The sequence below is a fragment of the Roseateles sp. P5_D6 genome (genome assembly GCF_054049415.1).
Map to the genome: position 1 here is coordinate 53,491 of NZ_JBFUMK010000019.1, position 56,718 is coordinate 110,208.

General features: G+C 67.3%; 52 protein-coding genes and 1 tRNA gene (2 of these 53 cut by a window edge). 13 read left to right on the forward strand and 40 right to left on the reverse strand.

All coding sequences use genetic code 11. The features are described 5' to 3' along the window. The 4 genes from ACXJKM_RS22400 to ACXJKM_RS22415 form a co-directional block, all read right to left on the reverse strand. Positions 1–388: the 5' end (the start) of a CsgG/HfaB family protein gene (locus ACXJKM_RS22400; RefSeq protein WP_457355235.1), read on the reverse strand. 578 nt of this gene lie to the left of the window's left edge; the window shows 388 of its 966 coding nt (coding positions 1–388); it begins with the start codon at positions 386–388; its stop codon lies off the left edge, out of view. Positions 389–480: 92 nt separating this feature from the next. Beyond that, complete coding sequence (locus ACXJKM_RS22405; RefSeq protein WP_457355237.1) at positions 481–2,841, reverse strand: penicillin acylase family protein; 2,361 nt, start codon at positions 2,839–2,841, stop codon at positions 481–483. Next, the gene (locus tag ACXJKM_RS22410) at positions 2,841–3,629 is read right to left on the reverse strand and encodes an SDR family oxidoreductase (protein WP_457355238.1); all 789 of its coding nucleotides are present in this window, start codon (positions 3,627–3,629) and stop codon (positions 2,841–2,843) included. The genes ACXJKM_RS22405 and ACXJKM_RS22410 overlap by 1 nt, the downstream gene beginning before the upstream one ends. Positions 3,630–3,671: 42 nt before the next feature. Continuing rightward, a complete protein-coding gene (locus ACXJKM_RS22415; protein WP_457355240.1) occupies positions 3,672–4,820 on the reverse strand; it encodes an ABC transporter substrate-binding protein in 1,149 nt (382 codons plus the stop codon). A gap of 208 nt (positions 4,821–5,028) precedes the next feature. On the opposite strand from ACXJKM_RS22415, the gene ACXJKM_RS22420 reads away from it, so the two are divergent. Next, positions 5,029–6,645: a sensor histidine kinase gene (locus ACXJKM_RS22420; protein WP_157281618.1), complete on the forward strand. Its 1,617-nt coding sequence runs from the start codon at positions 5,029–5,031 to the stop codon at positions 6,643–6,645. A gap of 2 nt (positions 6,646–6,647) precedes the next feature. Here the strand turns inward: ACXJKM_RS22420 and ACXJKM_RS22425 are convergent, their stop codons facing one another. The 14 genes from ACXJKM_RS22425 to ACXJKM_RS22490 form a co-directional block, all read right to left on the reverse strand. Then, positions 6,648–6,851, reverse strand: coding sequence for a hypothetical protein (locus tag ACXJKM_RS22425; protein ID WP_457355242.1), 204 nt, complete (start codon positions 6,849–6,851; stop codon positions 6,648–6,650). 55 nt (positions 6,852–6,906) lie between these two features. Then, positions 6,907–8,403, reverse strand: coding sequence for a sucrose phosphorylase (gene gtfA, locus ACXJKM_RS22430; RefSeq protein WP_457355244.1), 1,497 nt, complete (start codon positions 8,401–8,403; stop codon positions 6,907–6,909). Continuing rightward, the gene (locus ACXJKM_RS22435; protein WP_457355246.1) at positions 8,400–9,713 is read right to left on the reverse strand and encodes an MFS transporter; all 1,314 of its coding nucleotides are present in this window, start codon (positions 9,711–9,713) and stop codon (positions 8,400–8,402) included. Before ACXJKM_RS22435 ends, gtfA begins: the two co-directional genes overlap by 4 nt. A 1-nt stretch (position 9,714) precedes the next feature. Further along, positions 9,715–10,596, reverse strand: coding sequence for a PfkB family carbohydrate kinase (locus tag ACXJKM_RS22440; protein WP_457355248.1), 882 nt, complete (start codon positions 10,594–10,596; stop codon positions 9,715–9,717). Between the two features lie 5 nt (positions 10,597–10,601). After that, a complete protein-coding gene (locus ACXJKM_RS22445; protein ID WP_457355250.1) occupies positions 10,602–12,926 on the reverse strand; it encodes a TonB-dependent receptor in 2,325 nt (774 codons plus the stop codon). Between the two features lie 255 nt (positions 12,927–13,181). After that, positions 13,182–14,234: a LacI family DNA-binding transcriptional regulator gene (locus ACXJKM_RS22450; RefSeq protein WP_457355252.1), complete on the reverse strand. Its 1,053-nt coding sequence runs from the start codon at positions 14,232–14,234 to the stop codon at positions 13,182–13,184. A gap of 117 nt (positions 14,235–14,351) precedes the next feature. After that, positions 14,352–16,031 (reverse strand): MFS transporter, encoded by a 1,680-nt coding sequence (locus ACXJKM_RS22455; RefSeq protein ID WP_056197700.1) that lies wholly within the window; start codon positions 16,029–16,031, stop codon positions 14,352–14,354. 263 nt (positions 16,032–16,294) lie between these two features. Continuing rightward, positions 16,295–16,954 (reverse strand): DsbA family protein, encoded by a 660-nt coding sequence (locus tag ACXJKM_RS22460; protein ID WP_457355254.1) that lies wholly within the window; start codon positions 16,952–16,954, stop codon positions 16,295–16,297. Then, the gene (locus ACXJKM_RS22465) at positions 16,951–17,178 is read right to left on the reverse strand and encodes a DUF1289 domain-containing protein (protein WP_457355256.1); all 228 of its coding nucleotides are present in this window, start codon (positions 17,176–17,178) and stop codon (positions 16,951–16,953) included. The genes ACXJKM_RS22460 and ACXJKM_RS22465 overlap by 4 nt, the downstream gene beginning before the upstream one ends. Next, positions 17,175–17,687, reverse strand: a complete 513-nt coding sequence (locus tag ACXJKM_RS22470) for a YbaK/EbsC family protein (protein WP_457355258.1) — start codon at positions 17,685–17,687, stop codon at positions 17,175–17,177. Before ACXJKM_RS22470 ends, ACXJKM_RS22465 begins: the two co-directional genes overlap by 4 nt. A 34-nt stretch (positions 17,688–17,721) precedes the next feature. After that, on the reverse strand, positions 17,722–18,111 hold the full coding sequence (locus tag ACXJKM_RS22475) for a hypothetical protein (protein WP_457355260.1): 390 nt from the start codon (positions 18,109–18,111) through the stop codon (positions 17,722–17,724). Positions 18,112–18,143: 32 nt separating this feature from the next. After that, entirely contained in the window at positions 18,144–18,530 is a 387-nt protein-coding gene (locus ACXJKM_RS22480) for a DUF3224 domain-containing protein (protein WP_457355262.1), read from the reverse strand. Further along, entirely contained in the window at positions 18,511–19,776 is a 1,266-nt protein-coding gene (locus ACXJKM_RS22485) for a cyanophycinase (protein WP_457355264.1), read from the reverse strand. Before ACXJKM_RS22485 ends, ACXJKM_RS22480 begins: the two co-directional genes overlap by 20 nt. 124 nt (positions 19,777–19,900) lie before the next feature. Then, a complete protein-coding gene (locus ACXJKM_RS22490; protein WP_457355266.1) occupies positions 19,901–21,385 on the reverse strand; it encodes a cyanophycinase in 1,485 nt (494 codons plus the stop codon). A 167-nt stretch (positions 21,386–21,552) separates the two neighbouring features. Here ACXJKM_RS22490 and ACXJKM_RS22495 point away from each other — a divergent pair, with 167 nt between their 5' ends. Next, a complete protein-coding gene (locus ACXJKM_RS22495; RefSeq protein WP_457355268.1) occupies positions 21,553–24,255 on the forward strand; it encodes a TonB-dependent receptor in 2,703 nt (900 codons plus the stop codon). On the opposite strand, the gene ACXJKM_RS22500 is transcribed toward ACXJKM_RS22495, so the two are convergent. Genes ACXJKM_RS22500 through ACXJKM_RS22510 form a run of 3 tightly spaced genes read right to left on the reverse strand, consistent with a single transcriptional unit; the run spans position 24,248 to position 26,069 of the window. Then, on the reverse strand, positions 24,248–24,667 hold the full coding sequence (locus ACXJKM_RS22500) for an acyl-CoA thioesterase (protein ID WP_056197716.1): 420 nt from the start codon (positions 24,665–24,667) through the stop codon (positions 24,248–24,250). The two genes, ACXJKM_RS22495 and ACXJKM_RS22500, sit on opposite strands and share 8 nt — an antisense overlap. Further along, positions 24,664–25,287 carry a YceH family protein gene (locus tag ACXJKM_RS22505; protein ID WP_457355270.1) on the reverse strand — a complete coding sequence of 208 codons (624 nt, stop codon included), beginning with the start codon at positions 25,285–25,287 and terminating at the stop codon, positions 24,664–24,666. The genes ACXJKM_RS22500 and ACXJKM_RS22505 overlap by 4 nt, the downstream gene beginning before the upstream one ends. Next, complete coding sequence (locus ACXJKM_RS22510) at positions 25,287–26,069, reverse strand: SDR family oxidoreductase (protein ID WP_457355272.1); 783 nt, start codon at positions 26,067–26,069, stop codon at positions 25,287–25,289. Before ACXJKM_RS22510 ends, ACXJKM_RS22505 begins: the two co-directional genes overlap by 1 nt. 132 nt (positions 26,070–26,201) lie before the next feature. Between ACXJKM_RS22510 and ACXJKM_RS22515 the strand changes: the two genes are divergently transcribed. Both ACXJKM_RS22515 and ACXJKM_RS22520 read left to right on the forward strand, forming a co-directional pair. Further along, positions 26,202–27,878 carry a 4Fe-4S dicluster domain-containing protein gene (locus tag ACXJKM_RS22515; protein ID WP_457355273.1) on the forward strand — a complete coding sequence of 559 codons (1,677 nt, stop codon included), beginning with the start codon at positions 26,202–26,204 and terminating at the stop codon, positions 27,876–27,878. Positions 27,879–27,947: 69 nt separating this feature from the next. After that, positions 27,948–28,763, forward strand: a complete 816-nt coding sequence (locus ACXJKM_RS22520; RefSeq protein WP_457355275.1) for a DUF72 domain-containing protein — start codon at positions 27,948–27,950, stop codon at positions 28,761–28,763. On the opposite strand, the gene ACXJKM_RS22525 is transcribed toward ACXJKM_RS22520, so the two are convergent. Continuing rightward, positions 28,760–29,377 carry an FMN-binding negative transcriptional regulator gene (locus ACXJKM_RS22525; RefSeq protein WP_457355277.1) on the reverse strand — a complete coding sequence of 206 codons (618 nt, stop codon included), beginning with the start codon at positions 29,375–29,377 and terminating at the stop codon, positions 28,760–28,762. The genes ACXJKM_RS22520 and ACXJKM_RS22525 overlap by 4 nt on opposite strands. 38 nt (positions 29,378–29,415) lie before the next feature. On the opposite strand from ACXJKM_RS22525, the gene fdhD reads away from it, so the two are divergent. Further along, positions 29,416–30,180: a formate dehydrogenase accessory sulfurtransferase FdhD gene (gene fdhD / locus ACXJKM_RS22530; RefSeq protein WP_457324876.1), complete on the forward strand. Its 765-nt coding sequence runs from the start codon at positions 29,416–29,418 to the stop codon at positions 30,178–30,180. Here the strand turns inward: fdhD and ACXJKM_RS22535 are convergent. The 8 genes from ACXJKM_RS22535 to cysS all read right to left on the reverse strand — a co-directional run bounded on the left by ACXJKM_RS22535 (position 30,171) and on the right by cysS (position 39,250). Beyond that, positions 30,171–32,255, reverse strand: coding sequence for a diguanylate cyclase domain-containing protein (locus ACXJKM_RS22535; protein WP_457355279.1), 2,085 nt, complete (start codon positions 32,253–32,255; stop codon positions 30,171–30,173). The two genes, fdhD and ACXJKM_RS22535, sit on opposite strands and share 10 nt — an antisense overlap. After that, on the reverse strand, positions 32,252–33,274 hold the full coding sequence (locus ACXJKM_RS22540; RefSeq protein WP_457355281.1) for a tripartite tricarboxylate transporter substrate binding protein: 1,023 nt from the start codon (positions 33,272–33,274) through the stop codon (positions 32,252–32,254). The genes ACXJKM_RS22535 and ACXJKM_RS22540 overlap by 4 nt, the downstream gene beginning before the upstream one ends. Before the next feature lie 140 nt (positions 33,275–33,414). Further along, positions 33,415–33,508, reverse strand: a tRNA-Ser gene (locus ACXJKM_RS22545). Between the two features lie 48 nt (positions 33,509–33,556). Continuing rightward, a complete protein-coding gene (locus ACXJKM_RS22550) occupies positions 33,557–34,837 on the reverse strand; it encodes an aspartate kinase (RefSeq protein ID WP_056197736.1) in 1,281 nt (426 codons plus the stop codon). A gap of 60 nt (positions 34,838–34,897) precedes the next feature. After that, positions 34,898–36,202, reverse strand: a complete 1,305-nt coding sequence (gene tilS / locus ACXJKM_RS22555; RefSeq protein ID WP_056197737.1) for a tRNA lysidine(34) synthetase TilS — start codon at positions 36,200–36,202, stop codon at positions 34,898–34,900. Continuing rightward, positions 36,171–37,142 (reverse strand): acetyl-CoA carboxylase carboxyltransferase subunit alpha, encoded by a 972-nt coding sequence (locus ACXJKM_RS22560; protein WP_056197740.1) that lies wholly within the window; start codon positions 37,140–37,142, stop codon positions 36,171–36,173. The genes tilS and ACXJKM_RS22560 overlap by 32 nt, the downstream gene beginning before the upstream one ends. Before the next feature lie 105 nt (positions 37,143–37,247). Continuing rightward, on the reverse strand, positions 37,248–37,877 hold the full coding sequence (locus tag ACXJKM_RS22565; protein ID WP_056197741.1) for a DNA-3-methyladenine glycosylase family protein: 630 nt from the start codon (positions 37,875–37,877) through the stop codon (positions 37,248–37,250). Next, entirely contained in the window at positions 37,877–39,250 is a 1,374-nt protein-coding gene (cysS, locus tag ACXJKM_RS22570) for a cysteine--tRNA ligase (protein ID WP_457325755.1), read from the reverse strand. Before cysS ends, ACXJKM_RS22565 begins: the two co-directional genes overlap by 1 nt. Positions 39,251–39,368: 118 nt before the next feature. On the opposite strand from cysS, the gene ACXJKM_RS22575 reads away from it, so the two are divergent. The 5 genes from ACXJKM_RS22575 to ACXJKM_RS22595 are packed head-to-tail and all read left to right on the forward strand — an operon-like array spanning position 39,369 to position 42,483. Beyond that, entirely contained in the window at positions 39,369–39,896 is a 528-nt protein-coding gene (locus tag ACXJKM_RS22575; RefSeq protein ID WP_457355284.1) for a tetratricopeptide repeat protein, read from the forward strand. Positions 39,897–39,909: 13 nt separating this feature from the next. Further along, complete coding sequence (locus ACXJKM_RS22580; protein ID WP_056197747.1) at positions 39,910–40,473, forward strand: peptidylprolyl isomerase; 564 nt, start codon at positions 39,910–39,912, stop codon at positions 40,471–40,473. Beyond that, positions 40,470–40,967: a peptidylprolyl isomerase gene (locus ACXJKM_RS22585; RefSeq protein WP_056197749.1), complete on the forward strand. Its 498-nt coding sequence runs from the start codon at positions 40,470–40,472 to the stop codon at positions 40,965–40,967. The genes ACXJKM_RS22580 and ACXJKM_RS22585 overlap by 4 nt, the downstream gene beginning before the upstream one ends. Further along, positions 40,964–41,710, forward strand: a complete 747-nt coding sequence (locus ACXJKM_RS22590; RefSeq protein ID WP_457355286.1) for a UDP-2,3-diacylglucosamine diphosphatase — start codon at positions 40,964–40,966, stop codon at positions 41,708–41,710. The genes ACXJKM_RS22585 and ACXJKM_RS22590 overlap by 4 nt, the downstream gene beginning before the upstream one ends. Further along, positions 41,710–42,483: a M90 family metallopeptidase gene (locus ACXJKM_RS22595; protein ID WP_457355325.1), complete on the forward strand. Its 774-nt coding sequence runs from the start codon at positions 41,710–41,712 to the stop codon at positions 42,481–42,483. Before ACXJKM_RS22590 ends, ACXJKM_RS22595 begins: the two co-directional genes overlap by 1 nt. A 47-nt stretch (positions 42,484–42,530) precedes the next feature. Here ACXJKM_RS22595 and clpA read toward each other — a convergent pair whose 3' ends face one another. Both clpA and clpS read right to left on the reverse strand, forming a co-directional pair. Continuing rightward, positions 42,531–44,858 (reverse strand): ATP-dependent Clp protease ATP-binding subunit ClpA, encoded by a 2,328-nt coding sequence (gene clpA / locus ACXJKM_RS22600; RefSeq protein WP_457355288.1) that lies wholly within the window; start codon positions 44,856–44,858, stop codon positions 42,531–42,533. Beyond that, complete coding sequence (gene clpS, locus ACXJKM_RS22605; RefSeq protein ID WP_056197758.1) at positions 44,855–45,235, reverse strand: ATP-dependent Clp protease adapter ClpS; 381 nt, start codon at positions 45,233–45,235, stop codon at positions 44,855–44,857. Before clpS ends, clpA begins: the two co-directional genes overlap by 4 nt. Positions 45,236–45,430: 195 nt before the next feature. Between clpS and ACXJKM_RS22610 the strand changes: the two genes are divergently transcribed. After that, the gene (locus ACXJKM_RS22610) at positions 45,431–45,682 is read left to right on the forward strand and encodes a cold shock domain-containing protein (RefSeq protein ID WP_457355327.1); all 252 of its coding nucleotides are present in this window, start codon (positions 45,431–45,433) and stop codon (positions 45,680–45,682) included. Between the two features lie 164 nt (positions 45,683–45,846). Beyond that, positions 45,847–48,084, forward strand: a complete 2,238-nt coding sequence (locus tag ACXJKM_RS22615; protein WP_457355290.1) for an NADP-dependent isocitrate dehydrogenase — start codon at positions 45,847–45,849, stop codon at positions 48,082–48,084. A gap of 251 nt (positions 48,085–48,335) precedes the next feature. Here ACXJKM_RS22615 and ACXJKM_RS22620 read toward each other — a convergent pair whose 3' ends face one another. The 4 genes from ACXJKM_RS22620 to hemN form a co-directional block, all read right to left on the reverse strand. Further along, entirely contained in the window at positions 48,336–48,611 is a 276-nt protein-coding gene (locus ACXJKM_RS22620) for a hypothetical protein (protein ID WP_457355292.1), read from the reverse strand. Positions 48,612–48,644: 33 nt separating this feature from the next. Then, positions 48,645–49,901, reverse strand: coding sequence for an NADP-dependent isocitrate dehydrogenase (gene icd / locus ACXJKM_RS22625; RefSeq protein WP_457355294.1), 1,257 nt, complete (start codon positions 49,899–49,901; stop codon positions 48,645–48,647). A gap of 63 nt (positions 49,902–49,964) precedes the next feature. Then, positions 49,965–50,585, reverse strand: a complete 621-nt coding sequence (locus ACXJKM_RS22630) for an urease accessory protein UreH domain-containing protein (RefSeq protein ID WP_457355296.1) — start codon at positions 50,583–50,585, stop codon at positions 49,965–49,967. Continuing rightward, positions 50,585–51,979 carry an oxygen-independent coproporphyrinogen III oxidase gene (gene hemN, locus ACXJKM_RS22635; RefSeq protein ID WP_457355298.1) on the reverse strand — a complete coding sequence of 465 codons (1,395 nt, stop codon included), beginning with the start codon at positions 51,977–51,979 and terminating at the stop codon, positions 50,585–50,587. Before hemN ends, ACXJKM_RS22630 begins: the two co-directional genes overlap by 1 nt. An 84-nt stretch (positions 51,980–52,063) precedes the next feature. Here hemN and ACXJKM_RS22640 point away from each other — a divergent pair, with 84 nt between their 5' ends. After that, on the forward strand, positions 52,064–52,801 hold the full coding sequence (locus ACXJKM_RS22640) for a helix-turn-helix domain-containing protein (protein ID WP_457355300.1): 738 nt from the start codon (positions 52,064–52,066) through the stop codon (positions 52,799–52,801). Positions 52,802–52,861: 60 nt separating this feature from the next. Here ACXJKM_RS22640 and ACXJKM_RS22645 read toward each other — a convergent pair whose 3' ends face one another. The 4 genes from ACXJKM_RS22645 to ACXJKM_RS22660 form a co-directional block, all read right to left on the reverse strand. Next, positions 52,862–53,206 (reverse strand): BON domain-containing protein, encoded by a 345-nt coding sequence (locus tag ACXJKM_RS22645; protein WP_056197769.1) that lies wholly within the window; start codon positions 53,204–53,206, stop codon positions 52,862–52,864. Between the two features lie 199 nt (positions 53,207–53,405). After that, positions 53,406–54,812, reverse strand: a complete 1,407-nt coding sequence (locus tag ACXJKM_RS22650; protein ID WP_457355302.1) for a sigma 54-interacting transcriptional regulator — start codon at positions 54,810–54,812, stop codon at positions 53,406–53,408. Between the two features lie 10 nt (positions 54,813–54,822). Beyond that, on the reverse strand, positions 54,823–55,284 hold the full coding sequence (locus tag ACXJKM_RS22655; protein WP_457355304.1) for a hypothetical protein: 462 nt from the start codon (positions 55,282–55,284) through the stop codon (positions 54,823–54,825). Beyond that, positions 55,268–56,718, reverse strand: partial view of a sensor histidine kinase gene (locus ACXJKM_RS22660; protein WP_457355305.1) — the 3' portion only. The gene runs 55 nt beyond the window's last position; the window shows 1,451 of its 1,506 coding nt (coding positions 56–1,506); its start codon lies beyond the right edge, outside the window; the stop codon is at positions 55,268–55,270. The genes ACXJKM_RS22655 and ACXJKM_RS22660 overlap by 17 nt, the downstream gene beginning before the upstream one ends.

The following is a 56,718-nucleotide window of genomic DNA, read 5'->3' on the forward strand; positions in this document are numbered from 1 at the left end:
CACCGCCGGTGTTGCTGGCAGCCACCAGCACATTGGGCGTCATGACGAAGTCGGCCGCCTGCATCTGGCCCTTGCCGACATTGGATTCCTGGCGCATCTCGCCGGCGGCGGCGAGGTTGCGCTCCTGCTGCAGGTTCTGCATGGCCACGCCGCGCTCGACGACGTCAAAGCAGCCCGACTGCTGCACCATCATGCGCAGCAGCGATGCGGGCGAGCCCAGGCCATAGTGCGACAGGTGGTTCCAGCCGTGCTGCGGCTCGGCCACGGCCAGCACGCCGAGCTTCTTGGGGCACTTCTCGACATTGGAGCCCGCCTCCTGGGCCTGCGCGGCCACCGCGGCAAAAGCCAGAGAAGCCAGCACGGCCCTGCTGAGCGTCTTGTTGTTCATCGTGATCCTCGCTTCGTTATCGGGTGACAGGGATTGTGCCCAGCGGGCGGTTCGGCTGGCGTCCCCATTCCGCGGGAATAGGGTCGCCTGGATCAGGGGCGCAGCACGAGTCGGTGCACGGTCTCGCCGGGCAGGAAAGGCAGGGCCTCGCCGGCCAGCCAGGCGGCATGGTCGCCACGGTAGAAAGGCGACATCGGGTGGCCGCTCTGACCGCCCGGGATGACGAGGATGCCGCTCTCCTCGTGGCCGGGCGACACCACCATGCGCTCGCTCTGGCCATGGCCGTGGTTGTGCACGCGTGGCATGTGGCTGTCGCCGGCCATGCCCTGGGAGGCCTGGTCCAGCCAGCTTGAGAGCGCCGGCACGGCGACGCTCAGCGGGTGGCGCACGCTGGTGGGGTTGTCGGCACCCCAGGTGGCTGCGGCGAGGCTGCCGTATTTGCTCAGCAGCTCCTTGCGGCTGTCGAGCACGGCGCGCTGCAGGAGCTCGGGCCAGGTCTTGAAGCTGCCTGGCAGGGTGTCAGGCCGCGCCGCCTGGATCAGCGCCCAGCCGGGGGTCTCGGGCACCAGTTTCAGGTCGGACAGCTTCGCGCCTTGCGCTTCCAGCAGGCCAGCCAGCGGGTCGAAGATGTTTTTCAGCGCCTGCAACCGGAAGGAGCGCACGAGCAGATAACCGACCGCGTCGGGTCGGGCCGCGTCGGCGCCCTTCTCGACCTCGGCGCGATAGTCCGCCAGGCCGTTGTTGGCCACGAAGTCGGGCGTCAGCACCTGTTCCAGCAGCAGCTTGCGCCAGCGCTGATGGAAGAGCGCGCGGTGGTCGAGCTGGATGGCGTGCAGGCCGGCTTCATCGAACTTGTCCTGGGCGCGCAGGTCATCGCGGATCTGCTGGGCGCGGGCGCCGAGATCCCAGCCACCGTTGCCGAGCAGCTTCATCGCCTCGCCACCGACCATGCGCGCATTGGCCGTCCACAGCCGCCCGTCGGCCGGGTCGACGATGCGCGGCTGCTCGGCCGCGCCGAGATAGCCCTGCCAGCGCGACCGGCCGTCGCTCCAGTCCTGCGGGCGGTCGACGTCATCGCCACCGACGCGCCTGGGCATCGCGCCGATGACGGTCCAGGCGATACGCCCGCCGGCGTCGGCCACCAGCAGGTTCTGGGCGGGCATGCCGGCGCCCGCGGCCACTTGCACGGCCTCGTCGACATTGCTGGCCGTCTCCATATGCATCAGGCGCAGATTCATGCCCTCGCGGTCATGGGCCACCCAGCGCAGCGCATAGGCCTGCCCGCTCGCTGCCTTTTGAGGCATGACGGGGCCCCATTCGCTTTCCAGCACGACATGGTCGACCGGGGCCTCGCCCGCGATCTCGATGCGCTCGACGGCACGTTGCAGCGGCTTCTCGGCGCCGCCAGCCAGGTAGTGCGTGCCAGCCGCGTTGAGCTTCAACGCGACGACATCGGCCCAGTCGGAGGTCGTGTTCGTGAAACCCCAGGCCACGTGGCCGTTGCTGCCGACGACCAACAGCGGCGCGCCGGGCAGGGTCACCCCAGCCACGTCATGGCTGCCGGCCGCGTCCTTCCACTTCATGCGCGCCTTGAACCAGGTGCCGGGCGAGCGCAGGCCCAGGTGCATGTCGTCGGCCAGGATGGCCCGCCCGCCGGTGCCATGCGCGGCCGCGACGGCGAAGTTGTTGCTGCCGATGTCACGGGCGTCACGCAGGCTGCAGTCGCTGCAGGCCGTCTTGGCGGCGCGCAACGCGGCCGGCAGCGGCCCCGCTGGCAGGGGCACGGCAGTCACGCGGCTGTCGTCTATCGCGGCCTGCCAGTCGGCGCTGTGCTGGGTCAGGAAGGCATACCAGTCGTCCGGCACGGCCTCGCGCAGCAGGCCCGTGGCGACGTCGTCGCGGCCCTGGGCGCCCTGCAGGTCGAGATACATGCCATAGGCGACGAGGACAGTGTCGGCCGCGACCCAGGGCTGGGGTTGCTGGCGCAGCAGCAGGTATTCGGGCGGGCGTGCGCCGAGGCCGGCCAGGCCAGCGTTGACGCCGCTCACGTAGGCGTCCAGCAGCGCGCGCTCATCTGCGGCCAAGGCCGCGATGCCGGCTTCAGCACGGTGGCGGAAGCGATGCAGGCGGCGCGACTTGTCCAGCGGCAGCGCCTTCGCGCCCACCAGCGCGGACAGCTCGCCAGCCGCGTTGCGGCGCATCAGGTCCATCTGGAAGAAGCGCTCCTGAGCGTGTGCGAAGCCCAGGGCCCGGGCCACGTCCAGGCGGTTCTCGGCCGTGATGGTCAGGTAGCCGCGCGCGTCGCGCTGCAACTCGGCCGGCGCACTCAGGGCGGCGATGGCACGTTCACCGTCGAGCTGGGCCAGGCTGCCACGCAGGGTCAGCCACAGCGCCAGAGCGAGCAGCAGCACGAGGGCCAGCAGGGCAAGGAGGATGCGCTTGAGCCACCTCATCAGAATGTCCCCGGGTAGCCGCCGCCGTCGAGCAAGATGTTCTGGCCCGTCAGGTAGGCGGCTTGGGCGCTGCACAGCATGGCGCAGATGGCGCCGAACTCGGCGGCAGTGCCGAAGCGCTGCGCCGGAATGGCCGCGCGGCGCCTGGCCGCCAGTTCATCCGCGCTGACGCCCGCCTTGGCGGCGCCGGCGGCGAAGCCCTTCTTCAGCCGGTCGGTATCGAAGGCACCCGGCAGCAGGTTGTTGATCGTCACGTTGGCGCCGGCCAGGCGCGGTTGGCGGGCCACGCCGGCTACGAAACCCGTCAGGCCGGAACGCGCGCCGTTGGACAGACCCAGCGTGTCGATGGGCGCTTTAACCGCGCCCGAGGTGATGTTGACGATGCGACCGAAGCCGCGCGCCGCCATCGCATCCACCGTCGCCTTGATGAGCTCGATGGGTGCCAGCATGTTGGCGTCCAGCGCGGCGATCCACTGCTCGCGGCCCCAGTCGCGGAAATCCCCGGGCGGCGGGCCGCCGGCGTTGTTGATGAGGATGTCCACCCGCGGGCAGGCCGCGAGCGCCGCTGCTCGGCCTTCGGGAGTGGCAATGTCGCCGGCCACCGCGCGCACCTCGGCGTCAGGGTTCAGGGCCCGCAGCGCATCAGCTGTCGCCAGCAACTCGGCCTCGCCGCGTGCCGTGATGACGACGTTGACGCCCTCACCCACCAACGCCTCGGCACAGCCTCGGCCCAAGCCCTTGCTCGCCGCGCAGACCAGCGCCCAGTGGCCTTTCAGTCCCAGATCCATGTCAGCTCCTCGATCGCCATGCGCGGCCTTGACAGGCCCGCATCATCGCGCGGTCAAGGGTGCTGCGCGCCGAGTTCRGCGCTTGAACTTGCCGTCCTCGCCCACGATGGACACGTCGGTGTACTCCAGGCCGCTGTGCTCCTTCTCGGAGTAGTGCACCTGCAGGCCGCCCAGGTCGATGCGGGCGCCGTCCAGCGCCTTGGCCAGGCTCTCGCGCGTGATCTCCTTGCCCGGTGCGCGCTTGAGCGCTTCGACGATCAGTTTCGCCGCGGCAAAGCCTTCAACATGGGCCGGCGTCAGCTCGTTGCGGCCGGCGGACTTGGCCAGGCTCAGCGCCTCCCGCACCATCAGGTTGGCCGTCGAGCGCTCGTAGGGGAAGAGCTGGGTCACGATGACCCCACGGCTGTCATTGCCCAGCGCCTTCACGAAATCGGCCGAGGCGTTGTTGGACAGCGTGGCCACGTGCGCCGTGGAGCCGGCCGCGCGCAGCGCCTGCACGCCCTCCACAACCGCATAGGCCGGCCCGATCAGCACGACGGCCTCGATGCCGGCCTTGGCGATGGCCTGCATCGTCGGTGCGAGATCGGGCTTGTTGCGGTCAAAGCGCAGATTGGACATGGCGCGCAGCTTGATGTCGTCCAGGCCCTTGATGGCGCCCTTGCCGGCGTCATTGCCGAAGGGGTCGTTGACCTGCACGATGGTGATGCGCTTGACGCCAATGCCGGCCAGGTGCTTGACCGCGCGTTCGGCCTCCTTCTGGTAGCTGGCGCGCAAGTGGTAGACCCAGGGCTGGACCGGCTCGCGCAGGCTGATGGCGCCAGTGGCGGGCGCGATCAGCGGCAGCTTGTTCTCCTTCAGCACGGGCAGCAGAGCCTCGGTCGGGCCGGTGCCACGGCTCAGCATCAGCGCCAGCACACCCTGGCTGGCCAGGGACTTGGCAGCGGCCACGGCGGTCGCCGGGTCGTATTTGTCGTCCTGCGTGACGAGCTCGATGTTCTGGCCCTTGATGCCGCCCTGGGCATTGACCGAGTCAAAGTACAGCTTCGCGCCCTCGGCGCTCTCCTGCACGATGCCGGCCACGGGCCCTGAAAAGCCCGCCACCATGCCGATGCGCAGGGTGCTTTGCGCGAATGCGCCATTCATACCAATACAGGCAGCGAACAAGGCCGCCAGGCCAACCCAACGCTTCACTGTTTTTCTCCAGGCCAAGCGCCCACAGAGGCGCGTTTATGGCCGCGGATTGTGGGGCCAGCCCCCCCGCCCCCAGCAGCCCCTCTCCCCCAGGAAAAACCCGGGCTTCACCGGGTCTGAATGCGCATTTGCACCGCTTTTGGCGGGCCTACACTCTGGCCGCCTCGGTGCCGTGTTCGCGCTGCCAGCGCCCGTCTCCGCGCCGCCCATGCCGGAAAGCCCCTTGCCGCCTATCGCCTTGCCCCGCACGCCAGCACCTGCATACGGTTGGCAGCGCAGTTCCCTGACCTTCGCTGTCGTGCTGGCCCTGCTGCTGGGGCTGCTGCTGCCGACAACGGCCGTGTTGCTCTATGACGGCCAGAAGACCCGCGCCACCGCGATGGAGGACTTGAAGCGCGACCTGTCGCGCGCCACCGAGGTGATGGCCCTGTCGCTGGCCGAGCCGGTCTGGCAGGTCTCGCCGGACCTGGCTGACCCCATGGTCAAGGCGCAGATGGACGATCCACGCTTCGTGTCGGTGCAGGTCGTCGAGCCGGCGTCATCGGCCCCCTTCCTGTCGCAGCAGCGCGCTGGCGAGCAGGGCGACAGCGATCTGGTGCTGAGCCAGACCCGGCCCATCCAGCGCGACGGCCGCGAGATCGCCAAGCTGACCGTTCGCATGAGCGCCGCGCCGCTGCTGCAGGCCAAGCAGGCCGAGGTCTGGCGCACGGTCTGGCGCAGCATGCTGACGCTGACGCTGTCGCTGGCACTGATGCTGTGGGTGCTGCAGCGCTATGTGATGCGGCCCATGACCGAGCTGACCGGCTCAGCCGAGGCGCTGGCGGCCGGGCGGCTGGACCAGCCTTTGCGTGTGGCCGGCGCCGACGAGATCGCACGCGTGGGCGTGGCGATGGAGCGCATGCGCCAGGCCCTGCTGTCGGCCTTCGAGGCGCTGCGCCAGCACAACGTGAACCTGGAAGAAACCGTCGCCCAGCGCACTGCCGAGCTGACGACCAGCAATGCCGAACTGTCCGAGGCGCTGGAAACGCTGCAGAAGGCGCAGCGCGAGCTGGTCGAGTCGGAGAAGCTCGCCTCGCTAGGCCGCCTGGTGGCGGGCGTTGCCCATGAGCTGAACACGCCGCTGGGCAATGCACTGACCGTGGTGTCGGCCCTGGACGACCGCTACAAGCAGCTCGAGGCCATGCTGTCGGGCAGCGTGCAGATGCGCCGCAGCACGCTGGAGGAACTGGCGCGCGACACGCGGCGCGGCCAGGACATCCTGCAGCGCAACGTGCAGAAGGCCGCCGACCTGGTGCGCGACTTCAAGCAGGTGGCAATCGACCAGACGGCCGACCTCAGGCGCGACTTCGACCTGGCCAAGGTCGTCGAGGACGTGCTCGTCATGGTCGAGCCCAGCTTCAAGCACACGCCCTTCGTCATCGACACCGAGCTCTGCCATGGCCTGGTGATGAACAGCTATCCCGGCGCGCTCGGCCAGGTGCTGACCAATCTGCTGATGAACGCGCTGCTGCACGGCTTCGACAGCGCGGCACAGGGGCACGTCAAGGTCTATTGCGCGGCGCTGGACGAAGAGCAGGTCGAGCTCAGCGTGACGGACGATGGCCGCGGCATGGACGAGTCCGTACGGCGGCGCATCTTCGACCCCTTCTTCACCACCAAGCTGGGCACCGGCGGCTCGGGTCTGGGCATGCACATCGTGCACAGCATCGTGACCAATGTGCTGGGCGGCCAGATCGAGGTGCGCTCCTCGCCGGGCGAGGGTACGCAGATGCTGATGCGGCTGCCGCTCAACGCACCGCAACGCGCCAGCGGCGAGCCGGCATAGGCTTACTGCGACGCGCCAGAGGCCGGGGCGGATGCCGCCTCGACCGTAGCGGCGACGGCGGCCGAAGCCGCGGCAGAAGCGGCAGGCTCGTGTCCACCCGTCACGTCATGCTTCTCGCCGCTCAGGTCGATGTTGCCGCCGCTCTTGGTCAGGATGAAAAGCGCCAGCGCGGCAAAGGCGATGAAGCCGACGATCAACTTCCACATGCTCGGGTCTCCACAGGTTTGTACTGCGGCGCATTCTGGCGACCGAGGCTGACGCTCAACTGAAGGCGAAGGTCTCCCGGCCACCGCCCTCGCCGCTGTAGCTCAACGCGTGGGTGAGGTCGCGGAAGTTGACCCGCAGCGCCGCCCATTCGCTGTGCAACTGCCAGCGCATGTGCAACTCGTCGTCGCCACTGGGCTCGACGCGGAACTCGCCACCGAACGCCGGGTGCCGGTTGCGCAGCCTGATCAACTCGATGAGCCGGCGCACGACGGGGCGCTCGCAGTCGCGGGCGATCTCGCCTTCGCTGTAGTGATGGCGGTTGATGTCGCGGCCGACCTGCGTGCGCGCCAGCAAGGCCATGTCGTTGTGGCCGGCCAGCAGGCCGACGTAATAGACCTGCGGCACGCCGGGCAGGAAGAACTGGATGGCACGGGCCAGCAGATAGGCCGTCTCGTTGCGGCCCATCGCGTCGAAGAAGCTGCAGTTGACCTGGTAGAGGTCGAGGTTGCTGGCCGCGGCCCCGGTGGCGCGCCGGCTCTCGCCGCCGCTGGCCGCGTGGATGCGCTCCACCAACGCGTCCAGCTCCGCGGGCGGCACGAGGCCGGGGTGGGCCGCGCGGTCGCTCGCGTCGGCACCGATGTCGATGATGCCGATGCCGTCGTGGGTGTCGAGCACGGTCAGCGCGTTGGTCGGGCGGATGTCGATCCAGCGCTTCAGCGCGGCGGCGGTGTGGAAGTTGAAGGCGTGCAGCACCAGTGGCGGCAGCGCGAAGTCGTAGACCCAGTCGACCCTGGCAGCGATCTCGATCTGGCGCTGGTGATAGGCGTGGATCTCGACGAGCACCTCGATGCCCAGCGCCCTCGCTTCGCCCGCGAACTCGGCGATGAAGTCGAAGGTCTCGGCCATCATGAAGCAGCTGCCGCCGGCCTTCTTGATGGCGTAGCCGACGGCGTCCAGCCGCACCATGCGAATGCCGTTGCTGGCAAAGGTGCGCAGGATGCCAGCGAGGTAGGCGCGGCCCTGGGGGTGGCGCACGGCGATGTCCACCTGCGCGGCAGTGAAGGTCGTCCACAGGATGCGGCGCTCACCGTTCTTCAGCGTGGCATAGGTCAGCGGCAGGCCGGGGCGGGGGCGGTAGACGGCCAGCAGGTCTCGCTCGCTGGCGCCCTCCGGGAAGACGGCGTCCAGCGTCAGGAACAGGCCCGCGTAGGCCGAGACCTCGCCCTTCTCGGCGTAGTCGAGGAACTGCGGCGACTCGCTGGACATGTGGTTGACGATGACGTCGGCCATCACGTCCAGATCCTCGGTCAGCGCCTTGATGTCATCCCAGGCGCCCAGGCGCGGGTCCACCTGCGTGTGGTCGATGGGGTCGAAGCCGGCGTCGGCGCCATCGATGGCATGGAAGAACGGCAGCAGGTGCACGCCACCGAACACGCCGTGCAGTGGCGAGCCCGGCTCGCAGAGCAGCTTGCGCAGCCGTGCCAGATCGGCGCCGTCGCGCTCGCCGCCGAGGCGGTCGACATAGGTGATGAGCTGGACTTGGTTCTTCATGGGGACTTAGGACTTTTGACCGCCAGCACGCACAGCGCGGCGAGCGCCAGCAGCACGCCGGCGAGGCGGATGACGTTCTCGGGCCGGCCGCCCAGCAGGCCGTCGTAGAACAAGGGCAGGGTCACCGCCTGGATCAGCATGGGGATGACGATGAACATGTTGAAGATGCCCATGTAGACGCCGGCGCGCTCGGGCGGGATGCTGCCGGCCAGCAGCACATAGGGGTTGCCCATGATGGAACCCCAGGCCAGGCCAATGCCGACCATGGGCAGGAAGAGCCAGGTCTTGTCATGGATGCCGGGCAGCGCCCACATGCCGGCGGCCGCACAGGCGAGTGCGAAGGCATGGACCCATTTCGCGCCAAGTCGTTTGGTGAACGGCACCATCGCGAAGGCGGCAACGAAGGCGACGGCGTTGTAGAAGCCGCCGACCTGGCCGTTGAGCAAGGCCGCGTCGCGAAAGCCGGCGCTGTGCGGGTCGTCCGTGCCGAAGACCGTCGCGGCCAGCGTCGGCACGATGTAGATCCAGTAGCACATCATTCCGTACCACTGGAACAGCGCCATCCACCACAGCCGCCGCATCGTGGCCGGCATGTCGCGCAGCGCGGCCCATATCTCGGTGAGCGTCGCGCCCAGGCCATGGGGCAGCGCGCGCAGGCGGGCGATCTCTTCAGCCGGCAAGGGCAGCTCCGGCACCCGGCGCACCGACCACCACACCGTCGTGAACGACAGCAGCGCGCCGACGACAAAGGCCAGCGTCGTGACGACCGGGATGCCGTTGGCGCCCAAAGCGTCCTTGTTCATCCCGAAGGCAACGAGCAGGCTGGGCGTCAGATAGGCCAGCGTCTGCGCCAGACCCGTGAACGAGGCCTGCGTGAGAAAGCCGCTGGCGTGCTGCTCTTCGCGAAGCCGGTCGCTGACGTAGGCGCGGTAGGGCTCCATCGTCACGTTGTTGGCTGCGTCCAGGATCCACAGCAGGCCGGCCGCGAACCACAGCGCAGGGCTGAAGGGCATGGCCAGCAGGCCCAGCGAGCAGATCAGCGCGCCGATGAGGAAGTAAGGCGTGCGCCGGCCCAGGCGGTGCGTCGTGCGGTCGCTCATGGCGCCGATGAGGGGCTGCACCAGCAGGCCGGTGATGGGGCCGGCCAGCCAGAGGTAGGGCAGGCTTTTGCCGTCGGCGCCCAGCATCTGGTAGATCGGGCTCATGTTGGCCTGCTGCAGGCCGAAGCTGAACTGGATGCCGAGGAAGCCGATGTTCATGTTCACGATCTGCGTGAACGACAAATGCGGCGACAGGTGGGGCTTGTTCATCTCATTCCTCGGCCGGCAGCGCGTGCAAGGCCTCGCGCCAGGGGGCCAGCGCTGCCGGGTCTGGCGGCAGCGGACCGCGCACGCCGCAGATCATCGCGGCGTAACGGTTGGCCAGGTGCAGGGTCGCACCCAGGTCACGACCCAGCGCCAGCCCGGCCAGCAACACCGCCGTGAAGCCGTCGCCGGCGCCGACGCTGTCGACGAAAGCCGGCTGGGCCACGCCCTCGCCTGTCGCCAGCACGCGGCCGTGCTCGCCGTGCAGCACGTAGCCGGCGGCGCCGCGCGTCAGCACCAGGCCTTGCAGCGCAAAGCGGGCCATCAGCGCCGGCAGCGTGGGCTCGAACCAGGTGAGCAGGCAGCCGAGTTCGTCCTCGTTGAGCTTGACGCAGTCGGCCAGCATCAACACTTCAGCGGCCAGTTCGGGCGTGTCGGTGCCGGGGCGCAGATTGAGATCCAGCAGACGCGGGCCGGCCATGCGCTTGACCGTGGCGCGGATGGCTGCGCGCGAGACGGCGTGGCGCTGGGCCAGGCTGCCGAAGTAGACGATGCCGGCGTCACCCACGGCCGGCGCTTCGAGGTGGTCCCAGGCCGCGTCGACATGGATCTCGAAGCGATGGCCGCCGCCCGCATCCTCATGCACGCTGACGCGTCCAGTCGCACGGGTCGTATCGCGCTGGATGCCGTCGATGGCGAGGCCGTAGCGCGCTGCACTTTCCAGCACGAGGTGGCCCGCCGCATCATCGGCACCGACGCGACTGACGAAGCGCAGCGGCACATCCAACGCGGCCAGCGAGCGCGCCACGTTGAAGGGCGCGCCCCCGGCGACCGGGCCGTCGTGGAACTCGTCCACGAGGGCCTCGCCCAGTACCAGGATGGGACTCATCGCGCTCAGAAGCTGTAGCGCAGCGAGGCCTTCACGGTGCGGCCCGTGTAGGCACGCGCGGCGCCGCGGCCGTCGTTGCTCTCGGTGTAGGCCAGCTCGTTGAAGAGGTTGTTGGCCGCCAGCGAGAGCGTCGCGCGGTCGGTGAGCGCGTAGCTGGCAAACGCGTTGACGACGGTGTAGGCCGGCAGCGTGATGGTCAGCGCACCGGTGGGGCCATCGTCCAGGCTCTTGGACGTGCCGACGATGCTGACGCCGAAGCTCAGTGCATCGTTGAGGTTGACCGTGGGCGTGAGCTGGTAGACGACCTTGGCCTGGCGCTTGGGAGCCCGGCCGTCGGCCTGCTTCGCGTCGGTGTAAGTCAGGCCGCCCAGCACTCTGACGACGCCAAAACGGGCCGAGCCTTCCAGTTCCAAACCGTTGCTGCGGTAGCTGTTGGCCTTGGCGACGATGGGGTTGGTCGTCACGTCGACGTTGACCTCGTCGGTCTTGGCGTGGAAGAGCGTGGCAAACAGGCTCATGCCACCGCCGCGGATCTTCACGCCGGCTTCCGCCTGCCTGACCTTGTTGGTCGGGATGGTCGGGCTCTTGCCGTTGACGAGGTTGGGGTTGTTGAAGAAGGTGATGCGGTCGGCGTTGTAGGCAGCGCCGTCGGAATAGCGGGCGAAGACGGACAGATCCTTGCTCAGCGCATAGTTGCCACCCAGCGAATACGAGGTGCGGCCGAAGTCGTAATCAATGGCGTTGGGCTTGGTCAGGTCGTAGCTGACGCCGGCGTTGGACTGGTAGTAGGCGCCGCTGGCCTTCTGGTTGTCGCGGCGCACACCGATGTCGGCCGACAGCGGGCCGGCCTCGTAGTTCAGCACCACGTAGGGTGCGTTGGTCGTGTACTTGCTGTCCTGCGTGTTGCTGCAGCAGCCGCCAAAACCCGGCGAGCCGTTGACGACGCCGGGCACGTTCAGCACGCGGGCGCCCTCGCCGCTGGCCGACAGCGAGTACTGGTTGAAGTTCCACGTCAGGTCCAACTGCTGCACCGAGGTGTAGAGGCCCGCCACGGCGCTGAGCTTGGCTGCACCGCCTAGTTCGAAGTCACGCGAGAACTTCAGGTCGTTGGCCATCAGGCCGGCGTTGTCGACCTTGGTGTTGAAGACGACGGCCGTGAACTTGTTGCCTGTGTAGGCCGCACCGGCATCGGGGCCAGTGGCCAGGGTGGTGCCGGCCGGCGCGGCGGCCACGTCGTCGCCTGGGAAGATGCCGATGAAGCGACCCGAATTGCGGCTCCACGAGAACTTGTTCTGCAGGCGAAAGCCATCGCCGGCGTCGAGGTCAAGGTCGGCGCCGAAAGCGTCGCTCCTGGCAGTGAGGCCGTCGCGGATGTTGCTGGTGGCGCGGCTGTTGGTGTTGGTCAGCGTGCTGTCCAGCGGCCAGGCGACATCGTAGAAGGCGGCGCGGCGCGGGTCCAGGCCGGGAATCTCCTGGATGCTGCCGTTCACGTACTTCACCGGCGTAGGCATGAAGGTCGGGCTGTGGTCATCCAGGTGCTTGAGGCTGAAGCGCACATAGCTCTTGCCCTCCAGTTCGAAGGTGACGTTGGCGCGCACCTGACCGCCGTTCTCGGTGCCGTCGGCACCCTTGCGGCCGCCGTCGCCCACGCGGTAGAAGCCGCCGATGAAGAAGCGCGTTTTGGCCGCCAGGCGACCGCCGTAGCCGAAGTCGACGCGGGTCTGGTCGAAGTCCAGGCCCTTGGTCAGCTGCAGGCTGCCACCGGGCTCGAGGCCGGTCTTGCCGATGAAGTTGATGATGCCGCCGGGCGCACCGGTGGCCAACAGCGCGGCCGAACCGCCGCGCACGACCTCCAGGCGCTCGAAGCCGGCGTCGGCGCGCATCCAGGTGTCGGGCGTGGCGAAGGCGATGTCGCCGAACTGCAGCACGGGCAAGCCGTCTTCCTGGAACTGGATGTAGCGCGCGCCGCCGGCCGAGACCGGGATGCCGCGCACGGCGACGTTGGCGTTGGACTCGCCGCCGCTGGCCTCGGCGCGGATGCCGGGCACGCCCCGGAGCAGGTCCGTGGCACTGGCGGCGGTGACGGCCGCGACGCCTTCGCTCTCGATGGTCGAGATGGCCACGCTGGAGCGCATCTTGGACTTGGCCGTCGAAGTGCCGGTGACGACGACGGCGTCGAGCTTGAGGCCGTCGGCCGATTCAGCGGCGGTAGCGGCGACCTGTTGGCCTTGCGCGGCCACGCTCAACAGCGCCAGGGCCACGGCGGCGGACAGCGGTTGCAGAGACGGGCGGCGGCTGGACCGCGCGGCGGTCGGATGGGGGCTGGGCATGGAGTCTCCTGGTTGTCGGTGTTTGAGCGCCCTCTGCGGGGCGAAGCGGCTTGGCCGCCCTGTCGAGCGCCGATCCGTGCCGCCATTCTGCGGCGCCGCCGTTTGTTTTGCAATCGATTGCATTTCAGTAGAAACACGTATTCGACAAACATCATTGGTACTGATATTTGACCGAATGAAAACGATAGGCAGCCGTGCTCCGGCCCACAGCTGCGCTGACCGGGCGGCGCGGGCCGCGCGGTCAGGGTGCTGCCGTCAGGCGTGGGGAGCGCTCTCGCGCAGCGTCAGGTAGACCGGCATCGTGCGCGGCCCGGCGCGTTCGCCACGCAGCTGGCCCAGCAGTGCTTCCACCAGCTCAGCACCCGCTTCGGCCACCGGTTGGTGGACGGTGGTCAGCGGCGGGTCGCAGTAGGCGGCCAACGGCATGTCGTCGTAGCCGATGACGGCCACGTCGCCCGGCACGCTGCGGCCCGCGGCACGCAAGGCCTGGATGGTCAGCAGCGCCAGCACGTCGCTGCAGCAGACGACGCCGTCGAAGCCACGCTGTGCAGAACAGAACTCGCGCAGCACTTCGGTCGCCACGCCGGGCTCGAAGGGCGCGGCCAGCTCCAGCGCGGGGTCGACGTCCAGGCCCGCCTCACGCAGCGCCTGGGCGTAGCCCTGGCGGCGCAGCCAGACCTCGGGCAGATTGGCGTCGCCCACGAAGGCGATGCGGCGTCGACCCAGTTGCAGCAGATGACGCGCGGCCAGCGTGCCGCCCAGCACGTTGTCGCCACCCACGCTGCAGTAGAGCTGCTGCGGCATCTCGCCGCCCCAGACGACCAGCGGGAGCTTGCGCGCGGCCATGTCGTTGAGCTGGTCGTGGTGGCGCCATTGGCCGATGAGGACGACGCCGATGGCCTTGCCGGAGTCGAACCAGTGCGAGGCCAGGTCCAGCCGCTCGGCGTCGACGCGCGACAGCAGCATGTCGTAGCCGCGGTCGGTCAGCGCGTCAGCGATGGAGCCGACGATGGACAGGAAGAAGGGGTCGGAGATGTGCTGGCGGGACTTGGCGTCGTAGGGCACGACGACGGCCACCGTCTTGTTCTCCTGCAGGCGCAGGTTGCGCGCGCCGAAGTTGATCGAGTAGTTCAGCGAGCGCGCCAGTTCGGCGACGCGCTGGCGCGTCTCGGCATTGACGAGCTCGCTGCCGTTCAAGGCCCGTGACACGGTGGACACCGACACGCCGGCCAGGCGGGCGATGTCGACCATCTGCAGCCGGCGTTGCTCACCGGCGCTGCTGTCAGAAGGGTCTTTGGACTTGGGCATCAGCGGCATCGTCGCAGGGCAGACTGCCATCGACAAGCAGGGCTAGCCAGAACGAAAAAGGCCGGCATGAAGCCGGCCTCGTGTAGACATCCCGGGAACTCCCCGGGAAAAACATGATCAGTCGCGGGCGTAGATGTCCACGTCCTTGGTCTCGCGCACGAACAGCACGCCGATGACGAAGGTCGCCGCCGCGATGATGATGGGGTACCAGAGGCCGTGATAGATGTTGCCGTTCTGCGCCACCATCGCGAAGGTGATGGAGGGCAGCATGCCGCCGAACCAGCCGTTGCCGATGTGGTACGGCAGGCTCATCGAGGTGTAGCGGATGCGGGTCGGGAACATCTCCACCAGCATGGCCGCGATCGGGCCGTAGACCATGGTCACGTACAGCACCAGCACGAACAGGATGGCAATGACCATCGGCACATTGGCCTTGGCCATGTCGGCCTTGGCCGGATAGCCGGCAGCCTTCATCGCTTCGCCCAGCTCCTTCTTGAAGCCGGCGATGGCCTTGGTACTGGCTTCGTCGAACTTGTGCTCGGTCAGCTTGGTGGCGGTCGGGACGGCGATTTCCTTTTCGCCGACCTTCACGACCGTTGGTGCACCTGCGGGAGCCTCGATGGTCTCGGAGCTGGCCGACGACTGGGCCAGAGCACGCTTGGCAATGTCGCAGGCGCTGGTGAAGTCCACCTCGCGTGCCAGCGGGCTGCCCTGGAAGGAGCAACTGGCCATGTTGGTGGTCAGCGTGACCTTGGCGGTCTCCTGGGCCTTGGCGAGGTCGGGGTTGGCCGCAGCGGTCAGGGCCTTGAACAGCGGGAAGTAGGTCAGCGCGGCGAGCAGCAGGCCGGCCATGATGATGGGCTTGCGGCCGATCTTGTCCGACAGCGTGCCGAAGATGACGAAGAAGGGCGTGCCCAGCAGCAGCGAGATGGCGATCCAGATGTTGGCCGAGGTGAGGTCCACCTTGAGCACCGACGTCAGGAAGAACAGCGCGTAGAACTGGCCCGAATACCAGACCACGCCCTGGCCGGCCACCAGGCCGAAGAGCGCCAGCAGCACGATCTTCAGGTTCTTCCACTGGCCGAAGGATTCGGACAGCGGCGCCTTGGAGGTCTTGCCCTCCGCCTTCATCTTCTGGAAGGCGGGCGATTCGTTCATCGACAGGCGAATCCACACCGAAACGCCCAGCAGCAGGATCGACACGATGAAGGGAATGCGCCAGCCCCATTCGCCGAAGTCCTTGTCCGACATCGAGTTCTTCACGCCGAGGATGACCATCAGCGACAGGAACAAGCCCAGCGTCGCCGTCGTCTGGATCCACGAGGTGTAGGCGCCACGCTTGCCGTGAGGGGCATGCTCGGCCACGTAGGTGGCGGCACCGCCGTACTCACCGCCGAGGGCCAGGCCCTGCAGCAGACGCAGGCCGACCAGGATGACCGGCGCCGCGGCGCCGATGGTCGCGTAGGTGGGCAGCACGCCGACGATGAAGGTCGACAGGCCCATGATCAGGATGGTGACCAGGAAGGTGTACTTGCGGCCGATCATGTCGCCGAGGCGGCCGAACACCAGCGCGCCGAAGGGGCGCACGATGAAGCCGGCGGCAAAGGCCATCAGCGAGGCGATGAAGGCCGCGCTCGGATCCAGGCCGGCAAAGAACTGCTTGGCGATGACGGCCGCCAGCGAGCCGTAAAGGTAGAAGTCGTACCACTCGAACACCGTGCCCAGCGAGGAGGCGAAGATGACCTTCTTCTCCTCTTTGGTCATCGGCGTCGCGGCCGTCGAAGTCGCAGTTGCCATTGATATGTCTCCGTCAGTTGTCGGGCCGCCCCACAGGCTTCCCTCACCGCGACTATTCACACCGCCTCTGACCGTGTTCTGACGCCAGTCTGAATCGAGGCTGACAAACTCCGCAGGAACCCGCAGTCAGCATTTCTCAATGCGAGATCAGATGACCCTCGCGGGTAAATCCTGAGACGTTTTGAATCATGTCTGCCGGCCTGCATGCCGGCAGTCCTTCGCGAGGCGTCGAACAAGCCGCAGGGCTTGTTCTTGGTCCGCGCTCAGTGTTTCCGGGTGATGCCGGGCCGGGCCTGGGCCGCTGATTCCCAAATGCCGCTGCGAAACCAGGGGTCGCCGTCCAGCGCAGCACGCAGCATCGGCAGCGCATCCTGACCCCAGAACAGCCGGCCTTCGAACTCGACGGTCGGCACGCCGAAGACGCCCAGGGCCAGTGCCGCCTCGGTCTCGCTGCGCAGGCGCTGCTTGACGGCCTCGCCGGCCGGATCCTGCGCGGGCGCAAGGCGTTCGGTCAGCGCGGCGATGCGGGCGGCGTCACTGGCGTCGGCACCGGCGCCACGCCAGACGTGATGAAACAGCTGCTCGACGACCCAGCGCCCCGGGGTGTCGCCCGGCTGCCCTTGCGGCGCCGTACAGGCCCAGGCCAGCCGCAACAGCGGCAAGGGGTTGAAGGGGTGCTGGGCCGGCGGGTCCAGCACGAGGCCCTGGGCGTGCGCCAGCCAGGCCACCTGGCGGAAGGTCCAGCGCCGCTTGGCCTCGATCTCGGCCGGGCCCTTTTGGCCCAGGGCCTGCAGCAGCGCCGCAAACAGGATAGGCCGGTAGACGACCTCGACGCTGTGGCCCGCCAGCGCTTCGGGCAGGGCCTCGAAGGCGAGGGCCGCGTAGGGCGAGATGGGGTCGAAATAGAAGGTGAGCTGCTTCATCGGTCCTGTTCCTCGGTATGGGGCCAGGGCCCCAGCCAAAGGCCGTGACGATGCATTTCGACGCGCCTCTCGGGCAACTGGTCGAGGATGTGGCGCTGCACGGTCTCGGGCGCTCCGCCCCAGCCGGCAATCTCATTGATGCTGCGCCCGCAGCCGCGACACCAACCGCTGGCTGCATCCATCTGGCAGACGTTGACGCAGGGCGAAATGACCGCAGGTTTCATGCTTGGACGACGTCGATGACGGGCGCGCCCGTCAGCTTCTCCAGCTCGCTGGGCGTCAGCTTGAACACGCCATTCGGATGCCCGGCCGCGGCCCAGATGATGTCGAAGCGGAACAGCTCGCGGTCGATGAAGAGTTGAGGGGGTGCCGCGCCATCACTGGGTGCGAAGCCGGCCGGTGACACGCCACCGATGGAGAAGCCGGTGCGCGCCTTGACGAAGTCGGCGTCGGCGCGGCCCAGAGCGCCCGTGTGGGGCTTGAGCTTGGCCTCGTCGACACGCCTGTCGCCCGAGGTGATGACGAGAACGGCCGCGTCATCGGCCTTGCGCCGGAAGACGACGGACTTGGCAATCTGGCCCAGGGTCACGCCCAGGGCGTCGGCGGCCTCCTGGGCGGTGCGGGCCGCAACGTCCAGCCACAGCGGCCGGTGGGGATGGGCCAGGGCGGTGAGCGCGGCGCTGACGCGCAGGAAGCCTCCGGGTCGGGTATCGCGGAGATCGGTATCAGCCATGGCCGCAATTGTGTCGCGGCCGGCGCCCGCCACGTCAGTCGCGGTCCTTGCCCTTGTGCTTGCCATGGCCCTTGCCATGGCCTTTGCCCTGGTCGTTATCGTCGCCCCGCCGCTCGTAGCGCTCCTGGTACCAGTCCTCGCGGACGAAGTAGACCGGCATGCCGCAGGCGTTGTACTTGGCGCAGTGCTTGTCCCAGTGCTTCTGGTGGCCGGGCGGGATGCGCATATAAACGGGCTCGACATGCACCGGCCGCCGCTGTACCCAGACGGGCTCGCGCAGCACGACGGGCGGCGGCGCCGTCTGGCCGATGTCGATGCGGCCGTAGAAGCCGGGCTGGCCGACCTGGATGGACACACCGACGTCGGTAGCCTGGGCGGCGCCAGCAATCAGCAGCAGCGTGATGAGGGGCAGGATCTTCTTCATGGTGTCTCCTTGCTTCAGGCCAGGTTTCAAGCTTAAGGCAGCGTGAAATCGAAATCGTAGAAATGCTGGTGGCCTTCAACGCGGATGTTCATGCGGCCCGCCAGGCCGGCCAGTGCGCCGGTCCCGGAGTCTGGCACAACGGTGATGGCGAGGCTGGGCGTGCCGCGCTCCATCAGGCCGTGATGCACGAGGGCGAAGCTACCCTCGCGGCCCTGCAGGCTGCCGGTCACGGTCTCCAGCGCCACATAGGCCGCCGAGCCGGCGATGCTGCCGTGCGTGGCCAGCATCTGGCCGGCGCCACGGGCCTCGAGGGCGCCGCGATATTGCTTGTCCAGCACCATGCGGCCGAGGGCCGGACTTGCCGCCTCGGCAGCCTGGGCCGTCATCCCCACCGTGAACTCACCGCTGACCGTCGCCATCACCACTCTCCTTCGAGCCGGGCCGGCTCGCCAACGCCGATTCGACCACGGGCTGCCCCTCGGCGGCGAGGGGTGTGAACAGTGGCTTGGCGACCCGCACGGGGATGACATCCAGTCGGGCCTGCAGCACCGTGTAGTCCTCGCCGCCGCCGCGGACGGCACTGCGCCAGCCCACGAAGCCAGGGGCACGGCGCAGCCGGAACTCGAAGCCCACGTCGGGCGCCGGATCGTCGGCGTGCGGACGGGCGCGGTAAGCGAGGCCGCCCACCTCGGGCTCGGGGCCGTCCAGCAGCTGCGTCAGCGCGCCGAGGATGCAGCCGTCGCCGAGGATGTCGAGGAAGAACCGGTCGGACTGCAGACGCGGCTTGAAGCCCGGGGCGCCAGGGTCGATGCGGGGCTCGCGCTGCTTGTGCGGCGCCGGCGTCGTCTCGCCGCTGGCCAGGTCGTGGCGGTCGCCATGGTCGAGGTAGGACAGGCGCACGCCCTGCAGGTTGAAGGCCGGCAGCGCGGCGTCGCGCGTCGCGTCGCCAAGGTCGACCAGGACGGCACCGCTGCCGCCGATGACCTCGAGTTGCCCGCCCTTGATGACGACGGCCGCGTTCTCGTCCACACCGAGGCCCAGGCGGCAGCCCAGGGACTGCAGGGCTGGCAGCATGCGGCCGATGCGGCCGCGCTTGAGGAAATGCTGGTCGATCAGCAGGTCGGGGCCGAGGAAGGCCAGGCCCCGGTCGTATTCCAGGCCCGCCCGCCACTGGCCCTTGAGAACGGCCAGGCTGTCCATCGCATCGCGGAACATCATGCGGCTCATGACTGCGGCACCGGCACTGGTGCCAGCGATGACGCCGCCACGCTCGAAGACCTGGCGGATGGCCGCCAGCATGGCCGTGGGCTCGCCGCCCGGCTGCAGCGTGTCGACGATGAGCTCCTGGGCGCCACCGGAGAAGAAGACGGCGCGGCAGGCAGCGACGCGGGCGATCAAGGCCGTATCGTGCAGCGTTCCCTGCAGATCACCCGCTTCGAGATTGGGGGCGACGGGAATGATCTCGGCGTGCGCGCCGCAGCGCTCCAGCGCGGCGGCGATCTGGGCCGCAACGCGCTCGGGCTCATAGGCCGCGGTCGGGAAGACGGCGATGGACGCACCGGCGCCCCCGGCCTCGTCGACGATGCGCTGCCAGACGGCGTCGCTGTCAGCTTTGAGCGCGCCGCCGATGACGATGACGGTGCCGACGGGGGAGTGGCTGGGCAAGATGGGTGCCGGGCTGGCGCAGTTCACGAGCCCGACATCTTGGCAGGCTCCCGCGCAATCCAACAGCGGGTCAGGCCCGAGGAAAAGCAACGCTTGTGACCAAGCGCTGCAACCGGCTGCCGATTCACTGGCCCGAGGGCGCCGACGCTGCGGGAACGCTCGTGGCGGGCAGGCTGGCCGCAGGCTTGGGCGGCCCTGACCAGCCGCCATACAGCGGCATCGGCAGGCGCACGGGGCTGATGTCGAGGTAGAGGTTGGTGACCGTGAACTGTTCGCCGCCGAATTCCTCGGTGCTCCAACCCAGCGAGTCCGAGCCCTTGTAGAGGCGGAACAGGAAGCCGAGCTCGGCCAGCGGGTCGTTGGTGCGCGGCAGCACGTCGAAGGCCAGGCCCTTGACCTCCTTGCGCACGCTGTCGATGAGGCGTGTCATCGCGTTGGAGATGGTCGAGTCGCCCATCATGTCGAGGTGGAAGACATCGTCGATGTAGCTCGGCTTGAAGTTAGGCGACTCGGCGTCGTGCAACTCGCCGCGCAGCTTGGGCGCCGACGGCGTCGCCGAGCGCGCGCGCAGGTGGTAGCGGTCGCCGTGCTCGAGGTAGGACAGGCGAGCGCCCTGCACGTTGAAAGCGCCCAGCGAGGGATCGCTCTTGGCCTCGGTGAGGTCCACGACCAGACAGCCGCGGTCGCCGATGACCTCGATCTCGTCACCGCGGATGATGGCGGCGGTGTTCTCGTCCACGCCCAGGCCGAGCTTGTAGCCCTTGGCCATCATCAGCGGGATCATGCGGCCGAAGCGGCCGCGCTTGAGGAAATGCTGGTCGACGAACAGATGAGGGCCGACGAAGCCCAGCCCACGGTCGATCTGCTTGCCATCCGAAAAGCGGCCCTTGAGGATGTTGATGTTGCTGGGCGGGTCACGGAACATCACGGTGCTCATGATGGCCGCACCGGCGGAAGTGCCGGCGATGACGCCGCCCTTGCGGTAGACGTCCCAGATCGCCTCCAGCATGGGCGTGCTCTGGCCACCGGGCTGCAGCACATCGACGATGCGCTCCTGCACGCCGCCCGTGAAGAAAATGCCCTTGGCGGCCTTGACCTTGGCGATCAGGGCCGGGTCGCGCACGACCTTGCTCAGGTCCACCCACAGGAACTTGGGCGCCACCGGCAAGGCCTCGGCCACGGCGCCTCGGCGCTGCAGCAGATCCACGATCTGCTTGGCGCTGGCCTCGGGATCCTCACTGGCTGTGCCGAAAACGACGAAGCGCGCGCCCTTGCCGCCGGCCAGTTGAACGATGCGTTGCCAGACCTCTTCGTTGTCGGCCTTCAGCGCGCCGCCGATAGGCACGGCATAGCCGCGGATGGCGGGCTCGGACTCGGGCAGCGGCTGCAGCGCCCCTGAGGCCTGTGCCGGACCGGCTTGAACGGCCGACGCGGCCTTGGCGGGCGCCGGTGCCGCAGCGCGTGGTGCCGATGCCGAGGCCGGCGCCGACGGACGCAGCAGCCTGAAGCCTTGCGGCGCGCTCGCCGCCGGTGCCGTCGCCGGCGGAGCCGCCTGTACGCCCATGGCTGCCGCCATTGCCGCCACACCGGCCCAGATCCATGCCCTCATGCCCACACCCCTCCTTGGTCAGACCGCGCATGATGACAGAGCGCCGATGACCGTTCGCCCCTAATTCGAACGACGAGGGCGTGGCGCGCACGAGACGAATCGCCGGCTTGGAGCCCGGCAGCTAGCGCCGCCGTGCCTAGACTCGCCCGAACCACGGAGAGCCGCCCATGAAAACCCCCTGCCCTTCCCGCATTGCCGTCACTGCTGCTGCGGCGGCCCTGCTTGCGCTGAGCTGCGCTGCCCAGGCCCAGTCGACGCTGGAGCGCGTCGAGATCACCGGCACGGCGATCAAGCGCATCGAGGGCGAGACAGCGCTGCCGGTGCAGGTGATCACACGCGGCGAAATCGACAAGGCCGGCGTGACGACGGCCGCCGAGCTGATCGCCCGCATCAGCGCCAGCGCCAACAACCTGACCGACGGCGGCAGCGTGGCCTATGGCGGCTTCCGGGACCAGATGGGCTTCAACGCCGCCAACCTGCGCGGCCTGGGCGTGTCGTCCACCCTCGTGCTGCTGAACGGCCGGCGCGTGGCCAACTTCGCCTCGCCCGGCGACGCGGCCGGCGTGGACCTGAACAGCATCCCGGCCGCCGCCATCCAGCGCGTCGAGATCCTGCTCGACGGCGCCTCGTCGCTGTACGGCTCGGACGCCATCGGCGGCGTCATCAACTTCATCACCCGCAAGGACTTCTCCGGCATCGAAATCAACGCATTGGCCGGCAGCACCACCGAAGGCCACGGCGCGGCCAAGCGCTCGGCGACCGTGGCCGGTGGCTTCGGCGACTTCGGTCGCGACGGCTTCAATGTCTTCGGTGTACTGGACGTGCAGAAGACCAGCAGCCTGAACGCCTCCAAGCGCCAGTTCATCAAGGACCTGGACATCCCGGGCCGGCTGCCAGACCTGCTGTCCAGCGCGAGCTTCCCCGGCAATATCCGGCTGTCCAACTACCAGCGCGACACGCTGATCGGCGAGGGCTACAGCAGCAACGGCAGCACGGTCATCGACTCCAAGACCGTCAACCCGGCCGCCGCCGCGGGCTGCAACCCGCCCGCCAGCCTCTACCTGCCTGACGGCATTGGTGGCGCGGACGGTTGCACCTTTGACTACATGCGCGATATCGAGCTGTATCCGAAGTCGAAGAAAAGCAGCATCTTCGGCCGCGGCATCTTCAACCTCGGTGGCGGCCACCAGGCCTTTGCCGAGGTGTCGCTGGCAAGGGCTCGCACCCTCTACACCGGCACGCCCAACCGCGTGGACGCCGACATGGACGTGTCGCGCGTGCCGGCCTTTGCAGGCAGCGCGCTGAACAGCCTGGACGCCGACGACGAGGAACGCATCATCACCGTGCGCACCCGCCTGTCCGAAGCCGGCCTGCGCACCAGCGAGCTGGTGTCGACCACCCAGCGGGTCGTGGCCGGCATGACCGGCCTGGTGAGCGGCTGGGACTATGAGTGGGCACTGAACCACAGCACCAGCAAGGTCTCCGACCGGGACTTCCAGGGCTACCTGAACGAGCAGATGATCCTGGACGGCTTCGCGAATGGCACGCTGAATGCCTTTGGCCCCTCCAGCGCCGCCGGCCTGGCGCTGTATGAGAAGTCGCAGATCCGCGGCGAGGTGCGCCACGCCACCGGCAACATGGACAGCCTGGACTTCAAGGCCTCCAAGGCGCTGACGAAGCTGGCGGGCGGCGACCTGGCCGTGGCCATCGGCGGCGAGTACCGGCGCGAGAAGCAGAACTACCACCAGTCCGACGCGCTCAAGCAGGACCTCATCCTCGGCGAGACCACGCAAGGCCCCGACTCCGACTTCGGCAAGTCGCGCAAGGTCGGTGCCGTGTTCGGCGAGCTCAGCGCGCCCATCACCAAGCAGCTGGAGCTGTCGGCCGCGCTGCGCTATGAGCACTACCAGGTCAGCGGCGGCGCAGCCAGCCCCAAGCTGGGCCTGAAATACGTGCCGATGCCGGAGCTGCTGCTGCGCGCCTCGATCGGCAGGGGCTTCCGCGCGCCCAGCCTGTCGGACCTGTACCGCCCCGTCACCGAAGGCAATTCGGCCACGCTGGTGGACCCGGTCTGCCTGGCAGCCGACCCCACCAATACGCCCACCGACTGCTCGGACATCTGGGTCACGCGCAACTTCAGCAATGCCAAGCTCAAGCCCGAGAAGTCGCGCCAGTATTCGCTGGGCATCGTCTTCGAGCCCCGGCGCGGCGTCAGCCTCAATGCCGACTACTGGAACATCGAGAAGACCAACCTGATCAGCACACTGGGCGTGGACGTCATCCTGGGCAACCTGGCCAAGTACGGCAGCCTGGTCCACCGCGATGAAGACGACGCCATCGAGGCCGTCGACCTCTTCAAGGAGAACCGCGGCAAGCAGCGCATCTCCGGCCTGGACCTTGGCGTGAACCTGAGCGGCCTGAAGACCGGCTTCGGGCAGTTCGGCCTGCGCATCAACGGCACGCTGACGCTGAAGTCGCAGCAGCAGACCGGCGACGGCGACCCCTTCGTCAGCAACCTGGGCGTCTTCATCAACGACGGCGTCGTGCAGCGCTGGCGCCACACGGTCAGCCTGGATTGGGAAACTGGCCCCGTGTCTATGACGTTGTCCAACAGCTATCTGCAGGGCTACAACGACCAGCACATCATCGGCAAGCCCGATCGCAAGGTGTCGGCCTATTCGCTGTGGAACATGTCGGCCGGCTGGGAGGCCAGCAAGTCGACCACCCTGCGCGTCGGCGTGCAGAACATGCTCAACAAGGCGCCGCCGTTCTCGCAGCAGGCCTGGTTCTTCCTGTCCGGCTACGACCCGAGCTACACCGACTCGCGCGGGCGCTACATCTACGCCAGCTTGAAGTACGCCTTCAGGTGACGAGGTTTCTCACCCAGTCCGGCAGGGCAATGGCCTTGTCGGTCTGCGCGTCGAACCACAGCGTCGTCGCGCCGCCCTCGGCGCAGATGACGCCGGGTTCGTCGGCGCGCTCCAGCGTGATCCAGGTCTCGAAGCTGGTGCGGCCCGCGTCGCTGACGTAGTGCCTGGCCAGCACCTCGCCCGGGCATTTAAGCTGGCGATAGAAGTTGCAGAAGGCGTTGACGATGACCGGCCCCTGCCCGCCCGGATTGGGCGCGGCGCCGATCTGCGTCAGCCAGTCCACACGCGCGATCTCCAGGTAGCGGAAATACAGCGTGTTGTTGATGTGGCCCATCGCATCCATGTCGCCCCAGCGCATGGGAATGCGCACCTCATAGGTGAGCTTCTTGTCGACCGGGACGAGATACCTCACGGCGTGATGCCAAGGTCAGCGGCGATGCGGTTGACGAGGCTGCGCAGCGCGGCGACCTCGGCGCGCAACAAGGCAACCTCTTCATCGCGAGGTTGACCCACCGCCGCGGCCTGCTCGAACGACGCCACCGGCCCGCACAGCAGATGCGCCCAGCGCGCCTCGCGGGCGCCGGGCGCCTTGGGCAGCTTGACGGCCATAGGCTGCTCGCGCTCGGCCAGCTCCTCCAGAAAGCCCTCCACCGACGACACATCGGCAAAGCGGTGCAGCCTCTCGGTGTTCTGGCGCAGTTCGGCCGCCGTCTGCGGGCCGCGCAGCATCAGCTGGGTCAGCAGCGCCATCGCGGCGCCGGGCACGCCCATGCCGCGCGCGAAGTTGTGCTCATAGCGCACGACGCGGCTACCGCTGACCGTATTGACGAGGTGCAGCGCCTTCAGCTCTTCCACGGTGGCCAGCACCTCGGCTTCGCTGACGTCCATGACCGGGTCGCGCGCCGTTTTCTGGTTGCAGCCCGAGGTCAATGCATTGGCCGAGAGCGGATAGCTGTCCGGTACGGTGCTTTCCTTCTCGACGAGAACGGCAAGGACGCGGGCCTCCAGCGGGGTCAGGTCTCGCTTCAACATCAAACTCCGAAGCCGTCGTCAGCCTGGATCACTGCACCGTTGATGAAATGGCTTTCGGTGGCGCACAACATCAGCAGTGACGTATCCAGATCCTTCGGCTGGCCGACGCGCTTCCTGGGCAGCATGTCGACCAGCTTCTTGCCCTGCTCGGTGCCCCAGTGGCGGTGGTTGATCTCGGTGTCGATATAGCCCGGGCAGATGGCGTTCACGTTGATGCCGTAGCGGCCCCACTCCAGCGCCATCGCTCGCGTCATGTGGATGACCGCGGCCTTGCTCATCGCATAGACGCCAATCTGGCCCAGCACACGCAGGCCGGCCATGGACGCGACGTTGACGATGCGCCCACCGATGAAGGTGCCCGGCGCCGAGCCGCGCGCGCGGGCCAGCATGCGCTTGCCCACCTCCTGCGCGACGAAAAAGGCGCCGCGCGTGTTGGTGTCCATCACGTAGTCGTAGTCGTTCTCGGTGACGTCGGTGAGGCGCTGCGTCGTGGACACGCCGGAGTTGTTGATCAGGATGTCCAGCGTGCCGACTTCGGTCTCGGCGTGGGCCACCGCGCTCTTGATGCTGGCCACGTCGGTCACGTCCAGCTGCACCACATGGGCGTCACCGCCATTGCCCTCGATTTCGGCGCGCAGGTCCTTCAGCCGCTCGACTCGCCGGCCCGCCAGCACGACGCAGGCACCGGCCTGGGACAGGGTCCTGGCGAATTGCGCGCCCAGGCCGCTGGACGCACCGGTGATCAAGGCCACGCGGCCTTCGAGATTGATGGAGTAACTCATGGGACTGCCTTCCGAGTGGGTTGCGTCCATCCTACCGGTCTAGACCGCCCAACCTAAAAAAGCACGATCGTTCGATTCGCAATCCAGCCTCTCTAGAATCGCGCGCAATTCAAAAGCTGACGGAGAACCTGCATGACGTCCGAAGAGATCCTCGCCCAGTTCGGCCCTCGCGAGTCCATGGAATACGACGTGGTCATCGTCGGTGGCGGCCCGGCCGGCCTGGCCACGGCCATCCGCCTGAAGCAGCTCAAGCCCGATGCCAACATCGTCGTGCTGGAGAAGGGCTCGGAGCCTGGCGCCCACATCCTGTCGGGCGCCGTGATGGACCCACGTGCGATGGAGGAGCTGTTCCCGAACTGGAAGGAACTCGGCGCGCCGCTGAACCAGGCCGTGTCCGGCGACGACGTGCTGTTTCTGTCCGAGACGGGCAGCCAGCGCACGCCCGACTGGCTCGTGCCTCGCAATTTCCACAACCACGGCTGCTACGTCATCAGCCTGTCCGACGTCGTCAAGTGGATGGCGCAGCAGGCGGAAGGCCTGGGCATCGAGATCTTCCCCGGCTTCGCCGCCGCCGAGGTGCTGTACGACGAACAGGGCCGTGTGAAGGGCGTGGCCACCGGCAATATGGGCCTGGGCAAGGACGGCGAGCCGACCGACCACTTCCAGCTCGGCATGGAACTGCTCGGCAAGTACACGGTGTTTGCCGAAGGCGCGCGCGGCCATCTGGGCAAGCAACTGCTTGAGAAGTTCAAGTTGACCGAAGGCAAGGACACGCAGACCTACGCCATCGGCGTGAAGGAGCTGTGGGAGGTTCCGGCGGACAAGGCCCAACCCGGCAAGGTCGTGCACACGGCCGGCTGGCCGATGGAGGGCGACACCTTCGGCGGCGGCTTCCTCTACCACCTGGAAAACAACAAGGTCACGCTGGGCTTCGTCATCGGCCTGGACTACGACAACCCCTTCATGAGCCCGTTTGAAGAGATGCAGCGCTGGAAGGCCCATCCGGCCATCCGCGCCCACATCGAAGGCGGCAAGCGCATCGGCTATGGCGCCCGCGCCATCAACAACGGCACGCCGCAGGCCCTGCCCAAGACGGTGTTCCCGGGCGGCTGCCTGATCGGCTGCGATGCCGGCTACCTGAATGCCGCGCGCATCAAGGGCAGCCACGCAGCCATCAAGAGCGGCATGCTGGCCGCCGAGGCGTTGGCACCCGCGCTGGACGCCGGCCGCGCCCAGGACGAGCTCGCCGCGTACCCCGAAGCCTTCGAGAAGAGCTGGCTGAACGAGGAACTGCAGCAGACGCGCAACTTCAAGCTCTGGTTCAAGAAGGGCAAGACGACCGGCCAGTTGATGACCGGCATCGAGCAGTGGTTGCTGCCCAAGCTCGGCATCAAGAACCCGCCCTGGACGCTGCACAACTACAAAGGCGACCACGAGTCCCTGCGCCCGGCGGCCGAGTGCAAGCCGATCGCCTATCCCAAGCCCGACGGCAAGCTGACCTTCGACCGCCTCTCCTCGGTGTTCATCTCCAACACCAACCACGAGGAAAACCAGCCCGCCCACCTGACGCTGAAGAACAACTCGGTGCCGGTGCAGGTCAACCTCGCCAAATACGCCGGCCCCGAAAGCCGCTACTGCCCGGCGGGCGTCTACGAGTTCGTGCCCAACGAGGGCGGCAGCGGCGAGCGGCTGCAGATCAACGCGCAGAACTGCGTGCACTGCAAGACCTGCGACATCAAGGACCCGACGCAGAACATCGTCTGGGTCACGCCCGAGGGCGGCGGCGGGCCGAACTACGCGGGCATGTAAGCCCTCTTGCAATGCAAGCACCCTGGCCGATAGACTGTTTTTTCATACAGCCATCAGCCAGGAGTCGGCGTGAGCAACGGAACCATCAGGGTCGGTATCGGCGGCTGGAACTTCGAGCCCTGGCGCGACAACTTCTATCCCAAGGGCTGGCCGCAGGCCCGTGAGCTGGAATATGCGAGCCAACGCCTCACGGCCATCGAGATCAACAGCACCTACTACGGCGCGCAGAAGCCCGCCACCTTCGCCAAGTGGCGCGATACGGCACCCGCCGGCTTCATGTTCTCGCTCAAGGCCATCCGCTTCGCGACCCAGCGCCGCGTGCTCGCAGATGGGGCCGACTCCATCAAGCGCTTCGTCGACAGCGGCATCGCCGAGCTCGGCGACAAGCTCGGGCCCATCGTCTGGCAGTTGGCGCCGACGCACCGCTTCGACGCTGGCGATCTGACGGCCTTCCTGGAACTGCTGCCTGCTCAAGTCGATGGCCTGAAGCTGCGCCATGTACTGGACGTGCGCCATGCCAGCTTCCAGTGCCCCGAATACCTCGCGCTGGCCCGCCAGTACAAGGCCGCGACGGTGTTCACCGAGTCCGACGACTACCCGCCGATTGCCGAGCCGACGGGCGACTTCGTCTACACGCGCATCATGCGCACGCACTCGGAAGAGGCGCTGGGCTGCAAGCCCGAGGTCTTCCCGCAACTGGCCGGGTCGGCGCGCATCTGGAGCGAGGGCGGCGAGCCCGAGGGCGTGCCGCGCATCGAACCCGCACCCACGGCGAGCACGGCGCCGCGCGATGTCTTCGTCTACTTCATCAGCGGTGCCAAGGAGCGGGCGCCGCATGCCGCGATGGCGCTGCGCCGGGCGCTGGGCGAAGAGGTCCCTGTCTAGGCCTCCAATCGCGTCATCCATTCAGCCGTAGCGCGTTCTTCGGCCCGCTCGGAGGCCGCGAGCGCCTCGCGAATGCGCTGGCGTTCCACCGCCGCGCGGTTCTGGCTCATCTTGAGCTTGAGTTCCCAGCGCGTCACGCGGATGCGAAAGCCGACGATGGCACCCAGCAGCTTGCGCTGGTAGTCCTCGTTGAGGCCACGCCACTGCTCGGCGTACTCGGGCTCGAAGCGGCCGATCAGCCGCTTCAGCAGCCCATCCTTGTCGACCTGGCCGTCGATCAACTCGATGTCGCCATAGGCATGCAGGGCCGYATAGTTCCAGGTCGGCACGTTCTGCACCGCGTCATAGTGGCTCGGGCTGATGTAGGCGCTCGGGCCGCTGAAGACGGCCAGCAGGCTCTTCTGCTGCGACAGCCAACCCCAGTGCGGATTGGCGCGTGCCATATGGCCTTCCAGCACAAGGCCGTCCTGCTGCGGCACGACGACCAGCGGCAGATGACTGCCGAAGCTCTCGCCCTGCGCATCCGGCCCGATCAGCAAGGCCAGCGGATGCTCCGCGATCAGGCGCAACGCATGGTCGAGGTCGGCAGACTTGAAATGGGCGGGCAGGTACACGGTGGCTCCAGCAAAACGAGGCTTCTATCATCGCCGCCATGCAAACCGAGGCCGCGCTGCGGACATTGAAACCCCTGAATACGGCGACTGACGAAGAGGTCGCCGCCGAGGTGCCCGTGGCGCTGACGGTCAACGACATCTCGCAGGCCGTCATGCTGGCCACGCCGGCCGATCTGGAGGACTTCGCCCTCGGCTTCGGCCTCGCGGAAGGTTGGTTCACGTCGCGGCGCGAACTGCTGGACGTCGAGATCGAGACCCGGCCCGAAGGCATCGAACTGGCCCTGACGGTGACCGCCGCCTGCGAGCAGCGCCTGAAGGTGCGCCGGCGCACCCTGGCAGGCCGCACCGGCTGCGGCCTGTGCGGCGTCGAAAGCCTGGCCCTGCTTGGCGCGCTGCAACCCGCCGCCGTCAGCGCGCCAACGCTGGCCCCGCAGGCGCTGGACCGGGCCCTGGCCGCCCTGCCCGCCGCGCAGGTGCTGAATGCGCGCTGCGGTGGTCTGCACGGTGCGGCGTGGTGCCTGCCCAGCGGTGAACTGCTGCTGGTGCGCGAGGATATCGGCCGCCATAACGCACTCGACAAGCTGACCGGCGCCCTCGCCCGTCGCGATACCGATCCGCGTGAAGGCTTCGTGCTGATGTCCAGCCGGGCCAGCTTCGAGCTCGTGCACAAGACGGCGATGGCCGGCGTCGGCTTGCTGGCCTGCATGTCCGCCCCCAGCAGTCTGGCCATTGCGACGGCGCGCGGCCTGGGGCTGGAGCTCTGGGCCTTCGTGCGCGAGGGCCGCGCGACGCGCTACGCCTGACGGCCGCTCAGCGCCATCGGCTCTGACGTTCGGGTTTCGCCTTCGCCTTCGCCGGCCAGGAAGCAGCGAATGACGATCTGATCGCGGCCGCAGCGCTTGGCTTCGTACAAGGCTTCGTCGGCCGCGGCGTACATGGCCTCCGGCGTCAGATTGGAGCTCGGCGCGGCCCACCAGGCCAGGCCGAAGCTGGCGGTCACAACGCGCTGAGGGCTGCCCTCGTGAGGCAGAGCCAGGGCGTGCAGGGCAGCGCTGAGCTGGCTGACGAAATGCTCGGCCATCTCGGCCGACGTGGCCGAGAAGATCACGCCGAACTCCTCGCCGCCCAGGCGGAACAGCGCATCGGTCGAGCGCTTGAGGGAGTCCTTGAGCGTCTGCGCCAGGGCCTTGAGGACGGCATCGCCGGCTTGGTGGCCGTAGCGGTCGTTGTAGGCCTTGAAATGATCCACGTCGAGCATGCACAAGGCCACGGCCTGGCCGCGCTGGGCGCCGGCCAGGGCAGCCAGGCAGACATCATTGAAATGACGCCGGTTGAAGGCGCCGGTCAGGGCGTCGACGATGGCCAGGTCGCGCAACTGGCGGTTCGCCGCCTCCAGGGCGCGGGCATCGTCATACAGCCGCTGCTCGTCAGCCTTGCGGCGGGAGATGTCCATGTGCGTGCCGGCCAATCGCAGCGGGCGCCCCTGGGCGTCACGCTCGAAGACGCTGCCGTTGCTCTGCACCCAGACCCAGTGGCCCTCGGCATGGCGCATGCGGAACTCGGCGGTGTAGCGCTCGTCCGCACCGCTGAAATGGCGCTTCATCGCCAGGTTGGACTCGATGAGGTCGCCGGGATGGCAGAGTCTTTCCCAGGTCGTGCTCGTCACAGGTTCGAGTTCGGCGCGGCTGCGACCCAGCATCCGGGCCCAACGCTCGTTGATGTCGAGCCGGCCGGTGTCGATATGCCAGTCCCAGGTGCCGGCCGCCGTGCCGTCCAGCACATTGGCCATGCGCTGGCGATCCTCGGCCAGGTCAGCCTCGGTCCGCTCCAGGCGGCGCCTGACGACGAGGCTGCGCGCCACCGCCAACGCGACGAGCAGGCTTGCCAGGCTGCCTGCGGCCAGGACCAGTAGCGGTGTTCTGTCACCTTCCCCAGCCAGCACGCCGGGCCGGGGCCTGAGCACCAGTTGCCAGGGGCGCCCGCCCACGTCGATGCTCAGCGCCGTGTCGCGCTCGTCGGACTGGAAGGGTTCACTGCCGGCCGATGAATAGATGAGCCGGTGCTTCTCCTCCTGGTCGAAGACGAAGACATCCAGGCCATTGGCGTCGGCCCGCAGCGCCGCCTCGGCCATCAGCGTCGGCAGCTCGATGACGCCGGCCAGGAAACCCGTCAGCTCGCGGCGACGCGCCTCGACGCCCGTCGGCTGCGAGATCCGGTAGACCGGCGCGGACACCGCGAAGCCGCTGATGGCGGCCGCCTGCTGGCCAAGCCGGATCAACGGAAATGTCTCGGACGCGATGGGCACGCCGGCATCGCGGGCGAGCAGCTTGGAGCGCATGCGGCGCGGGTCGAAGGCCATGTCCACACCGACGGCGGAGCCGTTCTCGGGCCAGGAATAGCGCACCGGCACATGCATGTCGCGCTCGCGCGCGGCGATGAGCCCATCGCCCTGGTATTGCGGCGCCGGCTCGACGACGCGATAGCCCGGTTGCTCCAGATTCGCCTGCCTCTCGAACTCAGCCAGCTGCGCATGCGGCACGACGGGCTGCCACTCCAGCAGGGTCAGGGCCGAGGAATCGGTGACCAAGCCGGCGCCATAGCGTGCGAATTGAGCGCGCGTCAGCCCTGGTTGGGCCGACAACATCCGGCTGGCCGCCTGCAGCGTCTCCACCACCCTCACCAATTGCAGATCAAAGGCGCCGACGACGCTCTGCCCCATCGCGTTCAACAGCTCGCGCTGCTGGCCCGCAGCCTTCAGCGCCAGCGAGCGGTAGGCGCCCACGCTACCTGCCAGGCCCATCACCAAGATGAGCACGACCAGCGCCGCGTCCACGATCCAGGGCCAGAGTCGACGGCGCGAGGGACTGCCCAGGCTCATGGCCGGGCCTCCAGCGTCGTCACGAGGCGCTCGTAGAACTGCCCCTGCTGGCGCAAGTACTGCGTCGGGTCCTTGACTGCGTGGATGCGGGCCGACGCGCTCAGCGCTTCGGTGCCGGCCTGCCACTCGGGCTCAGCAGCGACCTTGTCGAGCAGTGCGCGCCAGCGCAGAACGGCCTCGGCCGGCATGCCCGCCGGCCCGAGCAGCGCCGACCAGCCCTGCAACTGCTGCATATCGCGCAGGCCGAGCTCGGCGGCGTTCTGCAGTTGCGGCAGCGACCTCAGCCGCCCGTGGGCCGTCGTCATCAATCCACGCAGGGCGCCCGACTGCACGGCCGGCATGATGCTGCGCGCGGTGTTGCAGCTGAAATCCACCTCGCCGTTGAGCAGGGCCTGGGTGGCCAGTGAGTCCTGGCCGAAATGCACCGGCTTGGCCGCGTCGCCCGGCAGGCCGTTCAATGCCAACAGATAGCGCACGGCCAGGTTTTGCAGGGTGCCGGCACCGCTCGTGCTGTAGCGCAACTGCGCTGGCGTCGCGGCGATGGCTGCCAGCAACTCGCGCATGGACACAATGGGCGTGCCGCTGCGAACGGCGCAGATGAGCGGCGCCTGGTCGAGCACGGCCAACACCGTGAAGTCACTCAATGGCGCGGCCGTGCGTGGCGACAGCGCCGGCAGGATGGCAACGCTGCCCACCCGAGCCAGCAACAGCGTCAGGCCATCGGGCGCGGCTTGCCTGACAGCCCGCCCCGCTGCGGCGCCCGATTCAGCCGTCAGATGGACGATCTCGAAGCCCACGCCGCCAACGCGTGTCGCGCTCTGGACGAAATTGCGCGCCGAGCCGTCGGCCTCACCGCCAGCCATGAAGGGCACGAAAAGCCGGACGGTGGTCGGCGACACCGGCAGAGCATGAGTGATGGGCTGCACGGCGCGCGCGGCCGCAGCGGCCAGCAGCGCCCCGGCAAGCACCAGCAGGGTAGCGAAGCCCTGCCTCACCCGATTTATTGTCTTGACCGCCACGTGGCGATCATAAATAACCGAATCAACGGGAGATTTGGCAAATTTGGACTTGAAACGATCAATTCGTGACGAATCGCCCAAAAGCGCCTGTTGAACGCCGAAAAGACAAAGCCCGTCACGAGGACGGGCTTTGATGTGTTTGGAGGAGACGGAGGGATTCGAACCCTCGATTCGCGTTTTAGCGCAAATACTCCCTTAGCAGGGGAGCACCTTCGGCCACTCGGTCACGTCTCCAGCACAGCCCCGCATTCTATACCAGTGCGGAGCAATCTCAGACAGAAATCAGGCCGCGGTAGCGGCTTCCTGATCGAGGTCGAAGGCCTTGTGCAATGCGCGCACGGCSAGCTCCATGTACTTCTCGTCGATGACGACGCTGGTCTTGATCTCGCTGGTCGAGATCATCTGGATGTTGATGCCCTCTTCRCTCAGCGCRCGGAACATCTTGCTGGCSACGCCGACRTGCGAGCGCATGCCGATRCCRACGATGGAGACCTTGCAGATCTTGGGGTCGCCCACGACCTTGCTGGCGTTGGTGGCCGGGCCGACCGTGTTCTGCAGCAGCTCCATCGTGCGCGCGTAGTCGTTGCGGTGCACGGTGAAGGAGAAGTCGGTCTTGCCGTCGTGGGAGACGTTCTGGATGATGACGTCGATGTCGATGTTGGCCTCGGCCACGGGTCCCAGGATCTGGAAGGCGATGCCGGGCTTGTCGGGCACGCCGAGCAGCGTCACCTTGGCCTCGTCACGGTTGAAGGCAATGCCCGAAACGACGGCTTGTTCCATGTTGTCATCCTCTTGTTCGAAAGTGATCAGCGTGCCGGAGGCCGCCTCTTCAGTGATGTCGATGTCCCAGGGYGTGAAGCTSGASAGCACGCGCAGCGGCACGCGGTACTTGCCSGCGAAYTCSACSGAGCGGATCTGCAGGATCTTGGAGCCGAGCGAGGCCATCTCCAGCATTTCCTCGAACGTGATGGTGCTCAGGCGCCGCGCCTCGGGCACCACGCGCGGGTCGGTCGTGTAGACGCCGTCCACGTCGGTGTAGATCAGACATTCGGCAGCCTTCATCGCCGCAGCAATCGCCACGGCCGAGGTGTCGGAACCACCGCGGCCCAGCGTCGTGATGTGGCCTTCCGGGTCGATGCCCTGGAAGCCGGTGATGACAACCACCTTCCCAGCGGCCAGATCAGCACGCACGCGGACATCGTCGATGCTCTCGATGCGGGCCTTGGTGAAGGACGAGTCGGTGGCCACCGGCACCTGCCAGCCGGCATAGCTGACCGCTTCCAGCCCTTCGGCCTGCAGCGCAATGGCCAGCAGGCCGACGGAGACCTGCTCGCCGGTGGCGGCGATGGCGTCCATCTCGCGCATCACGGCCGGCGTCATGCTGGCCGGTGACAGTTCCTTGGCCAGACCGAGCAGGCGGTTGGTTTCACCGCTCATCGCCGAGGGCACGACCACCATCTGGTGGCCGGCGCGCACCCATTTGGCGACGCGTTTGGCCACGTTGCGGATGCGATCGGTGGACCCCATCGAGGTGCCGCCGTACTTGTGGACGATCAGAGCCATGTGTTTGAGCGAAGGCTGGAAGAGTGAGCTGCCGGGACGGATGCTCGCAAACCCCCGATTTTATGCGGCAGTCCCGCCCTCGCCTTCGCTCTGCGGCAAGGCTGCGTCCTCCAGCCAGCGCAAGGACAGCTTCGGCTCATCTTGATCGGCGAAGGCACGGGCGTCCATGCCAAGCCCGGCGACGGCAATGAGGCGCTGCTGCGCGTCAAAAAGCAGAGGCCCGCCGCGCCGCCACGGCGGCAGGCCGGCTTCCTGGCAGGCCTTTCTGAGGGCACGCTGCACGGAGGCCGGGGCCCGTTGGAATTGCTCACCGCCGGCGCGAGCGCGCTGGGTCAGTTGGGCGAGTCGCCCCACCGCGATGCCGGGCGAGGCCGGCTCGACGAGCCATGCGCCCTGCCAGGCCGGCTGAGGATGCAGGCCGGGGCGACTCAGGTTCAGCATCGACGCAGGCGGCGGGGCGGCCGATTCGGCGGCCCAGTAAAGGCCGTCGCGATAGGCGTGCACGGCACCACCGGGCGCGGGCCAGGACAGCGTGGCGCCCGAATGCCATTCAGACCGCAGGCGCTCGACCAGGCTGGCCGGCACGCTCGCGTACCGCGACAGCCAGGCGCGTAGCGCGTTGCTTGCGCGGGCGGGCGACAGGCGGAACACGGCGGCCAGATCCAGCCGCTCGGCGGTCGCGAGCTCCGCAAGGTCGGATGCCGCGACTTCCGCAGCCAGTTCCTCAGCCTGCTGCGCCCAGCGCGCCGACTGGGCCAGGCCCGCCTCGGCCGCCGCAAAGGCCGGCCACAGCGTCTGGCGCAGTCGGTTGCGGGCATGGCGCGCATCGGCATTGCTCGGATCTTCTATCCAGCTGAGCCCATGCTGCTCGGCGTAAGCGCGGATGAGGTCGCGCGGCTGATCAAGCCAGGGCCGTGCCCAGCAGACGCCGTCGCGCCATTGCGCCCTGGGCATGCCAGCAAGGCCCGCCGTGCCGGCGCCGCGCAAAGCCTGCAGCACGAAGGTCTCGGCCTGGTCCTGTCGGTGATGGGCCAGCAGCAGCAGGTCGGCCCCCGCCGCAACAGCCATGTCGTGCAGGGCGCGATGCCGGCCCGCATGAGCCCAGGCCTCCACGCTGTCGCCGCGCGCCGGCGATCCGCTCAGCCACGTGCAGACATAGGCCGCTCCGAACTCATGCGCCACGCGCTCGCAATGCGCGACCCAGTCGTCGGCCTGCGGCTGCAGGCCGTGGTGGACATGAAGGGCAACGACCCTGCTGCCTTGCGCCGCGCGAGCGGTCGCATGCAACAGGGCCGTGGAATCCAGGCCGCCGCTGAAGGCGACGGCGACCGCATCACCTGTTCTTGGTGTCGCCGAATCGGCCATAGGCCTGCAGGCGCTCGTAGCGGCGGTCCACCAGTTCACGAGTCTTGAGGTCGCTGACCTGGCGCAGTGCGTCGCTCAGCGCGCGCTTCAGGTTGGACGCCATCTGCTTGGCGTCGCGGTGCGCGCCACCCACCGGCTCGCTGACGATCTTGTCGATCAGGCCGAGCGCTTTCAGGCGGTGAGCCGTGATGCCCAGGGCCTCGGCCGCCTCGGAGGCGCGTTCGCTGCTCTTCCACAGGATGGACGCACAGCCCTCCGGCGAGATGACGGAATAGGCCGCGAACTGCAGCATCAGCACCTGGTCGGCCACGCCGATGGCCAGCGCGCCACCCGAGCCGCCCTCGCCGATGACGGTGGCGATGATGGGCACTTCGAGCTGCGCCATTTCGAGGATGTTGCGGCCGATGGCCTCGCTCTGGCTGCGCTCCTCGGCACCGATGCCAGGATAGGCGCCCATGGTGTCGATGAAGGTGAAGACCGGCAGGCCGAACTTCTCGGCCAGCTTCAGCAGGCGCAGCGCCTTGCGGTAGCCCTCGGGGCGCGGCATGCCGAAGTTGCGCAGCGTGCGCTCCTTGGCGTCGCTGCCGCGCTGGTGGCCGATGACCATGCAGGCCTGGCCGTTGAAGCGCGCGATGCCGCCCACGATGGCTGCGTCGTCGGCGAAGTGACGGTCACCGTGCAGTTCCTGGAACTCGGTGAAGACTTCCGAGCAGTAGTCCAGCGTCTGCGGGCGCTGCGGGTGGCGGGCGATCTGGTAGACCTGCCAGGGCAGGACGTTGGCGTAGACCTCCTTGGTCAGCTGCTGGCTTTTCTTGGAGAGGCGATCGATCTCCTCGGAGATGTCGACCGCAGACTCGCTCTGCACATAGCGCAGTTCTTCGATCTTGGTCTCGAGCTCGGCGATGGGCTGCTCGAATTCCAGAAAATGTTTTTTGCTCAATGGATCCCCTCGTCCGGTGAGTACGCCGGCTGATCCCTTGACGGGTGTCTGTCGGCTTTGGAGCGTCCCGGCGTGCGGCCCGCTCTGGGTGGTTGAACAATGACCTCAATAGTCCACAGGCAGCGGGTCGAGGCTGCGCCAAATGTACCAAACCGCTACCGAACGGTAGGGTGCCCAGGCGTCGCCGACTTCGCGCGCCTCGGCGCGGGAGACAGGTTCGCCCGAAAAGTAATTCTGGCTGATGCCCTTCAACAAGCCGATGTCATCCAGGGGCATCACATTGGGGCGCATCAAGTGAAAAATCAAGAACATCTCGGCCGTCCACCGGCCGATGCCGCGAATGGCAACGAGCTCTTCGATGATGGCTTCGTCGTCCATCTGCGCCCATTGGCGCACATGAACCTGGCCAGTGTCGAAATGTTCCGCCAGGTCGCGCAGGTATTCGACCTTGCGGGCGGACAGGCCGGCAGCGCGCTGCTCATCCACACCCAGGCCCAGCACGGCGGTCGGCTGGAATTTGGTCATCAGCGCGATCCAGCGGTTCCAGACCGATTGGGCGGCCTTGACCGAGATCTGCTGGCCGACGATGGAGCGGGCCAGCGTCGCGAAGGCGTCGCCGCGGCTCTGCAACCGCGCCTCGCCGAACTGCGGGATGAGCTTCTTCATGACCCGGTCGCGCTTGACCAGGTGCTTGCAGGCCTCGTCCCAATAGGCCGGGATCACTTCGGGCGGCATCAGCTCTTCACCCAGGTCGTGCCGTCGGCACCGTCCTTCAGCATGATGCCCTTGGCCGTCAACTCGGCGCGGATCGCGTCGGCACCCGCAAAGTCCTTGGCGGCCTTGGCGGCAGCGCGGGCCGCGATGCGCGCCTCGATCCAGGCCGCGTCGTCAATGCCCGAGCCGCCCTGCAGATAGGCGCGCGGCTCCTGCTGCAGGACGCCGAGCACGCCGGCCAGCGCCTTCAGCAAGCCGGCACGCTGGGGTGAGCGATCACGGTTGACTTCGTTGACGAGGTCAAACAGCACGGCGATGGCACCGGGCGTGCCGAAGTCCTCGTCCATCGCCGTCTTGAAGGCAGCGGCGCTGGGCTCGCTCCAGTCGACGGCGACTTCGGACGGCGGCACGGCGTCCAACGCCGTGTACAGGCGCGTCAGCGCGGCTCGGGCGTCTTCGAGGTGGGCATCGCTGAAGTTGAACGGCCGGCGATAGTGGGTGCGCAGCATGAAGAAGCGCAGCGTCTCGCCGTCGAACTTCTGCAGCACGTCGCGGATGGTGAAGAAGTTGCCCAGGCTCTTGGACATCTTTTCGCCATCGACGTTCAGGAAGCCGTTGTGCAGCCAGTAGCGCGCGAAGGGGTAGCCCGCACCCTCGCTCTGGGCGATCTCGTTCTCGTGGTGAGGGAACTGCAGATCGGTGCCACCACCGTGGATGTCAAAGCTTTCGCCGAGCAGCGCGCAGCTCATTGCCGAGCACTCGATGTGCCAACCCGGGCGGCCCTCGCCGAAGGGAGCTGCCCACTTGGCGTCCGCCGGCTCCTCGGCCTTGGCGGCCTTCCAGAGCACAAAGTCCAGCGGGTCCAGCTTGCCGTCGTCCACGGCCACGCGCTCGCCGGCGCGCAGGTCATCGATGCTCTTGCCGCTGAGCTTGCCGTAGCCTTCGAACTTGCGCACCGCGTAGTTCACGTCGCCAGTATCAGAACGGTAGGCCAGGCCACGCTCTTCCAGGCGCTCGATCAGCGACAGCATCTGCGGCACGTACTCGGTCGCGCGCGGTTCGTGGTCCGGGCGCAGTAGGCCGACAGCGGCAAAGTCCTCGTGCATCGCCGCACTCATCTCTTCGGTGAGCTGGCGGATGGTGATGCCGCGCTCGACGGCACGCTTGATGATCTTGTCGTCGATGTCGGTGATGTTGCGCACATAGGTGACGCCGTAACCACTGGCACGCAGCCAGCGGTAGATGACGTCGAACGCCATGTTCATGCGCAGATGCCCCATGTGGCAGAGGTCGTAGACCGTGATGCCGCAAACGTACATGCGCACTTGGCCAGGCACGAGCGGTTGGAAGTCTTCGAGATCTCGGCTGAGGGAGTTGTGAACGCGCAGGGACATGAAAAACGAGGGCAGCAGCCACCAACAAGAAGCCCCGCACCGGGTCCGCCCAGGCGGGGCTCATAGAATGAATTCAGTATAGCGGCCGACCCTGACGCCGCCCCCCGCTACAACCCTCATGCGCCTGCCCTTCCCCACCCTCGCGTTGCCCTGCCTGCTGATCCTGGCGCTGGCAACCACGCCGGTTCGCGCCGACGACCTTGCCAGCGCCCAGCGGCTTTGGCTGGCCGGCCAGAAGAGCCAGGCCGTCGAGCAGGTCGAGCAGGCCCTGACCCGTCAACCTGATGATCTGCAACTGCGCTTCGCCCTGGGTGTCATGCGCATGGAACTGGGCGAGCCTGCCAATGCGACGGCCATCTTCACCCGCCTCACGCAGGACTTCCCCGACCTGGCCGACCCCTACAACAATCTCGCCGTACTGCACGCGGCCGCCGGCGAACTCGACGAAGCCAAGGCCGCGCTGGAGCAGGCCCTGCGCCTGCATCCCGACCATGCCCAGGCCCAGGAAAATCTGGGCGATGTGTTGATACGCCTGGCTCTGCGCGCCTACCAGCGTGCCCAGAAGTCGGCCCTGATGCCCAGCGACACGCTGGCCGGCAAGATCAACCGCACGCTGGCCCTGACCCGCGAATTGCGCACCCGCTAACCACTCGCCTCCCATGACCAAAATCCTTCCTCTCCTTCTCGCCGGCCTGCTGGCCACGCTGGGCGCCGAGGCCCAAACCGTCAAGCTGCAGACCACCGAAGGCGACATCCGCATCGAACTGAACGCCCAGAAGGCGCCCAAGTCGGTCGCCAACTTCCTGCAATATGTGAAGGCCGGCCACTACAACGGCACGGTCTTCCACCGCGTCATGGCAACCTTCATGATCCAGGGCGGCGGTTACGACGCCAAGCTGAACCAGAAGCCGACCAAGCCGCCCATCCCGCTGGAGTCACACAACGGCCTGCCCAATGTGCGCGGCAGCATCGCCATGGCGCGCACCAACGACCCGAACTCGGCGACCTCGCAGTTCTTCGTCAACGTGGTGGACAACCCCATGCTCGACGGCGAGCCGGACAATCCGGCGTCGGGCTATGCCGTCTTCGGCCAGGTCATCGAGGGCATGGACGTCGTCGACAAGATCCGCGCCGTCGAGGTCACGCCGCACGGCATGCACCAGCATTTCCCGGTCAAGCCCATCTTCATCACCAAGGCTCTCGTTGAGCCCGTCAAAAAATGAGCCAAGTCAAACTCACCACCAACCACGGCGACATCCTCATTGAGCTGGATGCCGAGAAGGCGCCGCTGTCGGTCGCCAACTTCCTGAACTACGTCCGCAAGGGCCACTACGACGGCACGGTGTTCCACCGCGTCATCAAGGGCTTCATGGTCCAGGGCGGCGGCTTTGAGGTCGGCATGAATCAAAAGCCCACCGAGGCGGCCATCCAGAACGAGGCCAACAACGGCCTGAAGAACGCGCACTACACCCTGGCCATGGCGCGTACCAACGCGCCCCACTCGGCCACGGCGCAGTTCTTCATCAACACGACGAACAACGGCTTCCTGGACTTCAAGTCCGAGAGCCCGTCGGGCTGGGGCTATGCCGTCTTCGGCAAGGTCATCGAGGGCAAGGACGTCGTCGACAAGATCGAGAAGTCCAAGACCGCCACGCGTGGCGGCCATGGTGACGTGCCGGTCGAAGACGTCATCATCGAGAAAGCCGTCGAGGTTTGATCCACACGCTGACGGCCCCGGCGCAGTGGCGGCAGATCGATCTGCTGTCGGACCTGCACCTCGGGCCGGACACGCCGGGCACGCTGGCCCGGCTTGAGCAGCACCTTGCGCAGACGCCCGCGCAAGCGGTGCTGCTGCTCGGCGACATTTTCGAGGTCTGGGTCGGCGACGACGCGCGGAACGAGCCCTTCGAGGCCGGCGTCGTACGCCTACTGCACGATGCGTCGCGGCGCCTGGACCTCTTCTTCATGCACGGCAACCGCGACTTCCTTGTCGGCGCGGAGTTGCTGGCGGACGCCGGCATGACCGCCCTGCCCGATCCCACGGTGCTCGATGCCTTTGGCCAGCGCTGGCTGCTGGTGCATGGCGATGCGCAATGCCTTGCCGACACCGCCTACCAGGCCTTCCGCCGCCAGGTGCGCTCGCCCGAATGGCAGGCCCAGGTGCTGGCGCAGCCGCTCGAAGCTCGCCAGGCGCTGGGGCGCCAGATGCGTGAAGGCAGCCGCGCGGCGCAAGCCGCGCAACTGATGGCCACCGACCTTGACGCCGAGGCTTGCCGCGCGCTGCTGAACGAAGCCGGCGCGACGACGATGATCCACGGCCACACACACCGCCCTGCCGAGCACGATCTGGGCGACGGGCTCAGGCGCGTCGTGCTGTCGGACTGGGACCTCGATGGCACCCCACCGCGCGGCGACGTCATCCGCCTGTCCGCAGCCGGCCTGCAACGCCTTTCCCTGTGATCCTGAAAGCTTTGCGCAACTGGCGTGAGCAACGCGCCGTCGAACGCCATCCGATTCCAGATGCGCTATGGCAGCTGACCCTGCTGCGCTACCCCTTCCTGGCCCAACGCAGCGAGGACGACCTCGCTGAACTGCGGCGGCTGTCCAGCCTGTTCCTGTCGACCAAGGAATTCCACGGCGTCGGCGGCTTCGAGGTGACCGACGAAGTCGCCGTCGCCGTCGCAGCCCAGGCCTGCCTGCCCGTGCTACGGCTGGGCCTGTCCTGGTATGACGGTTTCGTCGGCATCGTCATGCACGAGGGCGAAGTCGTGGCGCAGCGGCGCTTCGAGGACGAGGACGGTGTCGTCCACGAGTACGACGAGGAGCTGGCCGGCGAAGCCATGGAAGGCGGCCCGCTGATGCTGACCTGGAATGCCATCGCCGTCAGCGACGACCCGGCCGAGTTCGGCGCGGACGCGGTCTTCAACGTCGTCATCCACGAGTTCGCCCACGTCATCGACATGGGAGATGGGCTGGCTGACGGCGTGCCGCCGCTGGACGCCGACGAACGCGAGCGCTGGACCACGGTCATCGACGCCGAATGGGAGAAGTTCTGCGCCCGCATCGACGCCGGCGAGGAGACGCTGATCGACCCCTACGGCGGCGAGGCCGTCGAGGAATTCTTCGCCGTCGCCGTGGAGGCCTTCTTCGTCGCCCCGGCCGCCATGCGCGCCGAGGAACCGGCGATGTACGAGTTGCTGGCCGGCTTTTTCAAACAGGACCCGGCTGATTGAACGAAAAAAGGGACGCCGCAGCGTCCCTTTCCGTCTGAGCACTGAACTCAAGCCGTGGCAGGCTCCGCCTTGGGCTTGTTGTCCTTGGCCGGCTTGGGCGGCGTGGGCTGGATGTCCAGCACCGTCTCGCCCTTGTCGTCCACGTCCACGCTCAGGCGCCCGCCATCGACCAGCTTGCCGAACAGCAGTTCGTCGGCCAGCGCACGGCGGATGGTGTCCTGGATGAGGCGCTGCATCGGCCGCGCGCCCATCAGCGGGTCGAACCCCTTCTTGGCGAGGTGCTTGCGCAGCGCGTCGGAGAAGCTGACCTCGACCTTCTTCTCCTGCAGCTGGCTTTCCAGTTGCAGCAGGAACTTGTCGACCACGCGCAGGATGATTTCCTCGTCCAGCGGGCGGAAGGACACGATGGCGTCCAGMCGGTTGCGGAACTCCGGCGTGAACAGGCGCTTGATGTCGCCCATCTCGTCGCCCTGCTGGCGCGAGTTCGTGAAGCCGATGGTGGCCTTGTTCAACGCCTCGGCGCCCGCGTTTGTCGTCATGATGATGATGACGTTGCGGAAGTCGGCCTTGCGCCCGTTGTTGTCGGTCAACGTGCCGTGGTCCATGACCTGCAGCAACACGTTGAAGACATCCGGGTGCGCCTTCTCGATTTCATCGAGCAGCAGCACCGAGTGCGGCTTCTTGGTGACGGCCTCGGTCAGCAGGCCACCCTGGTCAAAACCRACGTARCCCGGAGGCGCRCCGATCAGGCGGCTSACGGCRTGGCGCTCCATGTAYTCGGACATGTCGAAGCGGATCARCTCGATGCCCAWGATGTAGGCSAGYTGCTTGGCCACCTCGGTCTTGCCGACGCCCGTCGGGCCGCTGAACAGGAAGGAGCCCACCGGCTTCTCGGGCCGGCCCAGGCCCGAGCGCGCCATCTTGATGGCGGCTGCGAGCGCGTCGACGGCCGGGTCCTGCCCGAACACGACGCTCTTCAGGTCTCGGTCGAGCGTCTTGAGCTTGCTGCGGTCATCGCTGTTGACCGATGCGGGCGGGATGCGCGCGATCTTGGCGACGATGTCCTCGACCTCGACGCGCGTGATGGTCTTCTTCTGCTTGCTCTTGGGCAGGATGCGCTGGGCAGCACCGGCCTCGTCGATGACGTCGATGGCCTTGTCCGGCAGGTGGCGATCATTGATGTACTTGGCCGACAGCTCGGCGGCCGCCTGCAGCGCGCCCAGGGCGTACTTGACCGAGTGATGCTCCTCGAAGCGGCTCTTGAGCCCCTTCAGGATCTCGATGGTCTGCTCGACCGAAGGCTCGGCGACGTCGATCTTCTGGAAGCGCCGGCTCAGCGCCGCGTCCTTCTCGAAGATGCCGCGGTATTCGGTGAAAGTGGTCGCGCCGATGCACTTCATCGCGCCGCTGGACAGCGCCGGCTTGAGCAGGTTGCTCGCATCCAGCGTGCCGCCCGAGGCCGCACCGGCGCCGATCAGCGTGTGGATCTCGTCGATGAAGAGGATGGCGCTGGGTTGGTCCTTCAGCGCCTTCAGAACCGCCTTCAGGCGCTGCTCGAAGTCGCCGCGGTACTTGGTACCCGCCAGCAGCGCGCCCATGTCCAGCGAGTAGACGACGGCGTCGGCGAGGACCTCAGGGACTTCGCCTTCGGTGATCCTCCAGGCCAGGCCTTCAGCGATGGCCGTCTTGCCCACGCCGGCCTCGCCGACCAGCAGCGGGTTGTTCTTGCGCCGGCGGCACAGCACCTGCACGACGCGCTCGACYTCTKACTCGCGGCCGATCAGCGGATCGATCTTGCCGTCCTTGGCSAGCTGGTTCAGGTTCTGCGTGAACTGCTCCAGCGGCGACGCCTTGGCGCTGCCGCCCTCGCCTTCCTCGCGCTCGCCTTCCTGGCTGCCGGGGGCCTGGCCCTCGGGGTTCTTGGGCGGCTCGGGATCGGTCTTCTTGATGCCGTGGGCGATGAAATTGACGACGTCCAGGCGCGTGACGCCCTGCTGGTGCAGGTAGTAGACGGCGTGCGAATCCTTCTCGCCGAAGATGGCGACSAGCACRTTGGCGCCGGTSACTTCCTTCTTGCCRYTGCCGGTGSWCTGCACGTGCATGATGGCGCGCTGGATSACRCGYTGGAAGCCCAGCGTGGGCTGSGTGTCSACMTCGTCGSTGCCGCCCACCATCGGCGTGTTTTCCTTGATGAACTGCGTCAGGCTCTTTCGCAGGTCGTCCAGGTTGGCCGCGCAGGCGCGCAGCACCTCCGCGGCGCTGGGGTTGTCGAGCAAAGCGAGCAGCAGGTGCTCGACGGTGATGAATTCGTGCCGCTGCTGGCGTGCTTCGACGAACGCCATGTGCAAACTGACTTCAAGCTCTTGCGCAATCATGCGGCCTCCATAATGCACTGCAGGGGGTGGCCGGCACGCCGTGAGGCGGCCAGAACCAACTCCACCTTGGTCGCGGCGACGTCCTTGGTGAACACACCGCAGACCCCGCGACCCTCGTGGTGGATTTTGAGCATGATCTGCGTCGCCGTATCGAGGTCATGCCGGAAAAATTCCTGCAGAACCATGACAACAAACTCCATCGGCGTGAAATCGTCGTTCAACAGCAGGACCTGGTAGAGCCGGGGGGGCTCGGTTTTCTGGGTCTGCCGCTCGACGACGACCGCGCCCTCGCCTTCGTCCTTGCCCGGCTTCAGAGGGGGCGCGGGCGGGGGCGGGGGCGACTGGTTTCGCGGTGAAAAGACGGGGAGCACAGGCATGTCGGGATTCTATCGACGGGGGCTTCCCCTCGCCGACCGCGGGCAGTTGGCGACGCTCCTGGAAATTGCAAGCGCGGGGCGGAAGGTTCTGAGGGTGAACCCGGCCGGGAAGGTCCCGAATTGACGCTTTTTATTGCGCTACCAGAATCTGCCTCCGCCTCCCCAGGAGGTGCCACAAAGAATGGAGACAAGATGATGGCACTGGGCAAAGTCAAGTGGTTCAACGATGCCAAGGGCTTCGGATTCATCGAGCCGGAAGCTGGCGGAGATGATGTCTTCGCCCATTTTTCAGCGATCCAGATGGAAGGCTTTCGGACGCTGAAGCAGGGCAGCCAGGTGCAGTTCGACCTGGTGCAGGGCCCCAAAGGCCAGCTTGCGCAGAACATCACGCCGATGGAAGCCGCACGCGCCGCCGAGCAGCAGCAACAGCCGCAACTGGCGTCCTGAGCTGAGCTCACAAATCAAAAGCCCCGTGGCCTGACGCCACGGGGCTTTTGCATTGGCGTCGCCGGGCTCGCGCAGCAAGCGCGCCCGGCTTGCTAGAGTTACGTGTTGCGCGCCGCCGCCTGGCGCTGTGTGCAACACGGATTGCCATCTACCGGAACACGCTCATGACCGCCGAAAAGACCCAGATTGTTTACACGTTGACCGACGAAGCCCCCCGCTTGGCCACTGCCTCGCTGCTGCCGGTCGTCAAGGCCTTCGCGGCGTCGGCTGGGATCGACGTCGTCAGCAGCGACATCTCGGTGGCCAGCCGCATCCTGGGCCAGTTCCCGGAACTACTGACTGAAGCGCAGCGCGTGCCCGACAACCTGGCCGCCCTGGGCAAGCTGACGTTGAAGTCGGAAGCCAACATCATCAAATTGCCCAATATCAGCGCCTCGGTGTCGCAGTTGAAGGCCGCCATCAAGGAGCTGCAGGACAAGGGCTACAAGATCCCGGACTACCCCGAAAAGCCCGAGACGGATGAGCAGAAGGACATCCGCGCGCGCTACAACAAGTGCATCGGCTCGGCCGTGAACCCGGTGCTGCGCGAAGGCAACTCCGACCGCCGCGCGCCCAAGGCGGTGAAGGAATACGCCCGCAAGAACCCGCACCGCATGGACGACTGGAGCCAGGCCTCGCGCTCGCACGTCTCGCACATGCATGACGGCGACTTCTATCACGGTGAAAAATCGATCACGCTGGACCGCGCACGCGACGTGAAGATGGAGCTCATCACCAAGAGCGGCAAGGCCATCGTGCTCAAGGCCAAGGTTTCGCTGCTGGACCGCGAGGTCGTCGACTCGATGTACATGAGCAAGAAGGCCCTGCTGGCCTTCTATGAGAAAGAGATCGAGGACGCGCGCAAGACCGGCGTGATGTTCTCGCTGCACGTCAAGGCCACCATGATGAAGGTGTCCCATCCCATCGTGTTCGGCCACTGCGTGCGCATCTTCTACCGCGACGCGTTCGAGAAGCACGCCAAGCTGTTCGACGAACTGGGCATCAACGTCAACAACGGCATGGTGGACCTGTACACCAAGATCGCCACGCTGCCCAGCGCCAAGCAGGACGAGATCAAGCGCGACCTGCACGCCTGCCACGAACACCGCCCCGAACTGGCGATGGTGGACTCGGCCAAGGGCATCACCAACTTCCATTCGCCCAACGACGTCATCGTGGACGCCTCCATGCCCGCGATGATCCGCAGCGGCGGCAAGATGTACGGCGCTGATGGCCGCCTGAAGGACGTCAAGGCCGTGATGCCGGAGTCGACCTTTGCCCGCATCTACCAGGAGATCATCAACTTCTGCAAATGGCATGGCGCCTTCGACCCGCGCACCATGGGCACGGTACCCAACGTGGGCCTGATGGCTCAGCAGGCCGAGGAATACGGCTCGCACGACAAGACCTTCGAGATCCCGGAGGACGGCGTGGCCAACATCACCGACCTCGCCACCGGCGAGGTGCTGATGAGCCAGGACGTCGAGCAGGGCGACATCTGGCGCATGTGCCAGTGCAAGGACGCCGCCGTCCGCGACTGGGTCAAGCTGGCCGTCACGCGCGCCCGCAACTCCGGCATGCCGGTGGTGTTCTGGCTGGACTCCTACCGCCCGCACGAGGCGCAGCTCATCACCAAGGTCAAGATGTACCTGCATGAGCACAACACGACCGGCCTGGACATCCAGATCATGAGCCAGGTGCGCGCGATGCGTTACACACTGGAGCGCGTCATCCGCGGCCAGGACACCATCAGCGCCACCGGCAACATCCTGCGCGACTACCTGACCGACCTCTTCCCCATCATGGAACTGGGCACCTCGGCCAAGATGCTGTCCATCGTGCCGTTGATGGCTGGCGGCGGCATGTACGAAACCGGCGCCGGTGGCTCGGCGCCCAAGCACGTGCAGCAGCTGGTGGAGGAAAACCACCTGCGCTGGGATTCGCTGGGCGAGTTCCTGGCGCTGGCGGTCAGCCTGGAAGACGTGGGCATCAAGACCAAGAACGCCAAGGCCAAGGTGCTGGCCAAGGCCCTGGATGCCGCCACCGGCAAGTTGCTGGACAACGGCAAGGGCCCCAGCCCCAAGACCGGCGAGCTCGACAACCGCGGCAGCCACTTCTATCTGACGCTGTACTGGGCCCAGGCCCTGGCCGAGCAGACCGAGGACGCCGAACTGGCGGCCCGCTTCAAGCCACTGGCCCAGACGCTGACCGCCAACGAGGCCAAGATCGCCGAGGAACTGAAGGCCGTCCAAGGCAAGCCGACGGACATCGGCGGCTATTTCCTGCCGGACGTTGCCAAGCTCGACAAGGTCATGCGTCCCAGCGCCACGTTCAATGCGGCGCTGCAATCGCTGGCCAGCTGATCGACTGCTGAATGAAGAAACGGGGCGCCATCGGTGCCCCGTTTTGCTTGCAACGCCTCATGACGCGTTGCGATTTCACGTTGGCGGGTATTCCGCAATGAAACAGCAAGCCCAACGACCAAAATATTTACTACAGTCTGATACCAGGCGTTTGCTCCTGCAAAGCCTTCTGACAGGCGACACGTGAAGCACCACGGGTCGTCCCAAACCCCGGCCTGAGCGCCGGGGTTTCTTTTTGCACCATTGCGAACTCAATGCTGCACGGGCTTGCGAAACGGATCCGGCACAGGATTCGGCTTCAACGCGCCACGGACCCGCTCCACGGCGGCAGCGGAATCCTTGTCATCGACCGACACGATCAGCCGCAGCCAGCTGGCCTTGTTGAGGTCCGTCTCACGACGAGTCCAACACCACACCTGTGCACCGCGCTCACCCGAACGGTCAGCCAGATACACCTCGTCGAAGTCCGCCCCCTCGTAGATGAGGAGCTGATCTTCGTCAACGTAGGTGTTGATGTAGTCCGGCATGCCCAAAGTCTAGGCGTTCGGGGCGAAACCGTGTCACTCCATCTGGTCAATCATCACCTGCCCGAACCCGGAGCACGACACCTGCGTCGCGCCGTCCATCAGGCGCGCGAAGTCGTAGGTCACCTTCTTGCTCAGGACGGCCTTCTCCATCGCGCTGATGATGAGGTCAGCGGCTGCTATCCAGCCCATGTGGCGCAGCATCATTTCGGCCGASAGGATCTCGGAGCCGGGGTTCACRTAGTCCTTGCCRGCGTACTTCGGCGCCGTGCCGTGCGTGGCCTCGAACATCGCGATGGAGTCGCTCATGTTGGCGCCCGGGGCGATGCCGATGCCGCCCACCTGCGCGGCCAGCGCGTCGGAGATGTAGTCGCCGTTCAGGTTCAGCGTGGCGATGACGCTGTACTCGGCCGGGCGCAGGATGATCTGCTGCAGGAAGGCGTCAGCGATGCTGTCCTTGATGGTGATGTCCTTGCCSGTCTTGGGGTTCTTGAACTTSMWCCACGGGCCRCCGTCRATKGSCWSGGCGCCGAACTCCTTCTGCGCCAGCGCATAGGCCCAGTCACGAAAAGCCCCTTCCGTGAACTTCATGATGTTGCCCTTGTGCACGATGGTGACGCTGGGCTTGTTGTTGTCGATGGCGTACTGGATGGCCTTGCGCACCAGGCGCTCGGTGCCCTCCCGGCTGACAGGCTTGATGCCGATGCCCGAGGTGTTTGGGAAGCGGATCTTCTTGACGCCCATTTCGTCCTGCAGGAACTTGATGAGCTTCTTGGCCTTGTCGCTCTCGGCCTCGTATTCGATGCCGGCGTAGATGTCCTCCGAGTTCTCGCGGAAGATGACCATGTCGACCTTGTGCGGCTCCTTCACCGGGCTGGGCACGCCGTCGAAATACTGCACCGGGCGCAGGCAGACGTACAGGTCCAGCTCCTGGCGCAGGGCGACGTTCAGCGAGCGGATGCCACCGCCGACGGGCGTGGTCAGCGGCCCCTTGATGGAGACAACGTATTCCTTCACGGCCTGCAGCGTCTCTTCGGGCAGCCACACATCGGGGCCGTATACGCGAGTGCTCTTCTCGCCGGCGTAGACCTCCATCCAGTGGATCTTCTTCGCACCGCCGTAGGCCTTGGCCACCGCCGCGTCCACCACCTTGAGCATGACGGGCGTGATGTCCAGGCCGGTGCCGTCGCCTTCGATGTAGGGAATGATGGGCTGGTCGGGCACGTTCAGCGTGAAGTCGGCGTTGACGGTGATCTTCTGGCCGCCTTCAGGCACCTTGATGTGTTGGGACATGACGTGTGGGCTCCGCGCAAGAGACGAGACTAGGAAACGAAACCCGGCGAGTTTATGGCCGGCTCAGCAGGCCAGCAGGAGCCGCTGCCACACGCCGTGCACCAGCCCCCACGCCGCCCCCGCGGCCAGCATGAGCCCGGCCAGGCGCAGCGCCAGCACCTCACCACCCGTACCCTGCTTGAGCAGCCGCGCCCGCCACAGCGGCGCGATGACGAGGCCCGGTGTGCTGGCCAGCGCAAAGCCAGCCATCGCTGCGGCACCGCTCAAGGGCGAGCCTGACAAGCCGGCCAGCAGCAGCGCCGCATGCAGCAGCCCACAGGGCATGGCCACCCAGGCGATGCCGGTAGCGAAGGCATGGCGCGGCTGAGGGCGCCAGCGCATGGCGCCCAGCCACGCCGGCACGCGGCCACGCACCAACAGCGTCAGGCCGAACAGCAGCAGTGCCGCCTGCAGCAAGGCCCAGGCGGGCTGCAGCAGCGTCACGCTCTGCGAGACACGTGCGAGCGCCTGGACGGACGCTGCCGCCACCGCACCCCCGGCGRCATAACCTAACAGTCGGCCGGCCAGCAGCCGCACGGGCCGGTGCCCCGCGGCGAGGGCGCAAGGCGCACTGCACATGGCCGCGCAGTGCGGCATGCCTGCCAGCCCCATCAGCGTGGCGGACAGGACCAGGGCCGCATCCATCAGATGATCTTGGAGAAGCGCTCGCGGCTGGCGTCGGCCTGCAGGTAGCGATCAAAAACCGACGCGACGGCGCGCACGAAATACCAGCCCAGCGGCGTGACCTGGAGAGCGTCGGGTTGCCGCTCGACCAGGCCTTGGTCGGCCAGCCGGGACAAGCGCTCCAGCTCCGGCGCGAAGTAGGTGGCAACGTCGACGAGATAGGACGCCGCGATGGACTCGAACTCCAGCCGGCCCTGGCACATCAACGCCATGATGACGGCGCGGCGCACCAGGTCGTCGCGCGTCAATGCCAGGCCGCGCTGCACGGGCAGCTGGCGCTGGTTCAGCGCATCCTCATACTCGGCCAGGGTCTTGGCGTTCTGCGCATACGTTGCGCCGACGCGGCTGATGGCCGAAACGCCCAGGCCGATGAGATCGCAATCAGGCTGCGTCGAATAGCCCTGGAAGTTGCGGTGCAGCAGGCCCTGGCGCTTGGCCACGGCCAGCGGGTCGTCGGGCAGCGCGAAATGGTCCATGCCGATGTAGGCATAGCCCTCGCCCAGCAGCGCGCTGATCGCGCCTGACAGCATGGCCAGCTTGTCACCCGCCGGCGGCAGCAACTCGGCGACGATGCGGCGCTGCGGCTTGAAGCGCTGCGGCAGGTGGGCATAGGCATACATCGCGATGCGGTCGGGCCGGAGCTCGGCGACCTGGGCGATGGTGCGCGGGAAGGACGCCGGCGTCTGCAGCGGCAGGCCATAGATCAGGTCGACGCTGATGGAGGCGAAACCCAGCTCGCGCGCCCCGCGCATCAGGGCCGCGACAGAGGCCAGCGGCTGCACGCGGTGCACGGCCTTCTGCACGGCCGGGTCGAAGTCCTGCACGCCGAAGGACAGGCGGTTGAACCCAAGCCGGCGCAGGTGCGCCAGGCGCGCCAGGTCGACCGTGCGCGGGTCCACCTCAATGGACAACTCGGCGCCAGGCAGCAGCTTGAAGCGCCGGCGCAACGCATCCATCAGCACGCTCAGTTCAGTGTCCGACAGAAAGGTCGGCGAGCCACCGCCCAGATGCAGTTGCGAAACGGGCGCGTGGCCACCCAGGGCCTCGGCCACCAGGTCCATCTCCAGGTTCAACGCGGCCAGATAGGGCTGGGCGCGCTCGTGGTGCTTGGTGATGATCTTGTTGCAGGCGCAGTAGTAGCAGAGCTGCTCACAGAACGGGATGTGCACATAGACCGACAGCGGCTGGGCCGCGCCGCGCTGTGCCAGGGCCTGCAGGTGCTGGGGTGCCTGGTAGGCCTCGACGAAGCGGTCGGCCGTCGGGTAGGAGGTGTAGCGCGGGCCGGCCACGTCGTGGCGCCTGATGTTGGCGTCAAGGAGGTCGGGGTCCAGCGGTCTTTCGGTCACAGCAGCCATGCGGCAACTGTGCCGATACCGCGGCTCGCCGGCCTTGATCCAGGTCAAGCGCGCAGTGCCGGCCCGGTCCAAGAATGCCAACCCATGAGTCTTCCCTGCCCCACCGCCGCGCTCGAGCCGCTCAAGGTCGCCTGCGCCAGCTGCAATCTGCGCGAGCTCTGCCTGCCTGTGGGCTTGCGGGCCGCCGACCTGACCCGCCTGGATGGCCTCGTCGCGATGCGACGCAGCGTGCCGCGCGGCGGGTATCTGTTTCGCAACGGCGAGCGCTTTGAAGCGTTGTACGCCGTGCGCACCGGCTTCTTCAAGACCCGCGTCGGCAGCGAGGATGGCCGCGACCAGGTCACCGGCTTCCAGATGGCCGGCGAGTTGCTCGGCCTGGACGGCATCAGCAGCGACCGCCACCACTGCGACGCCGTCGCGCTGGAGGACTCGTCCGTCTGCGTCATTCACTATTCCCAGCTGGAGGAGCTTTCACGCGAATTCAGCGTGCTGCAGCACTCCTTTCACAAGATCATGAGCCGGGAGATCGTGCGCGACCACGGCGTCATGCTGCTGCTCGGCAATATGCGGGCCGAGGAGCGCCTGGCGGCCTTCCTGCTGAACCTGACCCAGCGCCTGCAGGCACGCGGCTTCTCGGCATCCAGCCTCGTGCTGCGCATGACGCGCGAAGAGATCGGCAGCTACCTCGGCCTGAAACTGGAAACCGTCAGCCGCACCTTCTCCAAATTCCAGGAGGACGGGCTGCTGGAGGTCAAGCAGCGCCAGCTGCGCATCCTCGACCAGGCCGGGCTTCAGGTCTTGGTGAACAACAGCCGCTGCTGAAGCCAGACGAAAAAAGGCCCTGCGGGGGCGCGCAGGGCCTCGAGATCAAGGAAACGGCGGTCAGCCGACCTTGATCTCGTTGCGCACTTCCTTCACGCCGGGCACGGCCTGAACCAGCTTGATGGCCTTCTGGGCCAGGTCGGCGCTGGGTGCCGCGCCCTTGAGCACGACCACGCCAGCAGCGCTGCTGCTCACGGTCAGCGGCAGGGCTGCCAGATCCTTGTCCTGCTGCAATACGGCCTGGGCCTGGCTGGCAATCGTCGTGTCGCCGGCGGTTTGCGCCTGAGCAACCTGTTCGGCCGGGGCCGGCGTCGCCGGTGCTTGGTCAGCGGCAAAGGTTGCAGTGGCACTACCAGCCATCAAGGCGGCAGACAGCAGTCGGGCGAAGGTGGATGTTTGTCGCATGCAGATCTCCTGAGGATGCGTGAATCGAAAGCGATACCGGGGGGCACCACGAACAGGTTCAGCGCAAGGCCCGTGCCAGTTTCAAATTTCGTCAGCAGATCAACGACTTAGGACAAAACCCGGCGCGACGGGGCCCTTCAGCAACCCTCAGCACCGGCCATTTTGTCGCCGGGCGGCGACGCTGCATGGCGATGCCGGCCTAAGTGCTTGATTCATCTGACGGTTTTCTGTCGCCCGAATCCGACGCGGCAGCTAGGGGGTCAGCGCGAAAGAGCTGCGGATCCAGCCCGTGCTTCTGCATCAGGCGATAAAACTCGGTGCGGTTGCGGTCGGCCAGGCGTGCGGCCTCGGCCACATGGCCCGAGGTCAATTTCAGCAACTGATTGAGGTAGTCGCGCTCGAAACGCTGCTTGGCGTGCTGGTAGCTCAGCACCTCCAACGACGGCGTCTGCAGCGCGCGCTGCACCTGGGTCAGCGACACCAGCGGCGCCATGGCCAGCACGCAGACCTGTTCGACGACGTTGTAGAGCTGGCGCGCATTACCCGGCCAGGGCGCAGTCACCAACGCCTCCAGCGCATCCGGCGCAAAACCCTTGACCGGCCGGCGGTGCCGCTCGGCCAAGGTCTGCAGGAAGTGCTGGGCCAGCAGTGCGATGTCCTCGCGCCGCTCCGACAGCGGGGGCAGGCGCAGTTGCACGACATTGAGCCGGTAATAGAGGTCGGGGCGGAACTGACCCTCGGCCATGGCGAGCTCCAGGTCACGGTGGGTGGCGGACAGCACACGCACGTCCACGGCCACCGCCTCGTTGCTGCCCACCGGCCGCACGACACGCTCCTGCAGCACGCGCAACAACTTCACCTGCAAGGCCAGCGGCATGTCGCCGATCTCGTCCAGAAAGACCGTGCCGCCCTGCGCCGCGGGGATCAGCCCCTGGCGCTGTGCCTGCGCGCCGGTGAAGGCGCCCTTCACATGGCCGAACAGCTCGGATTCCAGCAGTGCCTCGGGGATGGCGGCGCAGTTCACCGCGATGAAGGGCTTCGCTGCGCGCGGGCTGGCGCGGTGGATGGCGCGCGCCAGCAGCTCCTTGCCGGTGCCGCTGTCGCCCGAGATCAGCACGCTCGCGTCGGTCGCCGCCACCAGCCGCGCCTCGGACAGCACCTCGGCCATGCGCGGGCTGCGGCTGATGATCTCGCTGCGCCACGCAGCATCGCCGTCAAGCGGCGCCGGCCCCGTCACGTTCACCCGCAGCGCCTGGTTGATCTTGTCCAGCAGCCCCTTGCCGTCGAAGGGCTTGGTCAGATAGGCATGGGCACCCCGCGTCGTGGCCTCGACGGCATCGGGGATGTTGCCGTGCGCGGTCAACAGGATGACCGGCAGCGACGGGTGCCGGGCGCGCACCTCGTCGAACAGGGCCAGGCCGTCCAGCCCCGGCAGGCGCACATCGGTGATGACGAGGGATGGCAGCCGCACGGCGAGGTGGGCAAGCGCAGCTTCGGCGCTGGCCACGGCCTGCACGGCGTGGCCGGCAGCGGTCAGCCGCATCGTCATCAGGCGCAGCAGGTCGGCGTCGTCGTCGACTAGAAGGATTGCGGCTTGTGTGGTCATCGCTGCCTCTTTATCGCGGAGCACCAGGCTTGCCCGGCAGGGTCTGCTCGATGGCCTTGAGGGCCTCGAGCTTCTCGTTGAGCTGCTCGTTGCGGCGCTGGCTCTCGCGCAGTTGCTGGCTGAGCTTGTCGATGTTGTCCTGCAGCCGCCGCTGCTCGGCCAAGCGGGTGGCCATCAGCGTGGCCAGCGGCTTGATCGGTTCGGCCGACGCGTCGGTCGCATTGGCGATCAGGTCGAGCTGCGCCGCAGCCTGGGCCTGGTCTGCGCTGCTGCGCCCCTGGTTCAGGGCCAGCGCCTTGCGCAGATCCTCGGCATAGCCGACCAGCGCCTTCAGATCGTCGACCTGCGGCGGTGGCGCGGGCAGCTCCGGGCAGACAGGCGCAGGGGGCGGCGGAGCCGGCACGGGCGCTGGCGGGGCCGTCTGGCAGGCGGCCAGCAGCAGCAATGAGCCAATCTCAAGCAGTCTTCGCATGGGGTATCTCGATCCGGAAATGGGCACCGCCTTCGCTGGCCAGCAGCCGGCAGCTGCCGCCGTGGGCCTGCACGATCTCGCGCACGATGGACAAGCCGATGCCACTGCCGCGGCGCGCACCGGGCGCCTGGTTGCGGCCTTGATAGAAGGGGTCGAAGATGCGCTCGGCATCCTCGGCTGCCACGCCGGGACCGGCGTCGATGCAGTCGATGCAAAACTTGCGGTCGTCCTGCTCCAGGGTCAGCACGATGACGCCCCCGGGCGGGCTGAAGCGCAGCGCGTTGGCCAGCAGATTGGCCAGCACGATGGCCAGCTTGGCGTCGTCGACAAGGGCGTTGCAGGCCGCGGCGTCAATGCGTACCTGCAGGCCCCGGGTCTGCCAGAGCAGGCGCTGTTCATCCACCACACGCGCCAGCAACGCCTTGAGGTCGGTCGCGCGGCGCTGCAGTTGCTGAGAGTTGGAGGCCAGCGTCTGGTAGCGCAGCAGGTCCTCGATCTGGCCCTGCAGGGCGGCGCTGTTGTCGCCGAGGATGCGCACGATCTCGGTCTGATCCGGCGTCAGCGGGCCGGCAACGCCCTCGCGCAGCAGGGCCGCGCCTTCGCGGATGGAGGCCATCGGCGTTTTCAGCTCATGCGACATGTGGCGCACGAAGCGCGTCTTGTCCGACTCCAGCGTGGCCAGGCGTTGGCGCAGCCACTCCAGCTGGCGCCCGAGCCGGCGCAGGTCGGCCGGGCCGCGCACCTCCACGGGCTCGTCGAAGCGGTTGTCGCCCAACCGGCCGATGGCCGCCTCGACATGGGCCAGAGGCCGCAGCAGCCAGTGTCCAAAGCCCAGCGCCAGCAGCACGGCCAGCGCGATGGCGCCCAGCACCAGGGCGCTGATGAGGCGGCGCTGCTGCTCCAGTTCGGCCAGCACCGCGTCACTGCGGCGGTCCACGGCGCGCTGGCTCTGCTCGGTCAGGGTCTCGTTGAGGCCGTGCAGGCGCGCGAATACCGGTGTCAGCCGCCGCAGTGCCGTGGAGCGAGTGCGGGTCGGGCCCGGGTTCTGCAGCACCTCCCAGGCCGCTTCGGCCTGCCTGCCCCAGTCGGCGAACAGCTGCTTCGATGCCGGCTCGGTCAGCGTGCCGGCCAATGTCGCCTGCGTGGCCTTGGCGTCTGCCCAGGCGGCCTGGAAGCGTTCGCGCAGGCTGGCGTCGTCGAGCACCAGGAACTGCCGCGCACTGCGCTCCATGGCCACGGTGCGTTCGGACAGCCGCTGCACCTGGGCGCTCAGACTGGCGGCGTCCTGCGCGGCTTCGCGGCTCTGCAGGGCGACATGCTCGAGTGCGAACATGGCCTGGGCCGCCGCGCCGCCCAGCAGCGCCGTGATCAGCAAAAAGGCGGCCAGCAGGCACTGGTGGAAGGACAGCCCGCGCAGGCCACCGCCGCGCGGGC

Coding starts and splice junctions, on each gene's coding strand:
- cysS (WP_457325755.1), bottom strand. CDS start 39,250: ATGTCCCTGCGCGTTCACAACTCCCTCAGCCGAGATCTCGAAGACTTC.
- ACXJKM_RS22650 (WP_457355302.1), bottom strand. CDS start 54,812: ATGACCACACAAGCCGCAATCCTTCTAGTCGACGACGACGCCGACCTG.
- ACXJKM_RS22515 (WP_457355273.1), top strand. CDS start 26,202: ATGACGTCCGAAGAGATCCTCGCCCAGTTCGGCCCTCGCGAGTCCATG.
- ACXJKM_RS22420 (WP_157281618.1), top strand. CDS start 5,029: ATGCCGGAAAGCCCCTTGCCGCCTATCGCCTTGCCCCGCACGCCAGCA.
- ACXJKM_RS22480 (WP_457355262.1), bottom strand. CDS start 18,530: ATGGCGACGGTCAGCGGTGAGTTCACGGTGGGGATGACGGCCCAGGCT.
- ACXJKM_RS22425 (WP_457355242.1), bottom strand. CDS start 6,851: ATGTGGAAGTTGATCGTCGGCTTCATCGCCTTTGCCGCGCTGGCGCTT.
- ACXJKM_RS22585 (WP_056197749.1), top strand. CDS start 40,470: ATGAGCCAAGTCAAACTCACCACCAACCACGGCGACATCCTCATTGAG.
- ACXJKM_RS22405 (WP_457355237.1), bottom strand. CDS start 2,841: ATGAGGTGGCTCAAGCGCATCCTCCTTGCCCTGCTGGCCCTCGTGCTG.
- ACXJKM_RS22580 (WP_056197747.1), top strand. CDS start 39,910: ATGACCAAAATCCTTCCTCTCCTTCTCGCCGGCCTGCTGGCCACGCTG.
- ACXJKM_RS22475 (WP_457355260.1), bottom strand. CDS start 18,111: ATGAAGAAGATCCTGCCCCTCATCACGCTGCTGCTGATTGCTGGCGCC.
- ACXJKM_RS22460 (WP_457355254.1), bottom strand. CDS start 16,954: ATGAAGCAGCTCACCTTCTATTTCGACCCCATCTCGCCCTACGCGGCC.
- ACXJKM_RS22455 (WP_056197700.1), bottom strand. CDS start 16,031: ATGGCAACTGCGACTTCGACGGCCGCGACGCCGATGACCAAAGAGGAG.
- ACXJKM_RS22435 (WP_457355246.1), bottom strand. CDS start 9,713: ATGAACAAGCCCCACCTGTCGCCGCATTTGTCGTTCACGCAGATCGTG.
- ACXJKM_RS22640 (WP_457355300.1), top strand. CDS start 52,064: ATGAGTCTTCCCTGCCCCACCGCCGCGCTCGAGCCGCTCAAGGTCGCC.
- tilS (WP_056197737.1), bottom strand. CDS start 36,202: ATGGCCGATTCGGCGACACCAAGAACAGGTGATGCGGTCGCCGTCGCC.
- ACXJKM_RS22470 (WP_457355258.1), bottom strand. CDS start 17,687: ATGGCTGATACCGATCTCCGCGATACCCGACCCGGAGGCTTCCTGCGC.
- gtfA (WP_457355244.1), bottom strand. CDS start 8,403: ATGAAGAACCAAGTCCAGCTCATCACCTATGTCGACCGCCTCGGCGGC.
- ACXJKM_RS22505 (WP_457355270.1), bottom strand. CDS start 25,287: ATGTTGAAGCGAGACCTGACCCCGCTGGAGGCCCGCGTCCTTGCCGTT.
- ACXJKM_RS22450 (WP_457355252.1), bottom strand. CDS start 14,234: ATGCCCAAGTCCAAAGACCCTTCTGACAGCAGCGCCGGTGAGCAACGC.
- ACXJKM_RS22575 (WP_457355284.1), top strand. CDS start 39,369: ATGCGCCTGCCCTTCCCCACCCTCGCGTTGCCCTGCCTGCTGATCCTG.
- ACXJKM_RS22510 (WP_457355272.1), bottom strand. CDS start 26,069: ATGAGTTACTCCATCAATCTCGAAGGCCGCGTGGCCTTGATCACCGGT.
- ACXJKM_RS22495 (WP_457355268.1), top strand. CDS start 21,553: ATGAAAACCCCCTGCCCTTCCCGCATTGCCGTCACTGCTGCTGCGGCG.
- ACXJKM_RS22490 (WP_457355266.1), bottom strand. CDS start 21,385: ATGAGGGCATGGATCTGGGCCGGTGTGGCGGCAATGGCGGCAGCCATG.
- ACXJKM_RS22620 (WP_457355292.1), bottom strand. CDS start 48,611: ATGCCGGACTACATCAACACCTACGTTGACGAAGATCAGCTCCTCATC.
- ACXJKM_RS22645 (WP_056197769.1), bottom strand. CDS start 53,206: ATGCGACAAACATCCACCTTCGCCCGACTGCTGTCTGCCGCCTTGATG.
- ACXJKM_RS22535 (WP_457355279.1), bottom strand. CDS start 32,255: ATGAGCCTGGGCAGTCCCTCGCGCCGTCGACTCTGGCCCTGGATCGTG.
- ACXJKM_RS22655 (WP_457355304.1), bottom strand. CDS start 55,284: ATGCGAAGACTGCTTGAGATTGGCTCATTGCTGCTGCTGGCCGCCTGC.
- fdhD (WP_457324876.1), top strand. CDS start 29,416: ATGCAAACCGAGGCCGCGCTGCGGACATTGAAACCCCTGAATACGGCG.
- ACXJKM_RS22445 (WP_457355250.1), bottom strand. CDS start 12,926: ATGCCCAGCCCCCATCCGACCGCCGCGCGGTCCAGCCGCCGCCCGTCT.
- hemN (WP_457355298.1), bottom strand. CDS start 51,979: ATGGCTGCTGTGACCGAAAGACCGCTGGACCCCGACCTCCTTGACGCC.
- ACXJKM_RS22465 (WP_457355256.1), bottom strand. CDS start 17,178: ATGAAACCTGCGGTCATTTCGCCCTGCGTCAACGTCTGCCAGATGGAT.
- ACXJKM_RS22440 (WP_457355248.1), bottom strand. CDS start 10,596: ATGAGTCCCATCCTGGTACTGGGCGAGGCCCTCGTGGACGAGTTCCAC.
- clpS (WP_056197758.1), bottom strand. CDS start 45,235: ATGCCTGTGCTCCCCGTCTTTTCACCGCGAAACCAGTCGCCCCCGCCC.
- ACXJKM_RS22610 (WP_457355327.1), top strand. CDS start 45,431: ATGGCACTGGGCAAAGTCAAGTGGTTCAACGATGCCAAGGGCTTCGGA.
- ACXJKM_RS22565 (WP_056197741.1), bottom strand. CDS start 37,877: ATGCCGCCCGAAGTGATCCCGGCCTATTGGGACGAGGCCTGCAAGCAC.
- ACXJKM_RS22615 (WP_457355290.1), top strand. CDS start 45,847: ATGACCGCCGAAAAGACCCAGATTGTTTACACGTTGACCGACGAAGCC.
- ACXJKM_RS22410 (WP_457355238.1), bottom strand. CDS start 3,629: ATGGATCTGGGACTGAAAGGCCACTGGGCGCTGGTCTGCGCGGCGAGC.